Below are 45,403 nucleotides of genomic sequence, written 5' to 3' on the forward strand. Positions count from 1 at the left end.
CCTACGCGGCCAGGCGACCGCGGAAATCGTGCTCGACGGGGTGCGGGTGCCGGATTCGGCGCGACTCGGCGGCGAGGGGCAGGGCTTCCGGATCGCGATGGCCGCCCTCGACAAGGGGCGCATGGGTGTGGCCGCGGGATGTGTCGGTGTCGCCCGCGCCTGCCTCGAGGCCGCCGTGCGCTACGCCGGAGAACGCGAACAGTTCGGCAAACCGATCGCCTCCTACCAGCTGGTCCAGGAGTTGATCGCCGATATCGCCGTCGACGTGGAGGCCGCGCGGCTGCTGGCCTGGCGGGTCGCGGACCTGGTCGACCGGGGAAAGCCGTTCGGCACCGAGGCGTCGGTGGCGAAGCTGTTCGCCAGCGAGGCCGCGGTGAAGGCCGCGAACAACGCCATCCAGGTTTTCGGCGGGTACGGCTACATCGACGAATACCCGGTGTCGAAGTATCTGCGCGACGCGCGGGTGCTGACCCTCTACGAGGGCACCAGCCAGATTCAGAAACTACTCATCGGCCGCGCCCTCACCGGCGTGAACGCCTTCGTGTGACAACAGCTTTCGAGTTCGAGGAGTGTTTTCCCATGTCTGATCAGCGCAGGGTCGCCGTCGTGACCGGGGCGGCCCGGGGCATCGGCGCGGCCACCGCGGCCCGGCTGGCCGCCGACGGTGCGGCCGTCGCCATCGCCGATCTCGACGAGAACGCCTGCAAGACAACGGCGGACGAAATCGTCGCGGCAGGTGGAGTGGCCGTCCCGCTGGCCTGCGACGTGACCGACGAGGCGAGCGTCGACGCCGCCTTCGACCGTGTCGCCACCGAACTGGGATCGCTCGACATCCTGGTCAACAACGCCGGCGTGCTGCGCGACAACCTGCTGTTCAAGATGTCGGCCGACGACTGGGACACGGTGATGTCGGTCCACCTGCGCGGCGCCTTCCTGTGTTCGCGTGCGGCACAACGGCATATGGTCGCCAAGCGTTACGGCAAGATCGTCAACACCTCCAGCGTCTCCGCGCTCGGCAATCGCGGCCAGGCCAACTACTCGGCCGCCAAGATGGGCATCCAGGGGCTCACCCGCACCCTGGCGATCGAACTGGGCCCGTACGGCATCAACGTCAACGCGGTGGCGCCGGGCTTCATCGTCACCGAGATGACGGCCGCCACCGCGGCCCGGGTCGGTGTGACGGTCGAGGAGTGGCAGGCGAAATCGGCCGAGATCACTCCCGTACGCCGGGTCGGGCGCCCCGAGGACATCGCGAACACCGTGGCCTTCCTCGCTTCCGACGAGGCGTCCTTCATCACCGGCCAGACCATTTACGTCGACGGCGGCCGTCGGCTCTGAAACCCCTCCAGGAGAACACCATGCGCAGAACAGGCTTCACCGCCGACCACGACGCCTTCCGCGGCACCATCCGCAAATTCGTCGAGACCGAAGTGGCCCCGGTCTACGACACGTGGCTGGAGGCGGGCATCGTGCCCCGCGAGTTCTATTACAAGCTGGCCGAATTGGGCGTCTTCGGTATCGAGGTGCCCGAGGAATACGGCGGCGCCGGCATCGAGTCGTTCCGGTTCCAGGCGATCCTCATGGAGGAAACGGCACGGGCGGGTGTGTCGTTCGGCGGCTCCAGCGTGCACGTCGGGCTGTGCCTGCCGTATCTGAAGAAGCTCGCCACCGAGGAACAGAAACAGCGCTGGCTGCCGGGATTCGCCGCCGGTGAGATCATGTTCGCCATCGCCATGACCGAACCCGGCACCGGGTCGGATCTGGCCGGAATGCGCACCACCGCCAAGCTTTCCGAGGACGGCACGCACTATGTGCTCAACGGCGCCAAGACGTTCATCACCGGCGGTGTGAACGCCGATCGGGTGATCGTCTGCGCCCGCACCGCGCCGCCCCGCGAGGACGACCGCCGCTTCGGCATCTCCCTGCTCGTGGTCGACACCACGTCGCCGGGCTACACGATCGGCCGCAAACTCGACAAGCTGGGCCTGCGGAGCTCCGATACCGCCGAGCTGAACTTCACCGACGTCCGGGTGCCGGTCGAGGACCTGCTGGGCGAGGAGAACAAAGGCTTCTCCTATCTCGGCCAGAATCTGCCGCAGGAGCGGTTCTCCATCGCCGCCGGCGCCTACGCCCAGGCCGCGGCCGCGGTGCGGTTCGCGCAGGAATACACCCAGCAGCGCAACGTCTTCGGCAAGCCCGTCGCCTCGTTCCAGAACACCAAATTCGAGCTCGCCGCCTGCAAGGCCGAGGTCGACGCGGCCGAGGCCGTGGTGGATCGGGCCCTCGACGCCCTCGACGCCGGTGAACTGAGCGCCGCCGACGCCGCCTCGGCGAAACTGTTCTGCACCGAGGTCGCGGCGCGGGTCATCGACCGCTGCCTGCAACTGCACGGCGGCTACGGGTTCATCAACGAATATCCGATCGCCCGGCTGTATGCCGACAACCGGGTCAATCGCATCTACGGCGGGACGAACGAGGTCATGAAGATGATCATCGCCAAGGATATGGGGCTGTGAACGCGACGCTGTCGCTGGCGAGCATCCTCGCCGAACCGGCGCGGCGCCGCCCCGATCACATCGCGCTCGTCGAGGGCGACCGGCGATTGACCTTCGCCGAATTGTGGCGTGCGGCACGGGAACAGGCCGGCGCGCTGATCGAGCGCGGCATCCGGCCGGGGGACCGGGTCGCGCTCATGTGCCCGAATACCGCCGAATTCCCGCGCGCCTACTACGCGATCCTCGCGGCCGGGGCGACGGTGGTGCCGGTGCATCTGCTGCTCACCGCCGACGAGGCCGAATTCGTCCTGCGCGACAGCGGGGCGACGCTGCTGATCTGCCATCCGCAGGTGGAATCGGTCGGCGCGGAAGCGGCCCGGCGGGTCGGAATCGCCTGTTTGCGCCCGGAAGACCTCGTCGGCGACGCGATTGCGCTGTTCGTCCCGCGATCCCCGCTGGACACCGCGGTCGTGTTCTACACCAGCGGCACCACCGGCCGGCCCAAAGGTGCGGAGCTGAGCCATCTCAATATGGTCATGTGCGCCACCGTGAACGCGTTCGACGCCAACAACGTTCGCGCCGAGGACATCGCCCTGGGCGCGTTGCCGCTATTTCACGTCTTCGGGCAGACGGTCGCCATGAATTCCAATTGGCGCGTGGGCGCCACCGTGGTGCTGATGCCGCGATTCACCGCCCCCGAGGCGATTCGGCTGATGGTGGCCGAGCGGGTCAGCATCTTCAACGGCGTCCCGACGATGTATCACGGACTGATCGAGGCCGCCGCCGACGCCGACGAACTACCCGCACTGCGGCTGTGTATCTCCGGTGGCGCGGCACTGCCGCTGCCGGTGCTGGAACGGTTCGAGGAGGTGTTCGACGCGCAGATCCTCGAGGGATACGGGCTGTCGGAGACCTCACCGACCGCCGCGGTGAATCAGCCGGTCTTCGGACCGCGGCCCGGCACCGTCGGACATCCGGTCTGGGGTGTGGACGTGGAGATCGCCGATCCCGGCGTCAGCGACCGCATCGAGTTGCTGCCGGCCGGCAGCGTCGGTGAGGTGGTGGTGCGCGGGCACAACGTGTTCAGCGGCTACACCGGCAATCCGGAGGCGAGCGCGCGGGCCGTGGTCGACGGCTGGTTCCGTACCGGTGACCTCGGCGTGCGCGACGAGCAGGGCTATCTGCGCATCGTCGACCGGATCAAGGAGATGATCATCCGCGGCGGATTCAACGTCTACCCCACCGAGGTGGAGGAGGCGCTGCTGCGGCATCCGAAGATCGCGCAGGTGGCGGTGATCGGGGTGCCGGACGAGAACTACGGCGAGGAGATCGTGGCGGTCGTCGTGCCCGCCGGTGAGCTCAGCGCCGAGGAGGTCATCGCCTACGGCCGCGAGCATGTGGCACGGTACAAATATCCCCGGCGGGTGGAGTTCGTGACCGAGCTGCCGCTGGGGCCCACGCACAAGGTTCTCAAACGCGAACTGAAGCAACGTTTCATGTGATCCGGCGGCTCTTGCGCCCCGGCAGCACGAAAGGGACGAGATATGACCGATTTCGCCGATCTGGACGCCCTTGCCGCAGCCGTGGGCACCGAACTCGGTGTCAGCGACTGGTTGCAGGTCGACCAGGACCGCATCGATACCTTCGCCGACGCGACCGGCGACCACCAGTGGATCCACGTCGATGCCGACAAGGCCGCGCAGGGCCCCTACGGACACACCATCGCGCACGGATTCCTCACGCTGTCGCTGCTGGTGCCGCTGACCAACCAGGCGACCACGGTGGGCGGCATCACGATGGGAATCAACTACGGGCTCAACAAGGTTCGCTTCATCACGCCGGTCCCGTCCGGCGGCCGTATCCGCGCCCGCGTCCACCTCGACTCGGTCTCCGAGATCCCCGGCGGCATCCAGGCGGTGCGGACGGTCACCATCGAACTGGACGGTGCGGACAAGCCCGCGTGCGTGGCGGAAAGCATCGTGCGCTACCTGAGGTGAGCGTGGACCACGGCGGGGCGAAATTCGGTCCGCTCCGCCGTCGGACGTCGATTACCTCGTCTCGGGCGGCAATGGTGGGACGCGAAGCGGGCTTTTCGCGCGCCCGATCTCACTCGCCGAGTTCGTTGCTGACCTTCACCCAGCGGTCGAGCAGTTGGGTGGCCGCTCCGGTGTCGACCGCGGCGGCCGCCCGTTCCAGGGCCGGGCGCAACAACTCGTGGATATCCGTGCGGGCGGTCTCGGGGGTCAGCTCGAAGGCGACGATCGCGGCGGCGGAATTGAGCAGGACCGCGTCGCGGACGGGGCCCGGGGCGCCGTTGAACATGTCGCGGGCGATCGCGGCGTTGACCGTCGCGTCGCCGCCGCGCAGCGCCGCCGGATCCACGCGCGGGATGCCCAGGCGCGTCGGATCGATGACGGTTTCGTACTTCTCACCCGCGGCGACGACCCACACGTCGGTGGTATCGGCGGTGGTGATCTCGTCGAGGCCGTCGTTGCCGCGCACCACCAGTGCGTTGGCGCCGCGTTCGGCGAACGCCCCGGCGATCACCGGGACGAGCTCGGCGAAGGCGCACCCGATCAGGCCCGCGCTCGGCTGCGCCGGATTGGTGAGCGGGCCCAGCACGTTGAAGACCGTCGGAATGCCGATCTCCTTGCGCGCCGGACCGGCGAACCGCAGCGCCGGATGAAACAGCGGGGCGAAGCAGAAACCGATGCCCACCTCGCGCACACACCGGGCCACCGACTCCGGGCTCAACGCTATCCGCACCCCCAGCGCCTCGAGCACGTCGGCGCCGCCGCTCTTCGACGAGGCCGCCCGGTTACCGTGCTTCACCACCGGAATGCCCGCCGCGGACACCACGATCGAGGACATGGTGGAGATGTTGACCGTGCCGGACCGGTCGCCGCCGGTGCCGACGATGTCGACCGCGCCCAGATCGAGCGAGACCCGCCGGGCATGGCTCAACATGCCGGTCGCGAGGCCGGCCAGCTCGATCGCGGTGGGGCCTTTCATCTTGATGGCCACGCCGAAGGCCGCGATCTGCGCCTGAGTGGCGTTGTCGGAGAAGATCTCGTCGATCGCCCACGCCGCCTCCTCCGCGGTCAGATCGACCCCGTCGGTCAGGGCACCGAGAATCTCGGGCCAGCTGCGCGCGCTCATCACATCTCCCGTTCGCGATCGGACACCCGCAGGGTTGATCCGCGCGGGCGTGGCGGGCCGTCGGATCGTCGTCGGCCGCCCGGCTAGCAGCCTAATCGGCGGACGCAATTTCTTTGCTCCCGGCGTCTTCCCCACCAGCGGCGCTCGGCCCGGCGGGGACGGCCCGCCGCCGCGTGGCACCGGGCTAGGAAGAACCCGGCTCGAATCCGCTCGGCTGAAGCGCGTCCCAGCCCACCGCCGTGCCCTCGTGCCGCTGTGCCAATCCGGCCATCCGCGACCGTTCCTGCGAACAGTGCAGCGCGTCCAGGATCTGCACGCGCTGTAATACCAGTTGGATATGACCGCCGGGCGTATCGCCGGCCGTCGATGGCGCGGCGGGGGAGTAGCCGTCCTGGGCGGCGATGTCCACGACCTCGTCCCGGGCCGCGGCCGGGATACGCAGATGATGACGCAGCAGGGCCTGCTCGTCGGCGCGCCAGGCGCTCGCGCGGTCCAGCGCGCTCGAGCAGGCTTCGGCGTCGTCGAAACTGGACACAACGACCACCAGATCCGTTCGTGCCGGATCCAATTCCGCCGCCGCGCCCCGGCCCGACAGCCGCCGCCACACCGATCGAATTCCCATTCCACCCGCCTTCTTCCGCGCCCGGACGCAGCATCCCATACCCGCGATATCCGCTGGTCATCATGGTGGCCCCGGTGCTCGACCTGCGAGTTCACCGGACCCGCCGAACCGGCCCCCAGACCCACACGCGCGCTGATGATTCCGAGGCCGACACCCCGAATTCGCACCCGGCTACGCCTGTCGTACTACGACGAGTCATACTTACCGGCGTGACGACCGCAGTAGGGACCCCAGGATCGGCCATTACTCAGCGTGTGCATTCGCTGAACCGGCCCAACATGGTCAGCGTCGGAACCATCATCTGGCTGTCGAGCGAGCTGATGTTCTTCGCCGGCCTCTTCGCCATGTACTTCGTCGCTCGTGCCCAGGCTCATGGCAACTGGCCGCCGGAACCGACCGAGCTGAACCTCAAGCTCGCCGTGCCGGTCACGGCCGTGCTGATCGCCTCCTCGTTCACCTGCCAGATGGGTGTGTTCTCGGCCGAGCGCGGCGATGTCTTCGGCCTGCGCCGCTGGTACCTGGTCACCTTCTTCATGGGCGCGTTCTTCGTGGCCGGTCAGGGCACCGAGTACCACGCGCTGTACCAAGAGGGCACCACCATCTCGAGCAGCATCTACGGCTCGGTGTTCTTCATCACCACCGGCTTCCACGGTCTGCACGTCATCGGCGGTCTCATCGCGTTCATCTTCCTGCTGATTCGCACCAAGGTCAGTAAGTTCACGCCGGCCCAGGCCACCGCGGCCATCGTCGTCTCCTACTACTGGCACTTCGTCGACATCGTCTGGATCGGGTTGTTCGCCACGATCTACTTCGTCCGCTAGCCGGGCGGCGGCCGTCACGCGCGGTCCGCGACAAATACACACTTTGCACAAGTCGGTTCCGTCTACTCCAAAGGGACACAGATGAGTTCATCTCCCCCGTCAGCGCCAGATCCCACGAGCGGGATCGGCAGCGCTGAGAACAACCAGGCCATCAAGACCCGCAAGCAGCGCCGGATGCGCCGCAAGCTCGCCGGCGGTCTGGTTCTTCTGATGGGCCTCGTCGGAGCCGGCTTCGCGGCATCGGCGCTCACCCCGCACGCACAGGTCGCGACGGCCAACGAGGATCAGTCGGCGCTGATCCGCGAGGGTAAGCAGATCTACGAGACCTCCTGCATCACCTGTCACGGCGCCAACCTGCAGGGTGTGCAGGATCGCGGCCCCAGCCTGATCGGTGTCGGCGAGGCGGCGGTCTACTTCCAGGTGTCCACCGGTCGCATGCCCGCCGCGGGCAACGGAGCGCAGATCCAGCGCAAGCCCCCGAAGTTCGACGCCCGCCAGACCGACGCGCTGGGCGCGTACGTGGCGGCCAACGGCGGCGGCCCGACCGTGGTCCGCGACCCGAACGGCGAGATCGCGCAGGATTCCCTGATCAAGGGGGCCGACCTGGGCCGCGGTGGCGAGTTGTTCCGCCTCAACTGCGCGTCCTGCCACAACTTCACCGGTAAGGGCGGTGCGCTGTCCTCCGGCAAGTTCGCGCCGCCGCTGGAACCGGCCAACGCGCAGCAGATCTACACCGCGATGCTCACCGGCCCGCAGAACATGCCGAAATTCTCCGACCGGCAGCTGTCTCCGGAGGAGAAGCGTGACATCGTGGCCTATGTGAAGGACCGCACCGAGACCACGCCGGAGGCCGGATACGGCCTGGGCGGTTTCGGTCCCGCGACCGAGGCCATCGCCATCTGGGTCGCCGGCATCATCGTGCTGGTCGGCGCCGCGATGTGGATCGGATCGCGATCATGAGCGAACAGGAGCGAAACGAGATGAGCCGGCCTGAGGATGGCGGCGGTAAGGGCGTGAACCTGAACCCCACCGAGGAGCAGCTCGACGCGATGTCGACCGCCGAGCTGGTCGAACTCGGTACCGCGCGCGACGGCGTCGACGTCGTCTACCGCGCTCCGCGCTGGCCGGTTCCGGGCACACGCGCGGAGAAGCGGGCCGAGCGGCACGTGACGTTCTGGTTCGCCATCTCCGCCCTCGCGGCGGCCGGGCTGATCGGCGTCTACCTGTTCTGGCCCTGGGAGTACAAGGGCCGCAACGAGGACGGCAACGGCCTGTACTCGCTGGCCACGCCGCTCTACGGCCTGCTGCTGGGTATCGCGGTGCTGGCCATCGGTGTCGCCGCGGTCATCATCCGCAAGAAGTTCATCCCGAACGAGATCTCCATCCAGACCCGCCACGACGGTCCCTCCGACGAGGTCGACCGCCGCACGCTGGGCGCGCAGCTGTCGGACGCGCTGGAGACCTCGACGCTGGGTCGTCGCAAGATGATCACCCGTACGGCCGGACTGGGCGTGGGTGTGCTGGGTATCGGCGCACTGTTCCTGTTCGTCGGCGGCATGATCAAGAACCCGTGGGCCAAGGGCATGAAGTCCCCGCTGTGGGTGTCGGGCTGGACTCCGGACTACCCGGGCCAGACCATCTACCTGCGCAAGGACACCGGCCGGCCCGAGGACATCGTGCTGGTGCGGCCGGAGGACCTCGACGGCGGCGCCATGGAGACCGTGTTCCCCTGGAAAGAGGAATGGCGCGGCAACGAGGAGGAGACCCTCCAGTCGCTGCGTGGCATCCGCAACGCGGTCATGTTGATCCGCCTGCGCCCGGAGGACGGGCAGAAGGCGATCAAGCGCAGGGGCCAGGAGAGCTTCAACTTCGGTGACTACTGGGCGTACTCGAAGATCTGCACTCACCTGGGCTGCCCGACGTCGCTGTTCGAGCAGCAGACCAACCGGATCCTGTGCCCGTGCCATCAGTCGCAGTTCTCGGCGACCGAGTGGGGTAAGCCGATCTTCGGTCCCGCCGCCCGCGCGCTGCCGCAGCTGCCCATCACCGTCAACACCGACGGCTACCTGGTCGCCAACGGCGACTTCATCGAGCCGCTCGGTCCGGCCTTCTGGGAGCGTCGTTCATGAGTCCGAGCAAAGTGGTCGCACAGGCCAACGAGATGGACGAGCGGTATCGTGCCGCGGCGTTCGTGAAACGGTCGATCAACAAGGTCTTCCCGACCCACTGGTCGTTCCTGCTGGGTGAGATCGCGCTCTACGCCTTCATCATCCTGATCCTGTCGGGTATCTACCTGACGCTGTTCTTCGATCCGTCGATGAGCGAGGTCGTCTACCACGGCGCCTACCAGCCGCTGCGCGGCGTCACCATGTCGCGGGCGTACGAGACGGCGCTGAACATCTCCTTCGAGGTGCGCGGTGGCCTGTTCGTCCGCCAGGTGCACCACTGGGCGGCGCTGCTGTTCGCGTGCTCGATCATCATCCACCTGTTCCGCATCTTCTTCACCGGTGCGTTCCGCAAGCCGCGTGAGGCGAACTGGGTGATCGGCTCGCTGCTGCTGATCCTGGCGATGTTCGAGGGCTTCTTCGGTTACTCGCTGCCCGACGACCTGCTGTCGGGTACCGGTCTGCGGGCCGCCTTCGGTGGTATCACCATGGGCATTCCGCTGGTCGGCACCTGGATGCACTGGCTGATCTTCGGCGGTGACTTCCCGGGCACGATCATCATCCCGCGCCTCTACATCGCCCACGTCCTGCTGTTCCCGGGCATCATGCTGGCGCTGATTGCGGCGCACGTGGCGATCGTCTGGTACCAGAAGCACACCCAGTTCCCCGGACCGGGCCGCACCGAGAACAACGTGGTCGGTGCCCGCATCGTGCCGGTGTTCGCCGCCGACCAGGGCGCGTTCTTCATGTTCACCCTGGGCGTGGTCGCCGTCATGGGTGGCGTGCTGCAGATCAACCCGATCTGGAACCTGGGCCCGTACAACCCGTCCCAGGTGTCGGCCGGTTCGCAGCCCGACTTCTACATGATGTGGACCGACGGTATGGCCCGCCTGATGCCCCCATGGGAGCTGTATCTGGGCCGCTACACCGTTCCGGCTCCGTTCTGGGTCGCGCTGATCATGGGTCTGGTGTTCATGGTGCTGATCGCCTACCCGTGGATCGAGAAGCGCCTCACCGGCGACACGGTGAACCACAACATCCTGCAGCGTCCGCGCGACGTGCCGGTGCGGACCGCGATCGGCGCCATGGCCATCGCCTTCTACCTGGTGCTGACCCTGGCCTGTGTCAACGACATCATCGCGCTGAAGTTCGATGTGTCGCTGAACGCGACCACCTGGTTCTTCCGTATCGCCCTGCTCGTCGCGCCGCCGATCGCCTACTTCCTGGCGTACCGGTTGTGCCTGGGCCTGCAGCGCGCCGACCGCACGGTCCTCGAGCACGGCATCGAGACCGGTGTGATCAAGCGTCTGCCGCACGGTGAGTACATCGAGGTCCACCAGCCGCTGGGCCCGGTCGACTCGCACGGCCACCCGATTCCGCTGGAATACCAGGGCGCGCCGGTGCCGAAGAAGATGAACAAGCTGGGCTGGGCCGGCAAGCCGGGTTCGGGTTCGTTCCTGCGGGCCGATCCGCCGGCCGAGGCCGAGGCGCTCACCGCGAGCGAGCACGAGGCCGAGCACAAGCAGCTGGAGGTCCTGGCCACCTACCAGGAGCAGACCAGCGGCAGCGGCGGCAAGCACAGCCACTGAGTTCGCAGCAGCGGAGCCCCGAGTCGATCAGTCGGCTCGGGGCTTCGTCGCGTCTGCGGCCGGGTACGGGTGCCGTCGCTCGCATCCCGGCGCCGGTACGGCCGCGCTGCGGGTGCGCAGCGGACCCGCAATTAGACTCGCGCTCATGATTACCGCGATCGTTCTGATCCACGCCGAGGCGGCCCGGATTCCCGAAACCGCGCAGGCACTGGCCGATCTCGACGGCGTTGCCGAGGTCTACTCGTGCGCGGGAGATGTCGACCTGATCGCGGTGGTGCGGGTGCGCGATCACGAACAGATCGCCGAGGTGGTGACCGGCCGGGTGAACAAGACCGCCGGAGTTCTGCGCACGACGACCCACATCGCCTTCAAGTCGTATTCGAGTGCGGATGTGGAGGCGGGGTTTTCGCTGGGGGAGTGAATACCGCACCAGTTTCGTGCGGTCCTCCGTGAGCGCCGGCCGCGGCCCACTACGCGCTGGTACGCGTGAGGTATTCGCTCGCAGCCGATTCCACCCGGGTGGCCGCCTCGGCACGATCGACCCAGGCGAGCCAGGGACCCGCGCCCAGACGCGGTTCCCGGTAGCCCTCGCTGGTGCGGACGATGCGGGTTCCGGGCTGGTCGAGCCAGCGGGCGATCACGCCCGTCTCCTCGGGCGGGGCGCCGCGTAACGGCGGATGGTCGGGGTCGTGCAGATCGTCCGTCCCGGCGGGGATGCGCGGCTCCGGGGAAGCGCCCGATATCACTGTGGCGGGGCGGACCGTCTCGGCGGCGGCGACCAGGCTGTCGACCACCGGCATCGGTGGAATACCGCGCGCGGCGGTTCCGGCGGCGGCGAGGCGGCCGTAGCGGATCACCGCGAATTCCCAGCCGCCGCTGCCGTCGGGACGCGCTGCGATCAGCTCGGCGATCCGGGCGAGGGCGGCCAGGCGCTGCGTGCGCCGCAGCGCCCGGACCACGGCGCAGGTGCGATCGCGCAGCCGGGCGGCGGCCTCGAAATGCTCCGCGGCGACGTACTCGTCGATGCGGGCGGCGATGGCGCGCAAGGGCGCGTCGTCGCGGCCGGTGAACAGATCCCGCACCGCCCGCGGGGCGGGCGCGTACTGTGCGGCCGGCACCCGTTCACCGAAGATCGCCGCCGGGCACCCGCCCACGGCCGCGGGCGGACAGTCGCCGCCGTGCACACCGCCGCGGGGGATGCGCGTCGTGCAGGTGCGCAGGCCGCTGTATTCCGCGAGGGTCGCCGCGACCTCGGTGGCATCGGTGCGGGAACCGAAGGGCCCCAACGCATCTGCGGTCGGAGTCCGGCTGACCGCGAACCGGGGGAACGGCTCGTCGGTCAGGGTCAGCCACCACGCCCGCTTGGGGAATTTCGAGCGCCGGTTGTAGGGCGGGGTGTGCGCCACCAGCAGCCGCAGCTCGCGCACTCCGGCTTCCAGGCCGTGCGCGCAGCGGACGTGGTCGACGCGGGTGGCGAGCATGACCATTTCCCGCATCCGCGTGCGGGTTTCGGAGCCGGTGAAGTAATTGCGCACGCGCCGGCGCAGGTTCACCGCCGTCCCTATGTAGAGGACCTCCTCCGAAGGGCCCCGGAACAGGTACACCCCGGGTGCGGCGGGCAGATCGGCGGCGAGGATGCGTTTGGAGCGCTGGCGGCGCGTGACCTCCGGCAGATAGTCGATCAATTCGGGCAGGGTCTGGACGCCGAGATTGCCGACCCGCTCGAACAGTGCGTGCAGCACGTCCACGGTGGCGCGGGCATCGTCGAGGGCGCGATGCGTGGGCCGGGTGGAGGCGCCGAGCAGCTGAGCAAGCGCCGAGAGCCGCACCGTCGGCGCCTCGTCGCGGTCGAGGATGCGCCGCGCCAGCTGGACCGTGCACAGCACCTGGAAGGCCGGCCACGCGGTGTCGCAGCGCTGGGCGGCCGCCTTCAGAAACGACATGTCGAAGCGGGCGTTGTGGGCGACGAGCACGGCGCCCGAAGCGAATTCGAGAAATCCGGGCAGCACCGCGTCGATCCGCGGCGCCGCCGACACCATCGCGGTGGTGATGCCGGTGACCCGCACGATCTGCGGTGGGATGGCGCAGCCGGGGTCGACCAGCGTCCCGAATTCGCCGAGGACTTCGCCGCCGCGTACCTTCACCGCGCCGATCTCGGTGATGGCGTCCCCCTCCGGCCGGGTTCCGGTGGTCTCGAGGTCCACCACGACGAAGGTGACGTCTCGTAGTGCGAGTTCGGGCTCATCACCGCCGTGACCGGGGAGTTCGAGGGCCAGCTGGGCCGGTCGCGGAACGGGGGAGGGCACGGCGAGCAGCGTAGGCGCAGGGTCCGACAGGATCGGTCCGGATGCCCGCCGCCGGTCGAGGCGGCGCGAGGTTTGCGATGTGCGCGGTTCGGTTTGCACGAGTATGCCGAAAAGTGACCAGGGTCACGGTAATTCGGTATTGCTATGAATGGCGGCGGGCGGTCGATGTCTTCGACGCCGTCGACGAAGCCGGACTTGACTACTCGGTATGTACCGCAAAACCTGCGGACTGTTCGGTTGGTTATGGCCAGGCATGCTCTGGGCTACTTGCGGTTTCCCGCTCGGGGCGCATGACGGAGTTCGAGGCGGCGTGCTTGCGTGCGCTGTGCTGCGCACCTGGGCAAACGCCGCCCGCATCGATCGTCGTTATCGTTTCGTGATTACTGTGAGCTATCTCGCATGCCGTCGAGCGGGAGCTCCTACCTGAACCCACCTCGGAGCGTCGGGGCTTTACAACGCACCGTTATGGCCTCGTAACCTTTTCGAGACCTCACGGAGTCCGACGCACCACCGGGTGCGGCGTCGTGGGGCAGATGAGGAGTACCGCATCATGGCGATCAAGCGACAGGTTCAGGGGCTGCCTCGTACCGCCCGCCGGGCCGTTGCGGCCGGAGCCGTTGGCGCAGCAACCCTCAGCGTTCTGCTGCTCCCGGCGACCACCGCCGCGGCCGCGCCGGTCACCGTACCGGGCGTCGGCACCGTCGATGTTCCCGATCAGGTCCTCGGCGCCGTCCCGCCGGGCATCCAGATCCCGGGCATTCAGATCCCGGGCATTCCCGCGCCGTTCGCGCCGCAGCAGACCGTCGGCCAGCGCGCGGCCGACGCCGCCCTCTCGAAGGTCGGCGCGCCCTACTCGTACGGCGCCGCCGGCCCGAACGCCTTCGACTGCTCGGGCCTGGTGAAGTGGTCCTACGAGCAGGCCGGTCGGGAGGTGCCGCGCACCAGCTACGAACAGCTCGAGGAAGGCGCCCCCGTCTCGCTCGACGCGCTGCAGCCCGGTGACGTGGTGTCCTTCTACGGCGGCAGCCACTCCGCGCTCTATGTCGGCGACGGCAACGTGGTGCACGCCTCGACCGCCGGTGAGCCGGTGAAGGTCGCCTCGATCTCCTCGATGCCGGTCGCGGGCGCTCGCCGCTACTGATTCGCCCCGCCGGATCGGCGCATTCCGCACAGTTCGGACCGCCGATCCGGGCATTCGGGGTATACGGCGTGATCGTTTCGTGCCCTGCTGGACATGGACGGTCGCCGTTCCGTAACCTTATCGAGACCTTCGTGGTTTCCAGCTCGGGACGAGAGAACGGGGCACGGCAGGCCGTGACAGCGCACAAGGGCAACGCGCAACGCAACAACAGAACCAGACGCCTGGTCGGCGGCTCACTGGCGGTGGGTGCGCTCGTGTTCGGAGCGTCATCCGGCGGCCTGGCGACGGCCGATCCGGCGCCCGCGGAACAACCGGCCACGGCCGGTGACGCGGTGCAGCGGCTCATCGAGTTGTCGCATCAGTCCGAACAGCTCAATCAGCAGGCGCTGGCCGCGCAGGGCGATCTGGAAGCCAAACAGGGCGTGGCCCGCGACGCGGACGCCAGACTCACGACCGCGACCCAGGCCCTCGACGCCGCCAAGGCCGAGGTGCGCAAATATCAACCGGCCGTGGACCGGACCGCGATCGCCGCCTATCAGGGCGCCCGGACCAACCGGCTGTTCTCGGTGCTGGTCTCCGATTCCCCGCAGCAGTTGCTCGACCAGATGTCGACGCTGGACGTGCTGTCCACGCAGACCGCCGATCAACTGACGCAGTTCTCCAAGGCCACCGATTCGGCCACCGCCGCCGAAACCGCCGCCAAATCCGCCTCCGACGCCGCGCAGGCCGCCGCGCAGAAGGCCGATCAGGTGCGCGCGGACCTCGAACACAAGCGCGCCGATCTGCAGGGTGCGATGGCCCAGGTCATCCAGGCCTGGGGTGCGCTCTCGGCCGGGGAGAAATCCAGCCTCGCCGGATCGCTGTTCCCGCCCGGCTTCGACCGCGACACCCTGCTGCGCGGCCTGGTGCCCGGTAGCGGAACCAGTGCGCTGGCCGCGGGATTGACCCGCGTCGGCGACCCGTACGTCTGGGGCGCGACCGGCCCCGACCAGTTCGACTGCTCCGGCCTGGTGCAGTGGGCCTTCCATCACGTGGGCATCGATCTGCCGCGCACCAGCCAGGCGCAGGCCACGGTAGGCACGCCGGTGTCGCGGGACTCGTTGCAGCCCGGCGACGTGGTGTTCTTCTATTCGGACGCCTCCCACGTCGGTATATACGCCGGGAATGGCATGATCCTGCACGCCTCCACCTTCGGTGTGCCCGTCGCGGTGGCGCCGATGGGTAATACGCCTTTCCATTCCGCGCGCCGATACTGGATCGGAATGCCGTAAACACTGCGAGAATCTGGCGGCGAGTCATCACACCGACGTGAGGATCGTGTCGTATGAGCGGATTGTTGCGGGTCCGGGCATGGCTGGCCCATCGTGGGCGCTTCGAGTTCGTCGCCACCCTCGCCGTGGTGGTGGCCCTGACCGCGGCCGGCGGGGCCTTGCTACTACTGCCGAAGACCGGCCTGCGCACCGTGCCCGCCGCCGCGGAGTCCGATACCGCCCCGGCGCACGCCGATCCCCAGCTGCCCGAGTTGCGCCGCGTCATGAGTTCCTACGGACCCGTTGTCGCGCAACAGGTTTCGGGTGACGACGGCAAGCTGTCGGTGGTGCTGGGACATCCGTACCAGCGCGGTGACGTCGACCAGCTCGCTCGCGAGGTCGGCCCGGCGGTCACTGCCGTCTCCGAGGTGTGGGGTACCGAGTGGGCCCACGAAGCCGTGGTGACCGTCGCCTCGAGCAGTTCCGAATTCGCGGCGCTGACCCACGCCACCGGTCCGGTGTCCGGCGAGGTCGCCGCGGCCTCGGTATCGGATCCGTTCGTGCCCGGCACCCAGCCCGCCGGTCAGCGGATCGTCTTCGCACCCGATGCCGGGCGCCGGCTCGGCCCGGACGGCCTGCGCGAAACTCTGCGCCACGAACTCACCCACATCGCCGCCCGCGCCCGGACCGTCGACGGTTCCCCGCTGTGGGTGCTGGAAGGGTTCGCCGAATACTGCGGCCACCGCGGGGACCAGCAGCGCTTCGCCCAGGTGGCGCCGACCGTCACCACCCGCGCCCGCTCCGGCGACCTGCCCGCGGATCTACCCGGCGACACCGCCTTCGCGCCGAGCCCGGGCACCGACGCCGCGCTCGCCTACGAACAGGCCTGGTCGGCCAACGCCTTCGTCGCCGACCGATTCGGAGAGCCGAAACTCGTCGCGCTCTACCGCCGGCTCGCCACCGGCCCGCAGGACCAGGCCGCGCTGGATCGCGGCCTGCACGACACCCTGGGCCTCGGCCACACCGAATTCGTCGCCGCCTGGCGCGACTGGATCAAGGCCCGCGTCGCGGCCTGAGACCCGGCCGGTCGCCCCGGCCACACCGAGAGCTGCCGCGCGGGGTCCGCACCCGTAGCGCCGACCGCGGCCGGGACACCCATAGACTCGCCCCCATGGGCCGCACGCTGTTGATCACCAACGACTTTCCGCCCCGGCCGGGCGGTATCCAGTCGTATGTTCATTCGCTCGCGCTGCGGATGCCGCCGGAGGATCTGGTCGTCTACGCGCCGCGCTGGCGCGGCGACTCCCATCAGCGGTTCGATGCCCAGCAGCCGTTCGAGGTCGTGCGCCATCCGACCACGTTGATGCTGCCGACGCCGCTGGTGCTGCGCCGCGCGGCGAAGCTGCTGCGCGAGCACCGGTGCGACACCGTCTGGTTCGGTGCCGCCGCGCCGCTGGCCCTGATGTCGCCGGCGCTGCGCCGCCTCGGTGCGGACCGGATCGTGGCCAGCACCCACGGTCACGAGGTCGGCTGGTCTATGCTCCCCGGCGCCCGGCAGGTGCTGCGCGTGATCGGCGACCACACCGATGTCGTCACCTACGTCAGCAAATACACCCGCCGGCGCTTCGCCGCGGCCTTCGGCGCCCAGGCGGCCCTGGAATATCTGCCGCCGGGTGTGGACAGCACCGTCTTCCACCCCGACCCCGCCGCACGTGCCGAACTGCGCGCCCGGTACGGCCTGGGCGAGCGGCCGACGGTGTTGTGCCTGTCGCGGCTGGTCCCGCGCAAGGGACAGGACATGCTGATCCTGGCGATGCGCGAGATCCGCCGCCGTATCGACGGCGCGGTGCTGGTCATCGCCGGTGGCGGCCCGTACGAGGACAAGTTGCGCGCGCTGGTGCGCTCGCTGGACCTGGACGCGGACGTGGTGTTCACCGGTCGCGTCCCCGCCGCCGAACTGGCCGCCCACCACACCCTCGCCGACGTCTTCGCGATGCCCTCGCGCACCCGCGGCGCCGGACTGGACGTGGAAGGACTCGGCATCGTCTATCTGGAGGCGTCGGCGACGGGTGTGCCCGTGGTGGCCGGAAATTCCGGTGGCGCACCGGAAACCGTGCTCGAGGGCCGCACCGGGACGGTGGTCGACGGGCGAGACGAGCGGGCCGTGGCCGATGCCGTCGTCGGCATCCTCGCCGACCGCGATGCCGCGGCGCGGATGGGCGCCGCCGGTCGCGAATGGGTCGCCGACCAGTGGCGCTGGGACGTCCTGGGCGGCCGGCTGCGGACGCTGCTCGATCCCGGCGCGCATTCCGGCGCGGTGGGATCCGACGGCGTCGGCCGGTGAGCGGGCAGGCGCTCCGGCCGGGCGCGGCGGGCGGGTCGCGCGTGCCCGGCACTGCGTTACCGCCTCCGGGCTCCGACCCAGTAGGCTCGGGTTTCATGAGCGAGCGCAGCAGCGAGCCCCAGCCGTGAGCAGCATCCAGGTGGCCGACCAGACCTTCGTCGCCGCGTCCGGCGCCGCGGTCGCCGAGGTCCTGGCCGACCGGTCGCGCTGGCACCGCTGGTGGCCCGACCTCACCCTCGAGGTGCGAGAAGACCGGGGTGACAAGGGAATTCGCTGGTCGGTCAGCGGGCCGCTGACCGGCACCATGGAGGTCTGGCTGGAGCCGTCGCTGGACGGGGTGATCCTGCACTACTTCATGCACGCCGAACCGCCGGGCGCGGCCGCGCTCTCGTCCCGAACCCTGATGGCCGCCAACCGTTCCCGGCGGGTAGCCGGCAAGAAGATGTCGTTCGAGGTGAAATCGCGGCTGGAGGCCGGCCGTCCGGCCGGTGTGGCGCCGTCACGCTAGGTCGAAAGGAAACGCTGTCAGTCATGGCCGACCGGACCCAGAGGTCGATCACCATCGATGCCCCCTCGGATCGGGTGATGGCCGTCATCGCCGATCTGCAGTCGTATCCGGAATGGGTGTCGGCGGCACGATCGGTGGACGTACTGGAGACCTTCCCCGACGGGCGGGCCCGCACGGCGAAATTCGTGCTGGACGCCGGCGTCGTCAAGGACACCTACGTGCTGTCCTACACCTGGCGGGCCGACGGCCGGGCGGTGAGCTGGAAGCTGGTCAGCGGCGAACTGCAGAAGGCGCAGGACGGCACCTATGAGCTCATCGAGCAGCCCGACGGCACCACCCAGGTGGTGTACGAGCTGACCGTGGACCTCACCATCCCGATGATCGGGATGTTCAAACGCAAGGCCGAGAAGGTGATCACCGATACGGCCCTCAAGGAACTCAAGAAACGGGTCGAAGGCTGACCCGGCCTCCGCAGCGCGGTCGTGGTGCCGTCACGACCCGTCTCGAACTGTTCATCGGCAAGGGCGGAGTCGGTAAGACCACGCTCGCCTGCGCGGCGGCCATCGCCGCGGTGCAGGCCGGACAGCGCGTGCTGGTCGCCTCGGTGGACCAGGCCCATTCGCTCGGTGACGCACTGGGTTTCCGCTTCGCCCACGATCCGGGCACCGTCGCCGGGGTCGTGACCGTCGCCCCCGGATTCGACGTCATCGAGATCGATTCGCTTGCGCTGCTGGAGGATCGGTTCCGCGACGTGGCGCGGATGCTGTCCGGCGCGGGCCACGATCACGGCATCGACCTCACCGCGCTCGATCCGGCCGAACTGACCGGACTGCCGGGCGTGCAGGAACTGCTGGCATTGACCGAGATCGCGCAGTTCGCGGGCGAGGACGACTGGGATCTGATCATCGTGGACTGCCCGCCCTCGGCGGACATGTTGCGCATCGTCACCGCACCCGACACCCTGCTCGGCTACCTCGAACGGATCTGGCCCACCCATGCCCGGGTGATGAGCGCGACCGGTACGGATATGCGGCGCGCGGTGGTGGCGGCGACGGTGGAGCGGATCGCGGCCGCGGTCACGGCGATTCGGGATCTGCTGGCCGATGCGCAGCGCACCGGGGCCCGGCTGATCACCGGCGCCGAACGGGTAGCGCTGGCCGAATCGGCGCGGGTGCGTTCGGCGGCGGCACTTCTGGGTATACGTCTCGACGCGGTGGTGGTGAACAAAGTGCTGCCGCCGGTGCCGCCGGCCGACGGTGGCGCTCACCCCGCAGTGCAGTGGTATCTGCAGCGTCGCGCGGAACAGCTCGACGTGATCGCGGATCTGCGCCGCCGGATGCCGGATGTGCCCGTGGTGATCGCCCATCACAGCGGGCCGGAACCGGTCGGGCCGCGGGCGTTGTCGACGCTGGCACAGGCATTGCCCGTTCGTGGCAACCCGCCGGCGGACGAACCAGACCCTATGCTGAGCGACACGACGCCGGAGCCCGGTAGCGCGACGGGGGAGCCGGAGGTGCGGTGGGAGTCGGGCACCGGGCTGGAATCGGTATTCACGCTGCGGATGCGTCTGCCGGTGGTCGACCCGGGCACGCTGCGACTGGGACGAGTGGAGGACGATGTGATCGTGGGAGCGGACGGGGTCCGGCGGCGGCTACGACTGGCGCCGGTATTGCGGCGGTGCACGGTCGACGGCGCCGAACTCGACGGTGAGCAACTCGTCGTGCGTTTCCGGCCCGACCCGGGGGTATGGCCGCAATGACCCACGCCCACGACGACAGTTTCGGCGAATTCGCCCAGGAGCTGCGCGCCCTCGCCGAAACCCTGCTCGAGCGTGTCGAACCCGCCCTGCGTCGCGCGGCCGCCGACGGCCGCGAATGGGACAGTTGCAGCTGGTGCCCGGTCTGCGCGACCGCGGCACTGGTCCGCGGTGAGCATCACGACGTGGTCGCCGCGATCGCCGACCACGGCACCGCGATCGTGACCGTGCTGCGCGAGGCGCTGGCCGGCGTGCCGGTCGAACCACTGCTCCCGGACGACCTGCCGGATGCCGACGACGCATCGGACGAAGTCGATTCCGCGGCAACGGAAGTCGGTGCCGATCCGAGTTCGGAGCGCACCGAGCACGACGGGTGGATCGCGGGTGGGTCCAGTGCACAGCATCGTGATCCGCGCGGAGGCGCCCGAAGCAACGAACGTGCTGGGCGGGGGCGGGATTCGGCGCAACGGCCCGGATACGTTCCCATCCCGGTGCGGATCAAGAAATGACCACTCGGGTCGGACGAGAGGCTCCGCTCACCGTCGGCATCGATGTCGGCGGGACGAATATCCGGGCATCGGTGGTCGACGGGGACGGGGAGGTGCTCGACACCGTCCAGGCGCCGACCCCGCATTCGGCGCACGCGCTCGAGGACGGTCTCGACCGCGCGGTGCGGGAACTGTGCGCGCGTCACGACATCGGGGCGGTCGGGCTGGCGGTCGCGGGCTTCGTCGACGAATCCCGGTCCTCGGTGCGCTTCGCACCACATCTGCCCTGGGAGGACACCGCGGTCGCCGGGCGGCTCGGCCGCCGGCTCGGGTTACCGGTGATCCTCGAACACGATGCCAATGCCGCGATGTGGGCCGAATATCGGTTCGGCGCGGCCGCCGGCGCGCACAACGGCGTGCTGGTCGCGATCGGCACCGGAATCGGCGCGGCGCTCTTGGTGGAGGGGCGGCTGTATCGCGGAAGTTACGGTGTCGCACCGGAATTGGGGCATCTGCAGGTGGTGCCGCACGGCCGGATCTGCGCGTGCGGCAAACGCGGCTGCTGGGAGCGCTATTGCAGCGGGACGGCACTGGTCGACACCGCGATCGAAATGCTCGCCACCGATCCGATGCCGTCGACGATCCTGGCGCGGGAGGTGGTCGGCGATCCGGGATCGCTGACCGGGCGGCGGGTCGCGGGCGCGGCCCACGACGGTGATCCGGTGGCGCTGCACGTGATGGCCGATTTCGCCCGCTGGCTCGGGCTGGGACTGGCCTTCGTCAGCGATATCTTCGATCCGGACCTGATCGTCATCGCGGGCGGCGTCAGTTCCTCGGCGCCGCTGTTCCTCGACGACGCCCGCGAGCATTACGCCGCCGCGATCACCGGCGGCCGCCATCGTCCGCTGGCCCGCATCCGCACCACGCAACTGGGGGAGGCGGCGGGCATGATCGGCGCGGCCGAACTCGCGCGCACGGCACTGGAGACCGGGGCCGCCGAGGGGCATGCGCCGGCAACCGGTCGCGGCGCCGATTCGGCAGACGTGCGGCGAGCGCGCTCCACGGCGGGCCGGGAATAGTCCTCCACGGCGGGCCGGGAATTGTCTTCCGCGGCGGGCCGGGAACAGTCTTCCGCGAGAATCGACCACTCTCGTCGTGCTCGTTCGACGGGGAGACGTACGGGTGGGGAGCAAATGATCCGCGGCGTCGCACATCTCGCCGATTAGCTCGACGGCCGGTCGGTTTCGCGCGGCGGAAGCGTCCCATGTGTACCCGATTTCACCGATGTGATTGCCGGCATGTGAAATACCTCGTGTGGGGTTGGTCGCAGCAGGTCGGCGACGGTAGAGTCGGTGCCGACGGAGGTGCCTGCGACGAGGCCGGTCCCGTTCGACAATCACAGGGGAAAGGACGCAATGTTCTACTGGCTGCTCAAATTCGTGCTGGTCGGGCCCTTCATGCACATCTACAACCGGCCGAAGGTCGAGGGCGTGGAGAATATCCCCGCCGACGGAGCAGTCATCCTCGCCGGCAATCATCTGTCGTTCACCGACTGGTTGTTCACCCCGCTGCTGAGCCCGCGTCGCATCACCTATCTGGCCAAGGCCGAATACTTCACCACGCCCGGACTCAAGGGCCGGTTGCAGAAGTTCTTCTTCTCCGGCACCGGCCAGTATCCGATCGATCGCAGCGGCGCCAGCGCCGCCGAGGATGCGCTCAACACCGCTCGCAAACTGCTGAGCGAGGGCCGCATGGTGGGGCTGTACCCGGAAGGCACCCGCTCGCCCGACGGCCGCCTGTACAAGGGCAAGACCGGTGTGGCACGCCTCGCCCTGGAGACCGGTGTGCCGGTGATCCCGGTGGCACTGATCGGGACCGACGAGGTGTGCCCTCCCGGCCCGTTCCGGTGGCGCCGCCGCCGCGTCACCGTGAAATTCGGTGCGCCGATCGACTTCTCCCGCTACGAGGGCATGGGCGGTAACCGCTTCGTCGAGCGGGCCGTCACCGACGAGATCATGTACGAGCTGATGCAGATGTCGGGCCAGGAATACGTCGACGTCTACGCCGCCAGCCTGAAGAAGGGCGTGCCCTCCGGTAGCCGGCCCGAGGCCGAGCGGATCCCGGAGACCCTGGCGAGCTGACCGCTCGCTCCCTGCGTTCTCGGCCCCCGGACGGTTGTCCGGGGGCCGAGTTTCGTTTCTACCGCCGATCGATTTTGGTGATCGCGCCGCTGCGGCGGAACGCCTCGATCGCCTCGTACTTGGCGAGATTGTGCCGGGCGTCGGCCAGCGCGTCGTGCGCGTCGGCCGGCACCGGGGGCAGGTCCGGCCGGCCGTGGTGATCCCAGTGCTGGCGCAGCTCGTTGGTGTAGCGCGGCAGGGCCGCCGGCAGATCGACCATCGAACCCCACAGCTGGCAGAACGCCACATGGTCGTAGGCGCCGACCCATGCCCACAATTCCGGCCGCACAGTGGGACGAGGTACCAGGAATTGATAGAGGTCGTCGCGAATGCGCTGCCGGCTGCGCCACAGCGGCGAGGAGGGGGAGGGGAGTTTCGGCAAGACATTGCGCCGCACCCACTGCCCGGCCCGCTCGGGGTCGAATTCCGTTGACACCGCGTAATATTCCCGACCGTCCTCGCAGACCACGCCGATCGAAATCAGATCGATCGTCACCCCGTCCTCGATGAATTCGCAGTCATAAAAATATTTCACGCGGTAGTGCCCTTTCCGATTCGGCGTACACCGGCGCTCGCGGTGATATCTCGGCCGAACCGCCCGACCCGGCCCCGCGCTCGAGGTTACGGCCCCGCCCGGGCGGGCGTATTCATCGCCCCCTACCCTCCGGGTTACCCCGAGATTGCGGAAGGTCCGTATTCTGATCTGGTGAACTGGACCGTCGACGTACCGATCGATCGCTTGCCGGAACTGCCACCGCTGCCTGCCGAGCTCCGTCGGCGACTCGACGCCGCCCTCGCCCGTCCCGCCCTGCAGCAGCCGTCGTGGGATCCCGAGCAGGCCGCCACCATGCGTACCGTTCTCGAGAGTGTGCCGCCGCTGTGCGTGCCCGCCGAGGTCGAGGAGTTGCGGCTGCATCTGGCCGAGGTGGCCCGCGGCGAAGCCTTCCTGATGCAGGGCGGCGACTGCGCGGAAACCTTCGCCGACAACACCGAGCCGCATATCCGCGGCAACATCCGCACTTTGCTGCAGATGGCGGTGGTGCTGACCTACGGTGCGAGCCTGCCGGTGGTGAAGGTGGCCCGGATCGCGGGCCAGTACGCCAAACCCCGCTCGGCCGATGTCGACGCGCTCGGCCTCAAGTCCTACCGCGGCGACATGGTCAACGCGCTGGTCGCCGACGCGGCGCAGCGCGAACACGACCCCTCGCGGCTGGTGCGCGCCTACGCCAACGCCAGCGCCGCGATGAACCTCGTCCGCGCGCTCACCGGCGCGGGGATGGCCGATCTGCACAAGGTGCACGATTGGAACCGCGATTTCGTCGCGCAGTCGCCGGCCGGAGCCCGCTATGAGCAGATGGCCTCCGAGATCGACCGCGGCCTGGCGTTCATGAACGCCTGCCGGGTGCAGGACCCCAGCCTGCAGTCGGCCAAGATCTACTGCAGCCACGAGGCGCTGGTGCTCGACTACGAGCGGGCCATGCTGCGCCTGTCCCACAACGCCGCGGGCGATCCGGTGCTCTACGACCTGTCCGCGCATTTCCTGTGGATCGGGGAGCGGACCCGCCAGCTCGACGGCGCCCACATCGCCTTCGCCGAACTGCTGGCCAATCCGATCGGCATCAAGATCGGCCCGGCCACCACGCCGGATCAGGCCGTGGAATACGTCGAGCGGCTCGATCCCACCAACGAGCCGGGCCGGCTCACCCTCGTCGCGCGGATGAGCAACACCAAGGTCCGCGACGTGCTGCCGCCGATCATCGAGAAGGTGCAGGCCACCGGACATCAGGTGATCTGGCAGTGCGATCCCATGCACGGCAACACCCACGAATCCTCTACCGGGTACAAGACCCGCCACTTCGACCGCATCGTCGACGAGGTGCAGGGCTTCTTCGAGGTGCACCACGCCCTGGGCACGCATCCGGGCGGCCTGCACATCGAGCTCACCGGCGAGAACGTCACCGAATGCCTCGGTGGTGCGCAGGACATCTCGGATCTGGATCTGGAGGACCGCTACGAGACGGCCTGCGATCCGCGCCTCAATACGCAGCAGTCCTTGGAATTGGCATTCCTGGTCGCCGAAATGCTGCGGTGACGGATCGGCCGTAGTGGACGTCGTATTTCGCAATGACGAGGGCCCCTCGCGCCGTGACGGCCGCCCGCGCGGGGAAGGTCCGGCCAGCGCGCAGAGCGCGCTGCGGATCGGCAACGCCGATCGCACCATCCTGCGGTTGCTGCGTGACCGCGACCGCGACGGGATCCCGTCGGAGGTCGTGCTGCGCGACGGCAGCCGCCTGCTGATCTTCAACATCTGCTGGGGTTACGAGATCTCCTGGGAATTCGACGTGGCCCAGGGCTATGCGCCCGCCGCGGCCGCCGCGCAGATCACCACGAATATCAGCCCGAGTATCGGCGGGGTGCCGGTGGAGGTGTTCACCACCGCCGCGGTGGTCGCGGTCAACGATCCGGAAACCGGTGACCCGTTGCTGGCGGTCGGCTGAATCGCCGCGTCCGGGAAGCACGCGATCGTGACATGATCCGCAAAAGTTAGCTGTCAGGTTGCTGAACGCCGGAACCTGCATTAGGTTTCCAGGCGTGACACTGCAGCGGCAACAGGCTGTGCGGGATACATGCTGAGAGGATCGCTATGCAGAGCGCATCGGTAGCCAGGGGATTGCAAACCGCGGGCAGGCCGATCGCCGCCCTCGCCGAACATGTGCTCGAGATCGACGGCGTCCCGGTCACGATCGTGATCGAACGCCCGGAGGTCGACCGCGCCGGCATCGCGTGGCGCTGCCGGGTGCGGGTGGTGCGCGGCAACGGCCGGCTCGAAATGTCCCAGGTGGTCGGCGCCAGCGCCAGCGCGGTGCTGCGGCAGGCGCTCGACCTGGCCGGTCGGCGGCTGGGCATCAGCGAGGCCGAACTGCTCGGCGGCGCGGATGTGGGCGGTGTACTCGGCTGACTCCGGGTTCAGAACGGCAGGACGGTGAGAGTGACCGTCGATCCGGGCGCCACATTCGCGCCACCGAACGGCGACTGCACCCGGACGGTGCCGCGATCGCCGCTGAACACCTGGTTCAGCACGACCTTGAGGCCCATTCCCTCGAGTTCGGAGCGGGCCTCGGCGGCGTTCTTGCCGATGACATCGGGAACCTGGATGGCGTCGGAGACGATCAGCGTCACCGTCGCACCGGAGAGCACCTGGGTGCCGGCGGCCGGATCGGTGCCCGCGACCTGCCCCGGCTTGATCTTCCCGTCGAAGTCGGTGCGGGTGTCACCGACGGTGAGCCCGGCGTTCTGCAGCGTCGCCTTCGCCTCCTCGACGGTCTTGCCGCGCACATCGGGCAGCTTCACCGGCTGCGAACCCTTACTGCGATAGACCTTCACCTGCGCACCGGTCGGCAGGACCGTGCCGGGCGCCGGATCCAGTTGCGCCACGGACCCTTTCGGCGCGGTGCTGGGTTTCTCGCCACCGTCGACGGGGGTGAGCCCGGCATCGCGGATGAGCTGGTTCACCGTCTTCGTGTCCTGGCCGGGCTGAAACTGCGGCACATGCGGCTGTCCGCTGGACACCAGGACGGCGACCGTCGACCCCTTCAGCACCTTCGCCCCGGCGGAAGGGTCGGTGCCGACCACCCCGCCGACCGGAATGATGTCGGACGCCTTGTCACGGACGGTCGTCCCGAATCCGGCGTCCTTCAGCTTCGCGGTCGCCTGTTCGGTGGTCATCCCGGCGATCGGCGGCACCGACGAATAGCGGCCGACGCCCAGCCACCAGCCGCCGATACCCAGCAGCAGCGCGAGGACCACCACCACGGCCGCCCAGATCAGCACCCGGCGCCGGGATCTGCCGCGATCGGGGACGAATTCCGGCCGATGCGGCGGGGGCGGCGGCTGATGCGGGCGCTCCGGCTCGGGATCGGGCACCGGATGGGCCGCGGTCATCACCCGGGTGTGGGACGGTTCGGCCGCGAGCCGGGTCGTCGCCTCGGTGACCGGCTGCGGGGTGTGGGTCGGTCCGGCGGCCGCGGCGGGGGTCTGGACGACGCGGTATCGCGCGGACAGGTGTTCCGCCGATTCCCGCGGCGCCGGAACCCGGTAGTCGGGCAGGTGCAGCGCGGTGGCGATGCGATGCAGTTCGGTGGCCATGTCGGTGGCGTCGGCGAAGCGGTGCGCGGGTTCGCGGGCAGTGGCGTGCGCGACCAGTTCGTCGAATTCCGGCGGTACGCCCTCGATGAACCGGCTCGGGCTCGGCACATCCTTCTCGACCCGCTGATACGCGATCGACAGCGAGGTGTCGCCGGTGAACGGCGCACGGCCGGTGAGCATTTCGAAGATCAGGATGCCGAAGGAGTAGACATCGCTGCGGGCATCGGCATTACCGGCGGTGACCTGTTCCGGCGACAGATACGCCGCGGTGCCGAGGATGACGCTGGCCGAGGTCATATTCGACCCGGCCACCGCGCGCACCAGGCCGAAGTCGGCGATCTTCACCTCACCGGCATCGGAGATCAGCACGTTCTCCGGTTTGACGTCGCGGTGCACGAGTCCGGCCGCGTGTGCGACACCGATCGCGCGCAGTACCGGCTCGGCGACGGCACGCACCGCATGCGGCGGCATCGGCCCGCGTTCGCGCAGCAGTTCGCGCAGCGTGCCGCCCTCGACGAGCTCCATGATGAGGAACGGATACTCCCCGTCGATGCCCTGGTCGTAGACCGCGACCAGCGACGGATGCTTCAACTTGGCCACCGAGCGGGCCTCGAATTCGAAGCGGGTCAGAAACTGCGGGTCACCGGCGAACTTGGGGTCCATCACCTTGATCGCCACGGGCCGGTCCAGCCGGGTGTCGACTCCCCGGAACACCATCGACATCCCACCGCGCGCGATCGGCGCGTCGATGCGGTAGCGCCCGTCCAGCATCTGGCCGATCAACTGCTGTCCTCCGAATGTCACCTAGCGGTTGCCGCCCCCGTGACGGCACCCCCGATCGTATAGGCGCGCGCCGTCGCGGTCGCCGATGACGTCCTCGCGCCCCCGCGGAAACCGGGCGTACGCCGTATCCGGGAGCCGACGGACTACCGTTGTGCAGGTGAGTGCATTTCCCTGCAGCGACGATGTCGTTCCCGAATCGGTGACCCTGCTTCCGTTGCCGGATGTGGCCGAACAACTCGGCATCGCGGTGACCAGAGTGCATCAGATGCTGCGCGATCATCAATTGCTCGCGATCCGCCGCGGCGGTATCGCCGGGATCCCGAAAGACTTCTTCGACTCCTCGGGCGCGGTCGTCAAACCCCTGACCGGCCTCATCACGGTGATGCGGGATGCGAAATATACGAACGAGGAAATCCTCGAGTGGCTGTACGCCGAGGACGACACCCTGCCGGGCCGTCCGATCGACGCCATCCACGGGCCGCTCGCTCGCGAGGTCGTCCGCCGGGCCGCCGCCGAACCGTTCTGAGCCGGGCGTCATGCGCGGGGGGCGTTCGGCCGTGCCGCGCGAGAAGCGCGGGGAAGCGCGGTGCGCAGAGGCGAGGCCGGATTCTTCGGGCGTCGCAGTCCGGAACCGAATTGGCCGGCCGCGACCCGAAGCCGCCGAGAGGTGGGAACCGTTGCGCGGCGGTCGAATACGGCGTAGTCGTGGCGCTCGATCTCGTCGAGGATTTCGCCGTACAACACGGCCGCGGTGCGAATGGCGGGTCGTACCCGCGGCCGGAGCAGATCGATGCCCGGGGCGGCGGTGCGATAGACCGCGCGGTTGACCGCGATCAGATGTGCCAGCGCGCGCCGGACCCGCGGATCGGTCCGGCCGGTGCGCCGGCAGTGGGTGAGTAGATCCGCGTCGACGCCGAAGGCGGCCAGTTCATCTCCCGGCAGGTAGATGCGCCCGCGATCGAGGTCTTCGGCGACGTCACGCAGAAAGTTCGTGAGCTGGAATGCCTCACCCAGTGCCGCGGCCGCCGGTTCGGCCTCGGCTACCGGTACCACCGTGCCGAATATCGGCAGCAATTGCAGCCCGATCGCCGCCGCCGAACCGCGCATGTACTCCCGCAATTCGCCCATATCCGCGTACCGATTCCGGAACTGCGCGCTCCCCGGCACATCCATCCGCATCGCGTCGAGGAATACCCGGAAGTGTTCGGGCGCAATGCGATACCGGGCGATGGTGTCGACGAGTGCGGTGAGCACCCGGCCGTCGATCGCCGCGCCCCCGGGCAGACGGCACTCGGCCTCCGGTGGGCCGGTCACGCCCCGGCCGGCCGCTGCGACACTGCTCGTGGCCGGTCCGGTGATGCTTGGGACACGTGCTGCCGCGGTACCGGACTCCGTCATGGCGGCGGAGTGGACAACGCCCACCGGCACGGCGTCCTCGGCCGCCGAATCGACGTCGCGGGCGGGGGCGCCGAACCCGCGGGTGGGCTCGTCTGTTCCGACGATGCCCGCCTCGTTCAGCGCGGTATCGAGTTGCGTTTCGATCGAGTCGAGCCGCAATGCCGCGGTGGGATCGGCGATTCCGGGAAAGGGCGCGACCCGGCTGCTCTCGCGATCGACGTCCGCGGAGGCGATATCGCGCGTCCTGGAACGCCTGGGTCCGGTCCCGTCGAAACCGCCCGTATCCCGGGTGCTCTCGGCGAGATCCACGACGTCGTCGACGGTCCGTGCGAATGCGTAGAGCGCGTGCACCGCGGCCCGTTGCGGTGGTGTCAGCAAACGGGTGGCCAGGAAGTAGGTGCGGCCGTGTTCCGCCGCGATGGCCCTGCAGTGCCGGTATGCGGCCGCCAGTTCGGCATCGGGGCCGCGGCCGGTCATTGCTTGGGTCTGCCCGAATCGGCGCGCAGCCGCAGCGGATCCACCTTGCGTAGCGACAGCGCCGCCACGACCGCGACGAAGGTGGCCGCCGCGACGTGCCAGACGTTGTACAGGCCGATCGATCCGCCCGGCTGGAACACCAGCATCAACCAGGTGCACAACCCGACCAGGATCATCAACGTGGTGGTGGACATGGCGAATCCGGCGGCCAGTGCCAGCGGCCACGAGTAGTACCAGGGCAGCGCCGCGGGGGAAAGGATCACGATCGCGACGAAGGCGATGAGAATGCCCATCACCGCATCGCGTTCGGAACTCTTGTAGCGCCACCAGGTCCACGCCAGGATCGCGACCAGCGCGAGCGCGCAGAGTCCGCGCGTCCACACCAGCACCTCACCCAGATTCAGCGGCGTCACCCAGGTGACCATGTGCGCCATGACCGTCGGCAGCGAGAGCCAGTTGATGATCTTCTTCGATCCCGACAGCGCGGTCAGCCAGCCGATCCCGACACCCGCGGCCGCGGAGGCGGCCACGAAGACCACCGCGAACACCGACACACCGAGGCCGGCGATCTTGGCGAAGGTGCGAATCGGATGCGGCAGCGGTCCCTTGTTCTCCGCGGCTCGCCGCTCGCGTTCGTGAATCATCCAGATCCACACCAGGAACGGCAGCGCCACACCGGCCGTCGCCTTGATCGCGACACCGATCGCGACCACCACGATGCCGGCCGCGTGGTGCCGCTCCAGCACCAGCGCGATGCCGGCGGCCATCAGGCCGACCATGAGCATCTCGTTGTGCACGCCGCCGATCAGGTGGATCAGCACCAGCGGGTTGAGCACCGCCAGCCACAGCGCCACCGTCGGCTTGCCACCGAGGTGTTTGGTCATATGCGGGACGGCCCACATCATCAGGGCCAGGCCCGGCAGCATGACCAGGCGCATCGCGATGGTGCCGGCCACCACGTTGTCACCGGTGATGCTGGTGATGGCCTGCCCCATGAGCAGGAAGATCGGACCGTAGGGCGCGGTGGTGGTGGTCCACACCGGGCTCACGTTGTCCAGCAGCACACCGGGATTGACCACCGGGCCGACCTTGTAGGGGTCGAAACCGTCGCGCAGCAGTGCGCCCTGCGCCAGATACGAGTACACGTCCTGGCTGAACATGGGCACCGCGAACAGCAGCGGCAGGATCCAGATGCCGACGATCACCCGCAGTTCGTTCAGCGTCACGGTGCTGCCGGGACCGCGGCGTGCGCCGGTGCCGATGGTGATGCGCCCCAACCGGACCCAGGCGATGATCATCGACAGCACACCCAGCCACACCACGATGGTGGCCAGCGCGTAGCCGTGCCCGAATCGCAGCCAGGACAGATGTGCCGCCTCCAGCAGCGGATCGCTGCGGCGCACCGCCCCGGCGCCGAGGCCGCCGAAGGTGATCAGGACCGCACCCCAGAAGCCGAGCAGGGCGGCGTGTCCCTCGGGGCTGCGGAAGAAGTCACCGGCCCAGCGGACCCACCAGCGCACGGTGTGCACGGCCGGCTCGGGGACCGGCACGGCGGTCACCGGCACCGTGGTAACCGTGCTGGTCACCGGCGCTGTCACCGGGGCAGTGTCCATATCGGGGGTCGGCATGGGTCGTCTTCCCCCCGGGAATGTCGTGCGGTGCGGAACCGCGGGAGTGGTCAGTTCGCGGGCCAGTTTAACGGTTTGCCGGCAACCCTGGCGCGCCGGTCGGCGCCGTGGCGCCGTCGGCGTGCCGGAAGGCGCCGGTAATGCGTTCGGCGGCCAGTTTTCCCGACAGCAGCGCGGTCGGCACGCCGACCCCCGGTGTGGTGCCGCATCCGGCCAGCACCACGTTGGCCGGGGTGCGGGCGAGGTTGCGGGTGCGGAACGGCCCGGTCTGGCGGAACAGGTGCGCCGCCGAGAACGGCGTTCCGGCGATCATGCCCTGCTCGTACCATGTCTGCGGCGTGTCGAGGTGATTGACGGTGAAATGCTCGGCGATACCCCGGTAGCCGCGCTGTTCCAGCACGGCCAGCAGTTCTCCCAGGTACGCCGATCCCAGACGCGGCCAATCCAGCGGCGCGGCATCGAGATTCGGGCACGGGGCCAGCACCGACAGCGGTTCGTAGCGGCCGGTGGCCCGTTCGACGAACTGGCCGGGATCGCTGAGCGCGGGCCGGGTGATCAGCAGCGACGGATCGCTCATCAGCCGCCCGCGGCCGCGCCGGGCGGCGATTTCGGCGAAGGTCTCGTCCCAGGCCCGGCCGAAATCGATGGTGTGGTGCGCCTGCAGCGGCCACCGCGCGGCCACCTCGGCCGGGATGGTGCCGTGGGCCACCACGGCGGAAGGGGCCGCACGTAACGGGCGGCGCCGGCGAAGGCCGAAGCGGCTCAGCGACCCGAGGTCGGCGGTCAGGACCACCGCATCGCAGTCGATGCCGCGCCCGTCCGCCGTGCGGACCCGCCGGGCGCGCCCGGCGTGATAGTCGATACCGCTGACCTCGCAGTTCAGTTCCAGCTGTCCGCCGGCGCCGGTGAACGCGGCCGCCAGCGTCGCGGTGATCGCCCGCATGCCGCCGACCGGGAAGTAGACGCCCAGCGAGGTGTCCATATGCGGAATGGCGCCGTAGACGGCCAATGCCTGCGCGGGCGCGGTCCCGGCGTAGAGGGCCTGAAAGGTGAACAGCCGCGCCAACTTCGGATCACCCAGGATGCGCTGAACGCGCGGGCCGAGCCGGCCGAAGGCGCCGAGGCGCACCAGTTCCCACAGGGCCGCGCGCTTCTCGGGAATGCGGACCATGTCGAGCGGCGAATCGAAATTGGTGTCCATGAACTGGTCGTAGGCGCCGGCGTAGATCCGGGCCAGCCAGCTCCGCAGATCCAGATAGCGTTGCGCTTGCGCGGCGCCGCACACGCGCCGCACCTCGGCGGCCATCCGCTCCGGATCCGCGTACACACCGATCACACTGTCGTCGGCGAAGCGCGCCTGATAGGCGGGATCGAGGCGGTGGATCCGCAGGCCGTGGGCCGCCGCATCGGTGCCGACCGCGGCCAGCGCCTCGTCGATCAGCCCGGGCAGGGTGAGAACCGTTGCCCCGGAATCGATCTCGTAATCCGGGCCGCGATAGACGCCGACCCGCCCACCCGGGTGCTCGGCGCGTTCGAGCAGGGTGACCCGGCGTCCCGCTCCGGTCAGATACAGCGCCGCGGCCAGCCCGGACAGGCCGGCGCCTACGACGACGATCCGATCGCACTGTCCGGGAACGGTTTTCATGCCACTCGCCTGGTCGCGGCCAGCGCCATCGCGCGCAGCCGGTCGCCGGCCTCGGGGGTGACCGAACTGGCCGCCAGCGCGCCGAGCGCGCGGTCGGTGAGTTCGGTGATGCGGCGCTCCACATCGTCGACGGCGCCGAGGCCGGTGATGAGGTCGCGCAACTCGGTGACCTGTTCGGGGGCGAGGTCGGTGCCCAGCGCGGAGCGCAGCAGCCGCGCGGCCGCGGGATCGGTGGCGTCGGCGCGGCGCAGCGCCTCGGCGACCAGGACCGTGCGCTTGCCCTCGCGCAGGTCGTCACCGGACGGTTTACCGGTGACGGCCGGGTCGCCGAAGACGCCGAGCAGGTCGTCGCGCAGCTGGAAGGCGATGCCGATATCGGTGCCGAACTCGCGGTAGGCGGCGATCAGTTCCGGATCGGCCCCGGCCAGTGCCGCGCCCAGGTGCAGCGGCCGCTCCACGGTGTAGGCGGCGGTCTTGTACCGGTTGATCCGCAGCGCGGCGGCCACCGAATCGTCGGCACCGGCCTCACCGTGCACGTCGAGCAGCTGACCGCCCATCACCTCGGTGCGCATCGCGGCCCAGACCGGGGCGAACCGAGCCCGGGCCGCGGCGTCCAGCCCGGCCGCGGCGACCATGTCGTCGGCCCACGTCAGCGCCAGATCGCCGATCAGGATCGCGACGCTCACGCCGAAATGCGCCGGATCGCCACCCCAGCCGCGGTCGCGGTGGCGATGTTCGAAGTCCACGTGCACGGTCGGGAAGCCGCGCCGGGTGCGGGAGGAGTCGATGATGTCGTCGTGGATCAGCGCGCACGCCTGCACCAGTTCCAGCGCCGCGCACGCGGTCAGCACCGATTCGGCCTGGTCACCGGCCGGATCGCCGCCCGCGCCGAGCCATCCGGTCCAGGCGAACGACGGCCGGGTCCGCTTGCCGCCGCGCAGCACGAAATCCTCGAGGGCGGCCGTGGCGGAGATGACGACCGGTCCCAGCTCGGCGACCAGTTCGCGGCGGCCGGCGAAGAATCCGGTCAGCGCCTGTTCGACCGCGCGCACCAGCGCCGCGGAGTCGTTCGGCGCCGGACGTGCCGGGCTGGCCGGACCAACGGACAACGCAACCTCCAGATAGTTCGTCGTATCGGCGAGCCGATACCGGGCACGCCGGGGCGTATCCGGCGTGCCGAGAACGTGGCCGGCGAGACCTGCGTCTGCACCGGCGACGGCTGCGGCGGTCCCGCCGATTCCCTCCGGCCGGCCATCGCGAACGGGTTCGCGTCGCGGCGCCTGCCGGACCACCGTGAACCTTACTGCGTCGGTTCCGCCGCCCGACAGCGCCGTAGCCGGCACGTGACGGGCACCGCACCGCATCGGACGGGGGAGATCGAGGCCGGTCGGCCGGTCCGTCCGCGACCGTCACTCGGCGCTCGGGGTGGCCGGTCGACAGATCGCAAGCGGGTGCGGGCGCCGTCCCGGAGTCGTCCGGGCGAACGGTGGGCCACGAGGGCGATCACAGCTCCGGCCCGAGGCGCACCAGCGGCTGGACCGGCGCGGATCCGGACCGGGCGGCCCGTCGAGCGAGGGTGTCCTACTACACTGGACCGGTGAGTTTCGACAACGTACGGGGACGATCGACCCCAGGCCGACCTTCCCGGACGCCGTCCGGAACTCCCTCCGTGGTGGGGCAGCTGGGCCGCCGCCCCGACGGCACCATTCCGTTCTCGGTGGAATTCAATCCGCCCCGCGACGCCGCCGCCGAGGCGCGGTTGTGGCGCGCCGCCCGTGAATTCGAGCGGATGCATCCGGCGTTCGTGTCGATGACCTACGGTGCGGGCGGATCCACCCGCGATCGCACCGCACGCATCACCGGGCAGCTGGCCCGCGAAACCACACTGCTCACCGTCGCGCATCTGACCGCGGTCGGGCACAGCGTCGCCGAACTGCGATCCATCGTCGGCAGCTACGCCGACGCCGGCATTCGCAACATGCTCGTCCTGCGCGGCGACCCGCCGGGCGATCCGCTGGGGGAGTGGCGCAAACATCCCGACGGTGTCGAATACGCCGAGGAACTGGTGCGCATGGTCTGCGAACTCGGCGACTTCCACGTGGGCGTGGCGTCGTTTCCGCAGGGCCACTACCGTTCTCCCGACCTGGACCACGACACCCGCTATCTGACCGCGAAACTGCGTGCGGGAGCGGAATATTCGATCACGCAGATGTTCTTCGACGTGGAACACTATCTGCGCCTGCGGGATCGGGTCGCGGCCTACGACGCCGAACAGGGCGCCAAGCCCATCATTCCCGAGCTGATGCCGATCACCTCGCTGCGTACGGTGCAGCGCGCCGAGGAACTGTCGGGCCGGCCGCTGCCCGCGCGGGTCATGCAGCGGCTCGAGCAGGCGGCCGGTAACGATCCGGAGGCCAATCGCAACGCGGTACGCGCGGTGGGCATCGAGATCGCCACGGAGATCGGGCAGCGACTGATCGACGAGGGCGCGCCCTGCCTGCATTTCATCACCCTGAACTTCGCCAAGGCGACCACCGAGGTGCTCACCAACCTCGGCTATACGGTGACCCCGGCGGCCGTCAGCGCCTGATCGGCGTTTCGCGGGCGTGTTGCCACGCATTCGCCTCCACCGGCGGTACCCTCTCGTGCACCGTGACGACGCGGAGGTCCCCGAGTCATGCTGTGCGGCCCGGCGGACCGACCCTGGTGCGGATGTTCCGCCGAACTCAGGAGAACCCCGATGGCCGTGGTGACCAGTCTCGTCCGTCTTTCCGCAGCGCTCACCGTGACCGGTGCGCTGACCTTCGCCGGCGCCGCCGCCGCGACCGCCGCCCCGCCCGACCCCGCCGCCACCATCGCCGCCCTGGGCCAGAACCCGGCGGCGGCGACGGATTTGCTGAGCGCGTATCAGACGGCGGTCGACTCGCTGAAACAGCTGGGTATCCAGCCGTTCCTGTATCCGTCCGGGTCGGCGTTCTGCCAGGACGGCAGCACCCTCGGGCTCGTTCCGGCCCTGGCCGGTGCGGTGCCCGGGCCGTGGCCCAAACTGGCGGTACCGGTACCGGGTCTGGACCTGTCCGCGGTGAAGGCGGGCCAGACGATGTTCGCCTTCGTTCCCTACGGCATGGGTCCCGACGGCGCCGACACCACCGGGATGCAGGTGGCCTGGTTGAACGTGTCCAACGGCCGGGGCGGATTCGCCGCCATGGGCCCGCTGTCCCAGGTCATCGGCTCGATGGTGCCGCCGAATCTGCCGCCCGAGGTGCGCCCGGCGTTCGAGCAGGCGATCCGCAACTTCTTCCTGGCGTCGTTGCCCGTCGGCGGGGTGCGTGCGGTGCCGGTGGATACCGGCTCCGGAACGGTACTGGCGGCGGTGTTCGGCACGGTCCGCAACGGCGCCAACACCTGCATGTTCCTGCCGACGGTCGGCGTTACCTCGGTGCCCTGAGTTCGGTGAGCCCGGGCCGGGAGCGGCCCGGGCCGTCCGATACCGGGCGTCCCTTCCAGCTCAGCGCGCCGCGCCGACGCAGCAGCCACGACCGGCCCGACAGCCGCAGATACGCGCCGATCGACACCGGATGTGCCAGCGCCGCAGCGATATCGGCGCCGCGCGGGCCAGTCCCCGATTCCAGTGAGCGGGCCAGCAGCCGGCTCGCGACACCCAGTCCGTAGCCGATGACACCCGCCCGCCGGATCCGGCCGCGGCCGAACAGCGCCGCCAGGGCGGGCAGCACGTACGCGACCGCGGCGACCGTATCCACCGCCACCGCACCGGCCGGGCCGCCGTAGGCCGACCACAGCCAGCGGGTGTAGCCGCCGTCGACTTCGGCCGCACCCCGGTACATTCGAGTACTCGCCAGCGCCCCCGCCGCCACCAGCACGGTGCGGTGTCCGGCGCGCCGCAGCGCCCGCGCCAGCGCCAGATCCTCGGTGATCGAACCGGCCACCGCCGCATGCCCGCCGACCGCGCGATAGACCGCGGCGTCGAAGACGAGGAACTGCCCGCACGCCACCGCGGTCGAGGGCCGCAGGCTGCGATCGGCGAGCCGCACCGGCAGCGTCGTGGCCCACGACCAGCACAGCAGCGGCTGCACCAGCGCCTCCGCGAGCGATCCGGCCCGCTGATACGGCCACGGCGACACCGAACCCGCACCGCTGCGGCGCAATTCGCTCACCGCGGCGGCGACGGCCTGCGGGCGCAGCCGCACGTCGGCGTCGAGGAAGATCACGGCACCGGGCGGCGGGTCGGCGGTGACGCCCGCGAGTTCGGCCAGGCGCGCGCAGGCCGCGGTCTTGCCGGTCCATCCGGGTTCGGGGTCGGTGTCGGCCGCGACCACGGTGAAGCGGTCGTCGTCACCGATCGCCTCGACGGCGGCCGGGAAGGTGCCGTCGGTGGATCCGTCGTCGAGGATCCAGATGCGCATACGCGAAACACCTTGCTGGGCACGCAGATCCGCGATCAGCCGCGGTAACCGGGTGGCTTCGTCGCGGGCCGGGATCGCGATGATCACCGGTTCGATCACCGGAGTGGCGCCTGCCCGCAGCCGCCGCATCGCGATCAGGTTCACCGACGCCACCGCACATCCCGCACCGGCCACGATCGCGCCCGCGGTGACGATCGGCTCGACCACCGACCGCGCGCCGCGCGGCGTCATCCGGCCGCTCCCGGCGGCTGCGCCGAGGCGGCGGGGACGGTGCTCGCGGCGCCCATCGTGGTCCGGATCAGACGTCCTGCTTCACCCGCGGACGCCACGGCGGCGTGGGGTTGCGATTCAGATACGCCAGCACCGCGACCATGGCGGCCACCGCGAGGGTGATGCCGCCGACGATTCCGGCCCATCCGGCGAAGGAACGGGTGTTCGGATCGGCGTAGCTGACCTCGGCCTTCACGGTGCTCACATCGCCGGCCGGAAGCTTCCACGAGACCGTCGAATCACCCTGGCGGGTGCCGTTGGTGGTGGCCACCCGGGCCGGGAAGGCGACGGTGAACTGCACGTCGGAACCTTGCGGCGGAACGGATTTCAGATCGACCCGGCCGGTGAGCGTCACCTTGTCGCCGGTGCGGATGAACTGCAGGTTGAACATGCCCTGCGTCTGATCCGACAGCGCGCCCAGCTGCTGCACCTCGCCGAAGGTCAGGTCGTCGAAGTAGACCTGGCTGCCGACGTAGCCGTCCTGGCTGTAGGGCTCGACCCGGATCTTCGCGGCCAGCGTCTCGGGGGCCTTCAGCTCGGGGCCCTTGTCCTTGTCGTTGGCCGGGATCACCGCGGCCACCAGATGTCCGGACACGCGGTCGTTCGAGGACACGCCCATCGATACCTGGACCCGCAGGCAGCCGGTCAGCAACGGCGCCAGCAGCAGCGCCAGCAAGGCTACGGACCAGAGGCGACGACGCCGGGTTCGCCGCGGCGTGTGGGTCGACTCTGGCATCGATGGTGTCGGACTCGGCTGCACGGCACACATCGTGCCATGAGCCGCTGTGATCGTCGGCACGCGACGGGCGTTTACGGCGGCGCGGGCAGCCGGTCGCGGTCTCGGGCGGCCCGCAGTACCCACACCGCCGTGGGTACGGCCACCACTCCGAGACCGACTAGGCCGTAGCCCGCGGACGCGGGCAGATCCAGGAACACCGCATGGGCCAGGGCCGATCCGAACCAGGTCCACAGCAGCACCGCGATCGGTACCGCGGGCCCGGCGCCACGCGGGGCGCAGCGGCGTTCGAGTGCCGCGAGCAGCGTCGCCATCAGGGCGCCGACCGCGAACCAGCCCAGGTAGTTCGTATACGGGATATCGCCGATTCCGGGCAGGCCCGGATGGGCCGAACACCAGGTCCACTGCCCGTCGGCCACCATCTGCGGGTCGAGGTAGAGGTCCCAGCCCATCGCGCCCACCGCGGTGGCCAGGATGCGAGTGACGGTGCGGCGGCACAGCAGCCCGGTCGCCACCCAGATCGGATAGAGGCCGCCGACCCAGGCCACCGGCACGATCAGTGGCACCTGCGCGAGGTCGGGCCCGATCCGGCCGTGCGCGTAGTGGTAGCAGCCGAACGGGAAACCGCGTGCGGTACCGATCATTTCGGCGACCGCGCCGACGCCGCCGACGATCACCGCGTACCCGGCCGCCCAGCCGATGCCCCGGGCCACCCGGGCGTGCAGCAGCGCGGTGGCCGCCGACAGCGCGACGATCAGGACCGTCACCCGATCACGCGCGGAGCCGTCGGTGAGGGGATAGGCGATCTGCGCCGCGACCCAGGCCACGGCGGTCACCGCCGGCCACTGCCGCGCCGTCATCGCCGCGCGAAACGGCCGCGGCGCAGCGAGCGCAGCACCAGCCCCGCCGCGGTACGCCCGCTGGCTCCCGACACCCCGCCGCCGGGATGGGTGGAGGCCCCGGTCAGAAACAGCCCGGGCGCACCCGGCACCTTCTGTCCGGACAATTCCGGAATGGGCCGCCAGAAGAACATCTGATCCAGCGACATCTCGACATGCATGACGTTGCCGCCGATCAACCCCAGTTCGCTCTCCAGATCGGCGGGGGTCTGCACGTACCGCTGCCGCACCGAATCGGCGAAACCCGGTGCGTAGGAGTCGACTTCGGCGATGATGCGGTCGGCCTCGCGCTCACCGTGCGCGCGCCAGTCGCTGCCGTCGGCGAGCCGGTGCGGATGCCACTGCGCCCACAGCGACAGCTGATGTTCGCCGGGCGGCGCGATCGTGGGGTCGAGCGCGCTGAAACTCATCGCCAGCACCACCGGACGGGGCGGCAGTTCCCCGGCCAGCGCGGCGGCGTGGGCCAGGCGCAACTGCCGTCGATCGGACACCAGCAGTTGCAGTCCGCGCGTCGACTCCTGCGGTGCGGCGCCCGGATATGCCGGAAGTGCGGTGGTGGCCGCCCGCACCACCATGCCGATACCGGGCCCGACCCGGATGCGGCGCCGCCAGTCGGCGAGGACGGTGTCGTCGAATCCGCCGCGCCGCAACAACTCCAGGGTGGTGAGCACGTGTGTGCCGGAGATCACGGTGCGGGTGAACAGGTCGCGTCCGCCTGCCGTGCGTACCCGCCAGCCGTCGCCCGAGCGGCGCAGCTCGGTCACCTCGTCACCGGCACGGACGGTTCCGCCGTCGGCGCGCAGCCGCGCCACGAGTGCCGTGGTGAGCGCGCCGCTGCCGCCGACCGCGCGGCCCGGCGGGAGCGTGTGCATCAACGCGGCGAAGCCGGCCATCGGCGCGGTGCCGGGTTCCGACATCGGCGGCCCGGACTGCGCGCCGAACCAGGCCAGCGCCGCCTTCAATCGCTCGTCGTCGAACCAGCTGTCCAGCAGGGCGTCTCCGGACTGCAGGAATTCTCGTGACAGCGCGCTGCCGCCGCCCCGGGCGTCCAGGCCCCAGAACGCGCGCAGGAACCGGCCCGGCGTCGGCGCGCCGCCGAACGCCCGCATCACCCGCTGGGCCCGTGGCCCCCAGGTGCGGACGAACCGCCGGTAGGCCTCGGCGTCGCGGGCGCCACAGGCCCGTTCGATCGAGGCGCAGGTGCGGTCGACATCGCGGTGGAAGACGATCGGCTCGGCGCCGGAACCCACCGGCGCGGGCGCGAAAGCCCAAGGATCGCAGTCGATGTAGCGCAGCCCGAACTTCTCCAGCTCGAGTTCCTCGATGATGCCGGTGTGGCGGATCATGATGTGCGCCGAGGAACCGCGGTCCACGAGATGACCCGGGAAGCGCTCGACCGTCGACACCGCGCCACCGAGCACCTCGTCGCGCTCGAGAACCTCCACCGGATGTCCCGCGCGTGCCAGATAGCAGGCCGCGACCAGTGCGTTGTGGCCGGAGCCGAGGATCAGCGTCGTCACTGCTCAGGCGTCCGCAGCGGTAGCCGGCGGCCGAGTACGGCGAAGCGCCGGGTATCGCCGGAGAAGACGAAATGCCGGACCACATCGGTGAATCCCTGCCGGCGATACAGCCGCCAGGCGCGGTTGGCCTCACGGTCGACCTCCGGTGTGGACAGCAGTACCGCCGCCTCCGTGCGCTGCTCGAGCAGCCGCACCAGCAGGGTCTCGCCGATGCCGCGACCCTGGGCGGAGGGATGGACGTGCAATTCGGTCAGTTCGAAATAGTCCGACAGCAGGGCGCGCGCGGTCTGCTCCGGCCAGCCCGAGCGGCGCATTCCGGTGTGCACCTGCTGATGCCACCACTGGTGCGGCGCACCGCGATAGCCGTAGGCGATCGCGACGATCGGCGCGGTGCGCAGGTCGACGTGGCCGCTGTCGTCGGGGACCACCGCGGCGACGGCCTGCCAGCCCGGCCGGGTGGTGTGCTCGGCCCACATCGGGGCGCGGTGGTGTTCGGTGCCGCGGGGATAGTCCATCGCCGCGACGTACACGGCGAGGGCGTCGTTCAGCCGGTGACGCAGCGTCGCGGCCGAGAGGTCGACGACGACGGGCGCGGGGGTGTGGCGGGGCCTGACGGCGGTCATGTGCGGGGAGCCATATCTTCGGGGCCGTCTCTGTCTGTCGAAGGTGTCTGGGGTCTGGGCGGACGTCGGATGCGGGGTCGGACGGGGGTGCGGGGTCCCCATCCAGGGTGCGCGGCTGTCGTTCGGCGCGAAAGTCTGTCGGTGGTCGTCTCTATATTCACATTCAATTGAAACGTTCGAATACCTGTTCGGTTCGGCGCGGTCGACCGGGCCCGGTATGCGAAATGTGGAGGTGTCGAGATGGCTGGTCGGATGGACGATCCGCGACGTGCCGGCCGGGCGGGCGGTCTGCTCGACCGGGCGGACACGATGGTGCAGCAGGCCTGGGCCGAACCCGACCCGAGCGAGCGGCTGCGCAGCGCGTATCTGGCGGCCCTGCGCGGCGCCGGTGCGGTGCTGGCCGCGACCGGAGCCGACCGGGCGCCGCGGGCCCGCTCCCGCAACGCATGGGTGCTGATGCAACAGGCCGCGCCGGAATTCGTCATGTGGTCGGACTACTTCAGTTCCTTCTCCGAAACCAGGGCGGCGCTCGAGGCCGGACTGGACCGCGCGATCAGCGATACCCAGGCCGACGAGTTCGCCTCGCGGGTGGAGGCATTCCTGCGTGATGTGGAGGATGCGCTGGCGATTACCGCGGCCCGGTTGCGTCCCGCGCCGGGCTGGCTCACCGACGGCACGGCGTGAACATCGGCGAGTAGGTGGTAGCGCACTGATCGAACTCGTATCATTGGTGGCAGTAGCCGCCAAGGTCGGCTACTTGTCGTCTACCCGGAGGCGACAACCAGGACCTAGTGCCGGGGGAGGTACCGTGCCACTCTCCGAGCACGAGCAGCGCATGCTCGAACAGATCGAGAGCGCGCTCTATGCTGAGGACCCTAAATTCGCCTCGACCGTGCGTGGTGGTCGGCTTCGCTCTGCCACCGGAAGACGCAGACTTCAGGCGGCCGCGCTCTTCGTCCTCGGCCTCGTTCTTCTCATCGCGGGAATCGCCCTGCCCGTCAAGCCCGGCGGATTTCCCATCATCAGCCTGCTCGGCTTCATCGTGATGTTCGGCGCGGGTGTGTTGTTGCTGCTGGGCGGCTCCGGTATCACCAAGAGCGGCCGAGGCGGCGGCGACGCCTCCTCCGGCCCCGGTGGTATTCCCGGCCGTGCGGCAAAGAGTAAGCAACGCAAGGCCGGTGGCTTCTCCGCTCGCATGGAAGATCGGTTCAGGCGCCGGTTCGAACAGGACAGCTGAGCCTCCGCTCGCGCCCGCGAGGCGGCGGCGAGCGACCGAAATGTGGTTGCGCGATGATTGCCGTGCCCGGTACCGGGTAGCCGACAACTGAACAACCTCGAACGACACGCCGTAATGTGCGGCGTGTCGTTTTCTTTTCGCGGAGTGATCCGGATCGCGTTCACGCTGCGCCGGATTCGTCGCCCCCGCATTTCCCCACCTCGCCCCACGCGTGGCCCCCACTCTCACCCACCGCCCGCTGGGGCGGCTTCCAGCTGCGGGTTTGCTGATGGTTGTCGGGCGAGCCGCCCCGCCGGCGGCGCGTGTCGGAGGAACTCGACGAAAATCCCCCACCCCGGTGATAGCTGAGCTGACCTGCTCGATCCTCGAACCGGGGACCGAGATCACCGCGGCTTTCGATTGAAAGTGGGGGAAAGTGGGGTAATGTGGAGCGCGCACTGATAAGAGCCGATCAGACGAGGTGATCGAGCGGGAGGTGTCGAGACCGTGTTTCTCGGTACCTACACGCCTCGGCTGGACGACAAAGGGCGACTGACGTTGCCTGCGAAGTTTCGCGACGAGCTGGCGGGAGGGTTGATGGTCACGAAAGGTCAGGACCACAGCCTTGCCGTCTATCCCAAAGAAGAGTTCACCGCCCTGGCGCGGCGAGCCGCGGCGGCGTCCCGAAGCAACCCGCAGGCAAGGGCTTTCGTTCGTGCCTTGGCGGCGTCCACGGACGAACAACGTCCCGATGGACAGGGCCGGATCACGTTGTCGGCCGAACATCGCCGCTACGCGAACCTGTCCAAGGACTGCGTGGTGATCGGCTCGGTCGATTTCCTCGAGATCTGGGACAAACAGGCGTGGGATTCCTACCTCGCCGAGCACGAGGAGGACTACTCGCTGGCAGGAGACGAGTCGCTGGGCGGAATTTTCTGATCCGAGACAGGCGAGTGCCCTGCGGCCTCTGCCCGGCACGGACCCTGACGTACTTCCCCAACGCCAGGTGCCGTGTTCGGTCAGAGACCCCGGGGCATTGGCTGTCCACTCGTTAGGCCATCCACCCGTCGCAAGCACCGTGAGCCAGGATCCGGGAGGTCGAGGTGAATCATGACAGCGACCGCCCCCGCCATGTTCCGGTCCTCTTGCGTCGTGCCGACGAAATCCTCGGCCCCGCATTGGAATCCGGCGGAGTCCTGGTCGACGCCACGCTCGGTTTGGGCGGGCACGCCGAACATTTTCTGCGGACCTATCCCGCGATCCACCTGATCGGGCTGGACCGCGATACCGAGGCGCTGCGCCTGGCCGGCGAGCGGCTCGCGCCCTTCGCCGATCGAATAACGCTGGTGCACACCAGATATGACGGGCTGCCCGGCGCGCTGCGGCAGGCCGGGCTGCCGGAACGCGGTTCGGTGCGCGCGGTGCTGATGGACCTCGGTGTGTCCTCGATGCAACTCGACGAGGCCGAGCGGGGATTCGCCTATTCGGTGGACGCTCCGCTGGACATGCGGATGGATCCGACCGCCGAGCTCACCGCGGCCGATGTGCTCAACACCTACAGCCACGGCGACCTGGCCCGGATTCTGAAAACCTATGGCGAGGAACGCTTTGCGGGCCGGATCGCGAGCGAGATCCTCCGCCGGCGCGCGCAGCGGCCGTTCACGACCAGTGCGCAACTGGTGGAACTGCTCTACGACGCGATCCCGGCGGCGACCCGGCGCACCGGCGGGCATCCGGCCAAACGCACCTTCCAGGCCTTGCGGATCGAGGTCAACCGCGAACTCGAGTCGCTGGAGGCCGCGGTGCCGGCGGCGCTGACCGCGCTGGCGGTCGGCGGGCGGATCGTCGTCATGTCCTACCAGTCGCTGGAGGACAAGGTCGTCAAACAGATCTTCGCGCAGGCCTCGGCCTCACGCACACCATTGGACCTGCCCGTCGAATTGCCCGGCATGGGACCGGAATTCGCGATTCTGACCAGGGGCGCGGAGAAGGCGAGCGAAACGGAGATCGAGGAGAACCCACGCGCGGCGCCGGTGCGTATGCGGGCCGCGGAGCGAATACAGGCGGCCGGGTGACAGCGATCCGGCTACGGGGGTATTGCCGGTGCGGCAGCACAACGACGGGCAGTCCCACAGGAAATCGGTAGGGGAGGCAGGAATATGAGCGTGCGGACACGGGTGGACGCACCACAGCGGACGCAGCGGTCCGCGCCGCGGCGAGCGCACAGCGCCGACCGCGTGAAATCCGGTGCGGCCCAACGCGCGTATGCGCGCCGGCGCAATCGGGCGGGCGAGCGCGTACTTCCGCCGCTACCCGGGCGCGCCGGGTCGATGATGGCCGGGCGGCTGCCGTTCGTGGCGGCGATTCTGGCCCTGCTCGGCTGCGGTCTGCTCGCGACTCTGGTGCTGACCACCCATGCCGCCGAGGACAGCTATCAGCTCAGCGACGCCCGCCGCGTCAACCGGCAGTTGCTCGACGAGCGTGCGGCCCTGCAGCGCGAGGTCGAGGCCGCCGACTCCGCACCCGAACTGGCCAACCGCGCACGCGAACTGGGCATGATCCCGGCCAAGGATCCGGCGCGGCTGCTCGTCGCGCCCGACGGTTCGGTCACGGTGATCGGTAAGGAGACCCCGGCCGAGGGCGCGCCGGTGCCGCCGCTCAACACGACTCCCGCCAAACCGGGGGCGCTGCCGCCGAAACTCGCTCAGGCTCAAGGCGAACGGCTGGTCCCGGTGACCACCACGCCGGCTCCCGCTCCCGGTCCGGCCCCGCAGAACCAGGCCCCGGCCACCACCGCGCCGCAGCCGCCGGCCC

Annotated in this window: 44 protein-coding genes and 2 pseudogenes (1 of these 46 running past the window's edge); 31 read left to right on the top strand and 15 right to left on the bottom strand. The window is 69.5% G+C overall.

Going from position 1 to position 45,403, the window contains the following annotated elements; translation table 11 throughout:
- The 5 genes in view from NK1_RS09630 to NK1_RS09650 are tightly spaced (at most 42 nt apart) and all read left to right on the top strand, a layout consistent with a single transcriptional unit that may run on beyond the window.
- Positions 1-547 carry the final stretch of an acyl-CoA dehydrogenase family protein gene (locus NK1_RS09630; protein ID WP_063008196.1) on the top strand. It extends 605 nt beyond the left edge of the window, so the window shows 547 of its 1,152 coding nt (coding positions 606-1,152); its start codon lies beyond the left edge, outside the window; its stop codon occupies positions 545-547.
- Between the two features lie 32 nt (positions 548-579).
- A complete protein-coding gene (gene fabG / locus NK1_RS09635) occupies positions 580-1,338 on the top strand; it encodes a 3-oxoacyl-ACP reductase FabG (protein ID WP_063008197.1) in 759 nt (252 codons plus the stop codon).
- Between the two features lie 20 nt (positions 1,339-1,358).
- Complete coding sequence (locus NK1_RS09640) at positions 1,359-2,516, top strand: acyl-CoA dehydrogenase family protein (protein ID WP_063008198.1); 1,158 nt, start codon at positions 1,359-1,361, stop codon at positions 2,514-2,516.
- Positions 2,513-3,997, top strand: coding sequence for a long-chain-fatty-acid--CoA ligase (locus NK1_RS09645; protein ID WP_063008199.1), 1,485 nt, complete (start codon positions 2,513-2,515; stop codon positions 3,995-3,997). The genes NK1_RS09640 and NK1_RS09645 overlap by 4 nt, the downstream gene beginning before the upstream one ends.
- Positions 3,998-4,039: 42 nt before the next feature.
- On the top strand, positions 4,040-4,492 hold the full coding sequence (locus NK1_RS09650; protein ID WP_063008200.1) for a MaoC family dehydratase: 453 nt from the start codon (positions 4,040-4,042) through the stop codon (positions 4,490-4,492).
- A 109-nt stretch (positions 4,493-4,601) separates the two neighbouring features.
- Here NK1_RS09650 and trpD read toward each other — a convergent pair whose 3' ends face one another.
- Positions 4,602-5,654, bottom strand: coding sequence for an anthranilate phosphoribosyltransferase (trpD, locus tag NK1_RS09655; RefSeq protein ID WP_063008201.1), 1,053 nt, complete (start codon positions 5,652-5,654; stop codon positions 4,602-4,604).
- Between the two features lie 184 nt (positions 5,655-5,838).
- Positions 5,839-6,276, bottom strand: a complete 438-nt coding sequence (locus NK1_RS09660; protein WP_063008202.1) for a hypothetical protein — start codon at positions 6,274-6,276, stop codon at positions 5,839-5,841.
- A 209-nt stretch (positions 6,277-6,485) separates the two neighbouring features.
- On the opposite strand from NK1_RS09660, the gene ctaE reads away from it, so the two are divergent.
- The 5 genes from ctaE (at position 6,486) to NK1_RS09685 (ending at position 11,272) form a co-directional block, all read left to right on the top strand.
- Positions 6,486-7,097 (top strand): aa3-type cytochrome oxidase subunit III, encoded by a 612-nt coding sequence (gene ctaE / locus NK1_RS09665; RefSeq protein ID WP_062999114.1) that lies wholly within the window; start codon positions 6,486-6,488, stop codon positions 7,095-7,097.
- A gap of 81 nt (positions 7,098-7,178) precedes the next feature.
- Positions 7,179-8,057: a cytochrome bc1 complex diheme cytochrome c subunit gene (qcrC, locus tag NK1_RS09670; protein WP_083870697.1), complete on the top strand. Its 879-nt coding sequence runs from the start codon at positions 7,179-7,181 to the stop codon at positions 8,055-8,057.
- Positions 8,058-8,077: 20 nt separating this feature from the next.
- Positions 8,078-9,226, top strand: a complete 1,149-nt coding sequence (qcrA, locus tag NK1_RS09675; protein WP_063008236.1) for a cytochrome bc1 complex Rieske iron-sulfur subunit — start codon at positions 8,078-8,080, stop codon at positions 9,224-9,226.
- A complete protein-coding gene (qcrB, locus tag NK1_RS09680; RefSeq protein ID WP_063008203.1) occupies positions 9,223-10,851 on the top strand; it encodes a cytochrome bc1 complex cytochrome b subunit in 1,629 nt (542 codons plus the stop codon). The genes qcrA and qcrB overlap by 4 nt, the downstream gene beginning before the upstream one ends.
- A 145-nt stretch (positions 10,852-10,996) precedes the next feature.
- Entirely contained in the window at positions 10,997-11,272 is a 276-nt protein-coding gene (locus tag NK1_RS09685; RefSeq protein ID WP_036500227.1) for an Lrp/AsnC family transcriptional regulator, read from the top strand.
- Between the two features lie 49 nt (positions 11,273-11,321).
- Here NK1_RS09685 and NK1_RS09690 read toward each other — a convergent pair whose 3' ends face one another.
- The gene (locus NK1_RS09690; RefSeq protein WP_084460735.1) at positions 11,322-13,157 is read right to left on the bottom strand and encodes a DEDD exonuclease domain-containing protein; all 1,836 of its coding nucleotides are present in this window, start codon (positions 13,155-13,157) and stop codon (positions 11,322-11,324) included.
- Between the two features lie 550 nt (positions 13,158-13,707).
- Here NK1_RS09690 and NK1_RS09695 point away from each other — a divergent pair.
- From NK1_RS09695 to NK1_RS09740, 10 genes are all read left to right on the top strand, one after another.
- A complete protein-coding gene (locus tag NK1_RS09695; protein ID WP_063008204.1) occupies positions 13,708-14,298 on the top strand; it encodes a C40 family peptidase in 591 nt (196 codons plus the stop codon).
- 173 nt (positions 14,299-14,471) lie between these two features.
- The gene (locus tag NK1_RS09700) at positions 14,472-15,569 is read left to right on the top strand and encodes an NlpC/P60 family protein (RefSeq protein ID WP_084460732.1); all 1,098 of its coding nucleotides are present in this window, start codon (positions 14,472-14,474) and stop codon (positions 15,567-15,569) included.
- A 53-nt stretch (positions 15,570-15,622) separates the two neighbouring features.
- Positions 15,623-16,624, top strand: coding sequence for a hypothetical protein (locus tag NK1_RS09705; RefSeq protein ID WP_063008205.1), 1,002 nt, complete (start codon positions 15,623-15,625; stop codon positions 16,622-16,624).
- A 95-nt stretch (positions 16,625-16,719) separates the two neighbouring features.
- Positions 16,720-17,892, top strand: coding sequence for a glycosyltransferase family 4 protein (locus NK1_RS09710; RefSeq protein ID WP_063008206.1), 1,173 nt, complete (start codon positions 16,720-16,722; stop codon positions 17,890-17,892).
- A gap of 124 nt (positions 17,893-18,016) precedes the next feature.
- Complete coding sequence (locus NK1_RS09715) at positions 18,017-18,400, top strand: hypothetical protein (RefSeq protein ID WP_063008207.1); 384 nt, start codon at positions 18,017-18,019, stop codon at positions 18,398-18,400.
- 23 nt (positions 18,401-18,423) lie between these two features.
- Positions 18,424-18,861, top strand: a complete 438-nt coding sequence (locus tag NK1_RS09720) for an SRPBCC family protein (protein WP_063008208.1) — start codon at positions 18,424-18,426, stop codon at positions 18,859-18,861.
- Positions 18,862-18,914: 53 nt separating this feature from the next.
- Positions 18,915-20,159, top strand: coding sequence for an ArsA family ATPase (locus NK1_RS09725; RefSeq protein ID WP_369689807.1), 1,245 nt, complete (start codon positions 18,915-18,917; stop codon positions 20,157-20,159).
- Positions 20,156-20,665 (top strand): hypothetical protein, encoded by a 510-nt coding sequence (locus tag NK1_RS35620; protein ID WP_245660412.1) that lies wholly within the window; start codon positions 20,156-20,158, stop codon positions 20,663-20,665. Before NK1_RS09725 ends, NK1_RS35620 begins: the two co-directional genes overlap by 4 nt.
- On the top strand, positions 20,662-21,723 hold the full coding sequence (locus tag NK1_RS09735) for an ROK family protein (RefSeq protein ID WP_063008211.1): 1,062 nt from the start codon (positions 20,662-20,664) through the stop codon (positions 21,721-21,723). The genes NK1_RS35620 and NK1_RS09735 overlap by 4 nt, the downstream gene beginning before the upstream one ends.
- Positions 21,724-22,059: 336 nt before the next feature.
- Positions 22,060-22,785: a lysophospholipid acyltransferase family protein gene (locus NK1_RS09740; protein WP_063008212.1), complete on the top strand. Its 726-nt coding sequence runs from the start codon at positions 22,060-22,062 to the stop codon at positions 22,783-22,785.
- A gap of 58 nt (positions 22,786-22,843) precedes the next feature.
- On the opposite strand, the gene NK1_RS09745 is transcribed toward NK1_RS09740, so the two are convergent.
- Complete coding sequence (locus NK1_RS09745) at positions 22,844-23,359, bottom strand: polyadenylate-specific 3'-exoribonuclease AS (protein WP_063008213.1); 516 nt, start codon at positions 23,357-23,359, stop codon at positions 22,844-22,846.
- A gap of 171 nt (positions 23,360-23,530) precedes the next feature.
- Here NK1_RS09745 and NK1_RS09750 point away from each other — a divergent pair, with 171 nt between their 5' ends.
- The 3 genes from NK1_RS09750 to NK1_RS09760 all read left to right on the top strand — a co-directional run bounded on the left by NK1_RS09750 (position 23,531) and on the right by NK1_RS09760 (position 25,783).
- On the top strand, positions 23,531-24,916 hold the full coding sequence (locus NK1_RS09750; protein ID WP_063008214.1) for a class II 3-deoxy-7-phosphoheptulonate synthase: 1,386 nt from the start codon (positions 23,531-23,533) through the stop codon (positions 24,914-24,916).
- A 13-nt stretch (positions 24,917-24,929) separates the two neighbouring features.
- Positions 24,930-25,322 carry a hypothetical protein gene (locus NK1_RS09755; RefSeq protein WP_063008215.1) on the top strand — a complete coding sequence of 131 codons (393 nt, stop codon included), beginning with the start codon at positions 24,930-24,932 and terminating at the stop codon, positions 25,320-25,322.
- Between the two features lie 146 nt (positions 25,323-25,468).
- Complete coding sequence (locus NK1_RS09760) at positions 25,469-25,783, top strand: hypothetical protein (protein ID WP_157104179.1); 315 nt, start codon at positions 25,469-25,471, stop codon at positions 25,781-25,783.
- A gap of 8 nt (positions 25,784-25,791) precedes the next feature.
- Here the strand turns inward: NK1_RS09760 and pknB are convergent, their stop codons facing one another.
- On the bottom strand, positions 25,792-27,741 hold the full coding sequence (pknB, locus tag NK1_RS09765; protein ID WP_084460736.1) for a Stk1 family PASTA domain-containing Ser/Thr kinase: 1,950 nt from the start codon (positions 27,739-27,741) through the stop codon (positions 25,792-25,794).
- Between the two features lie 169 nt (positions 27,742-27,910).
- On the opposite strand from pknB, the gene NK1_RS09770 reads away from it, so the two are divergent.
- Entirely contained in the window at positions 27,911-28,279 is a 369-nt protein-coding gene (locus NK1_RS09770) for an Rv2175c family DNA-binding protein (RefSeq protein ID WP_063008239.1), read from the top strand.
- 8 nt (positions 28,280-28,287) lie between these two features.
- Here NK1_RS09770 and NK1_RS36310 read toward each other — a convergent pair.
- The 5 genes and pseudogenes from NK1_RS36310 to NK1_RS09790 form a co-directional block, all read right to left on the bottom strand.
- Positions 28,288-29,010 (bottom strand): annotated as a pseudogene (locus NK1_RS36310) (phytoene/squalene synthase family protein); the annotation flags it as partial.
- A gap of 441 nt (positions 29,011-29,451) precedes the next feature.
- Positions 29,452-29,628: pseudogene (locus NK1_RS36315) on the bottom strand (squalene/phytoene synthase family protein); the annotation flags it as partial.
- Positions 29,625-31,241 (bottom strand): alpha-(1->6)-mannopyranosyltransferase A, encoded by a 1,617-nt coding sequence (locus NK1_RS09780; RefSeq protein ID WP_084460738.1) that lies wholly within the window; start codon positions 31,239-31,241, stop codon positions 29,625-29,627. The pseudogene NK1_RS36315 and the gene NK1_RS09780, both read right to left, overlap by 4 nt.
- An 82-nt stretch (positions 31,242-31,323) precedes the next feature.
- Positions 31,324-32,901: a phytoene desaturase family protein gene (gene crtI / locus NK1_RS09785; protein ID WP_063008218.1), complete on the bottom strand. Its 1,578-nt coding sequence runs from the start codon at positions 32,899-32,901 to the stop codon at positions 31,324-31,326.
- Positions 32,898-34,022: a polyprenyl synthetase family protein gene (locus NK1_RS09790; protein WP_063008241.1), complete on the bottom strand. Its 1,125-nt coding sequence runs from the start codon at positions 34,020-34,022 to the stop codon at positions 32,898-32,900. The genes crtI and NK1_RS09790 overlap by 4 nt, the downstream gene beginning before the upstream one ends.
- Positions 34,023-34,498: 476 nt before the next feature.
- Between NK1_RS09790 and NK1_RS09795 the strand changes: the two genes are divergently transcribed.
- On the top strand, positions 34,499-35,491 hold the full coding sequence (locus tag NK1_RS09795) for a methylenetetrahydrofolate reductase (protein WP_083870699.1): 993 nt from the start codon (positions 34,499-34,501) through the stop codon (positions 35,489-35,491).
- Positions 35,492-35,641: 150 nt separating this feature from the next.
- A complete protein-coding gene (locus NK1_RS09800; protein ID WP_036500254.1) occupies positions 35,642-36,349 on the top strand; it encodes a hypothetical protein in 708 nt (235 codons plus the stop codon).
- On the opposite strand, the gene NK1_RS09805 is transcribed toward NK1_RS09800, so the two are convergent.
- From NK1_RS09805 to NK1_RS09825, 5 genes are all read right to left on the bottom strand, one after another.
- Entirely contained in the window at positions 36,333-37,556 is a 1,224-nt protein-coding gene (locus tag NK1_RS09805; protein WP_063008219.1) for a glycosyltransferase family 2 protein, read from the bottom strand. The two genes, NK1_RS09800 and NK1_RS09805, sit on opposite strands and share 17 nt — an antisense overlap.
- Positions 37,557-37,623: 67 nt before the next feature.
- Entirely contained in the window at positions 37,624-38,331 is a 708-nt protein-coding gene (locus NK1_RS09810) for an LppM family (lipo)protein (RefSeq protein WP_063008220.1), read from the bottom strand.
- Between the two features lie 74 nt (positions 38,332-38,405).
- Entirely contained in the window at positions 38,406-39,191 is a 786-nt protein-coding gene (locus NK1_RS09815; RefSeq protein WP_063008221.1) for a carotenoid biosynthesis protein, read from the bottom strand.
- Complete coding sequence (locus tag NK1_RS09820; RefSeq protein WP_063008222.1) at positions 39,188-40,750, bottom strand: phytoene desaturase family protein; 1,563 nt, start codon at positions 40,748-40,750, stop codon at positions 39,188-39,190. Before NK1_RS09820 ends, NK1_RS09815 begins: the two co-directional genes overlap by 4 nt.
- Entirely contained in the window at positions 40,747-41,373 is a 627-nt protein-coding gene (locus NK1_RS09825) for a GNAT family N-acetyltransferase (protein WP_063008223.1), read from the bottom strand. Before NK1_RS09825 ends, NK1_RS09820 begins: the two co-directional genes overlap by 4 nt.
- A gap of 240 nt (positions 41,374-41,613) precedes the next feature.
- On the opposite strand from NK1_RS09825, the gene NK1_RS09830 reads away from it, so the two are divergent.
- From NK1_RS09830 to ftsL, 5 genes are all read left to right on the top strand, one after another.
- Positions 41,614-42,057, top strand: coding sequence for an SAV_6107 family HEPN domain-containing protein (locus NK1_RS09830; RefSeq protein ID WP_232329463.1), 444 nt, complete (start codon positions 41,614-41,616; stop codon positions 42,055-42,057).
- A 124-nt stretch (positions 42,058-42,181) separates the two neighbouring features.
- Complete coding sequence (locus NK1_RS09835) at positions 42,182-42,610, top strand: SCO2097 family morphological protein (protein ID WP_063008224.1); 429 nt, start codon at positions 42,182-42,184, stop codon at positions 42,608-42,610.
- A gap of 486 nt (positions 42,611-43,096) precedes the next feature.
- Positions 43,097-43,528, top strand: a complete 432-nt coding sequence (gene mraZ, locus NK1_RS09840; protein ID WP_030514722.1) for a division/cell wall cluster transcriptional repressor MraZ — start codon at positions 43,097-43,099, stop codon at positions 43,526-43,528.
- Positions 43,529-43,692: 164 nt separating this feature from the next.
- Positions 43,693-44,664, top strand: coding sequence for a 16S rRNA (cytosine(1402)-N(4))-methyltransferase RsmH (gene rsmH / locus NK1_RS09845; protein ID WP_063008225.1), 972 nt, complete (start codon positions 43,693-43,695; stop codon positions 44,662-44,664).
- Between the two features lie 84 nt (positions 44,665-44,748).
- The coding region (ftsL, locus tag NK1_RS09850; protein WP_084460739.1) for a cell division protein FtsL at positions 44,749-45,403 on the top strand (655 nt) is incomplete at its 3' end.

It is taken from the genome of Nocardia kruczakiae NBRC 101016 (assembly GCF_001612965.1).
Lineage (GTDB): Bacteria > Actinomycetota > Actinomycetes > Mycobacteriales > Mycobacteriaceae > Nocardia > Nocardia kruczakiae.

Excerpts from the sequence above, each read along its gene's own strand:
- fabG (WP_063008197.1), top strand. The coding sequence starts at position 580 with ATGTCTGATCAGCGCAGGGTCGCCGTCGTGACCGGGGCGGCCCGGGGC.
- NK1_RS09640 (WP_063008198.1), top strand. The coding sequence starts at position 1,359 with ATGCGCAGAACAGGCTTCACCGCCGACCACGACGCCTTCCGCGGCACC.
- NK1_RS09650 (WP_063008200.1), top strand. The coding sequence starts at position 4,040 with ATGACCGATTTCGCCGATCTGGACGCCCTTGCCGCAGCCGTGGGCACC.
- trpD (WP_063008201.1), bottom strand. The coding sequence starts at position 5,654 with ATGAGCGCGCGCAGCTGGCCCGAGATTCTCGGTGCCCTGACCGACGGG.
- NK1_RS09660 (WP_063008202.1), bottom strand. The coding sequence starts at position 6,276 with ATGGGAATTCGATCGGTGTGGCGGCGGCTGTCGGGCCGGGGCGCGGCG.
- qcrC (WP_083870697.1), top strand. The coding sequence starts at position 7,179 with ATGAGTTCATCTCCCCCGTCAGCGCCAGATCCCACGAGCGGGATCGGC.
- qcrA (WP_063008236.1), top strand. The coding sequence starts at position 8,078 with ATGAGCCGGCCTGAGGATGGCGGCGGTAAGGGCGTGAACCTGAACCCC.
- qcrB (WP_063008203.1), top strand. The coding sequence starts at position 9,223 with ATGAGTCCGAGCAAAGTGGTCGCACAGGCCAACGAGATGGACGAGCGG.
- NK1_RS09685 (WP_036500227.1), top strand. The coding sequence starts at position 10,997 with ATGATTACCGCGATCGTTCTGATCCACGCCGAGGCGGCCCGGATTCCC.
- NK1_RS09695 (WP_063008204.1), top strand. The coding sequence starts at position 13,708 with ATGGCGATCAAGCGACAGGTTCAGGGGCTGCCTCGTACCGCCCGCCGG.
- NK1_RS09705 (WP_063008205.1), top strand. The coding sequence starts at position 15,623 with ATGAGCGGATTGTTGCGGGTCCGGGCATGGCTGGCCCATCGTGGGCGC.
- NK1_RS09710 (WP_063008206.1), top strand. The coding sequence starts at position 16,720 with ATGGGCCGCACGCTGTTGATCACCAACGACTTTCCGCCCCGGCCGGGC.
- NK1_RS09720 (WP_063008208.1), top strand. The coding sequence starts at position 18,424 with ATGGCCGACCGGACCCAGAGGTCGATCACCATCGATGCCCCCTCGGAT.
- NK1_RS35620 (WP_245660412.1), top strand. The coding sequence starts at position 20,156 with ATGACCCACGCCCACGACGACAGTTTCGGCGAATTCGCCCAGGAGCTG.
- NK1_RS09735 (WP_063008211.1), top strand. The coding sequence starts at position 20,662 with ATGACCACTCGGGTCGGACGAGAGGCTCCGCTCACCGTCGGCATCGAT.
- NK1_RS09740 (WP_063008212.1), top strand. The coding sequence starts at position 22,060 with ATGTTCTACTGGCTGCTCAAATTCGTGCTGGTCGGGCCCTTCATGCAC.
- NK1_RS09760 (WP_157104179.1), top strand. The coding sequence starts at position 25,469 with ATGCAGAGCGCATCGGTAGCCAGGGGATTGCAAACCGCGGGCAGGCCG.
- pknB (WP_084460736.1), bottom strand. The coding sequence starts at position 27,741 with ATGCTGGACGGGCGCTACCGCATCGACGCGCCGATCGCGCGCGGTGGG.
- NK1_RS09780 (WP_084460738.1), bottom strand. The coding sequence starts at position 31,241 with ATGGACACTGCCCCGGTGACAGCGCCGGTGACCAGCACGGTTACCACG.
- crtI (WP_063008218.1), bottom strand. The coding sequence starts at position 32,901 with ATGAAAACCGTTCCCGGACAGTGCGATCGGATCGTCGTCGTAGGCGCC.
- NK1_RS09800 (WP_036500254.1), top strand. The coding sequence starts at position 35,642 with ATGGCCGTGGTGACCAGTCTCGTCCGTCTTTCCGCAGCGCTCACCGTG.
- NK1_RS09805 (WP_063008219.1), bottom strand. The coding sequence starts at position 37,556 with ATGACGCCGCGCGGCGCGCGGTCGGTGGTCGAGCCGATCGTCACCGCG.
- NK1_RS09810 (WP_063008220.1), bottom strand. The coding sequence starts at position 38,331 with ATGCCAGAGTCGACCCACACGCCGCGGCGAACCCGGCGTCGTCGCCTC.
- NK1_RS09815 (WP_063008221.1), bottom strand. The coding sequence starts at position 39,191 with ATGACGGCGCGGCAGTGGCCGGCGGTGACCGCCGTGGCCTGGGTCGCG.
- NK1_RS09825 (WP_063008223.1), bottom strand. The coding sequence starts at position 41,373 with ATGACCGCCGTCAGGCCCCGCCACACCCCCGCGCCCGTCGTCGTCGAC.
- NK1_RS09830 (WP_232329463.1), top strand. The coding sequence starts at position 41,614 with ATGGCTGGTCGGATGGACGATCCGCGACGTGCCGGCCGGGCGGGCGGT.